Annotated in this window: 54 protein-coding genes (2 of these 54 cut by a window edge); 36 read left to right on the forward strand and 18 right to left on the reverse strand. The window is 67.4% G+C overall.

What is annotated here, in order from left to right; genetic code table 11:
• Both ABE85_RS22945 and ABE85_RS22950 read left to right on the forward strand, forming a co-directional pair.
• Nucleotides 1-343, forward strand: partial view of a GAF domain-containing protein gene (locus ABE85_RS22945; protein WP_067280266.1) — the 3' portion only. It extends 161 nt beyond the left edge of the window; only the last 343 of its 504 coding nucleotides appear in the window; the start codon falls outside the window, past its left edge; the stop codon is at nt 341-343.
• A complete protein-coding gene (locus tag ABE85_RS22950) occupies nt 343-750 on the forward strand; it encodes a response regulator (RefSeq protein WP_067280269.1) in 408 nt (135 codons plus the stop codon). The genes ABE85_RS22945 and ABE85_RS22950 overlap by 1 nt, the downstream gene beginning before the upstream one ends.
• A 70-nt stretch (nt 751-820) precedes the next feature.
• On the opposite strand, the gene ABE85_RS22955 is transcribed toward ABE85_RS22950, so the two are convergent.
• Nucleotides 821-1,633 (reverse strand): glycosyl transferase, encoded by an 813-nt coding sequence (locus ABE85_RS22955; RefSeq protein ID WP_067280272.1) that lies wholly within the window; start codon nt 1,631-1,633, stop codon nt 821-823.
• A gap of 253 nt (nt 1,634-1,886) precedes the next feature.
• Between ABE85_RS22955 and ABE85_RS22960 the strand changes: the two genes are divergently transcribed.
• Genes ABE85_RS22960 through ABE85_RS22975 form a run of 4 tightly spaced genes read left to right on the forward strand, consistent with a single transcriptional unit; the run spans nt 1,887 to nt 5,647 of the window.
• Entirely contained in the window at nt 1,887-2,831 is a 945-nt protein-coding gene (locus ABE85_RS22960) for a TauD/TfdA family dioxygenase (protein ID WP_067280276.1), read from the forward strand.
• Nucleotides 2,828-3,850 (forward strand): ABC transporter substrate-binding protein, encoded by a 1,023-nt coding sequence (locus ABE85_RS22965; protein ID WP_067280279.1) that lies wholly within the window; start codon nt 2,828-2,830, stop codon nt 3,848-3,850. Before ABE85_RS22960 ends, ABE85_RS22965 begins: the two co-directional genes overlap by 4 nt.
• A gap of 2 nt (nt 3,851-3,852) precedes the next feature.
• Nucleotides 3,853-4,746: an ABC transporter ATP-binding protein gene (locus ABE85_RS22970; RefSeq protein ID WP_082938874.1), complete on the forward strand. Its 894-nt coding sequence runs from the start codon at nt 3,853-3,855 to the stop codon at nt 4,744-4,746.
• Between the two features lie 10 nt (nt 4,747-4,756).
• Complete coding sequence (locus ABE85_RS22975; protein WP_067280282.1) at nt 4,757-5,647, forward strand: ABC transporter permease; 891 nt, start codon at nt 4,757-4,759, stop codon at nt 5,645-5,647.
• A 23-nt stretch (nt 5,648-5,670) separates the two neighbouring features.
• Here the strand turns inward: ABE85_RS22975 and ABE85_RS22980 are convergent, their stop codons facing one another.
• The 4 genes from ABE85_RS22980 to ABE85_RS22995 form a co-directional block, all read right to left on the reverse strand.
• The gene (locus tag ABE85_RS22980; protein WP_231993163.1) at nt 5,671-5,874 is read right to left on the reverse strand and encodes a type II toxin-antitoxin system VapB family antitoxin; all 204 of its coding nucleotides are present in this window, start codon (nt 5,872-5,874) and stop codon (nt 5,671-5,673) included.
• A gap of 111 nt (nt 5,875-5,985) precedes the next feature.
• Nucleotides 5,986-6,780, reverse strand: coding sequence for an amino acid ABC transporter permease (locus ABE85_RS22985; RefSeq protein WP_157522806.1), 795 nt, complete (start codon nt 6,778-6,780; stop codon nt 5,986-5,988).
• Nucleotides 6,781-6,810: 30 nt separating this feature from the next.
• Nucleotides 6,811-7,512, reverse strand: coding sequence for an amino acid ABC transporter permease (locus tag ABE85_RS22990; protein WP_067280288.1), 702 nt, complete (start codon nt 7,510-7,512; stop codon nt 6,811-6,813).
• 94 nt (nt 7,513-7,606) lie between these two features.
• Entirely contained in the window at nt 7,607-8,443 is an 837-nt protein-coding gene (locus ABE85_RS22995; RefSeq protein ID WP_067280291.1) for an ABC transporter substrate-binding protein, read from the reverse strand.
• Between the two features lie 206 nt (nt 8,444-8,649).
• Between ABE85_RS22995 and ABE85_RS23000 the strand changes: the two genes are divergently transcribed.
• From ABE85_RS23000 to ABE85_RS23025, 6 genes are all read left to right on the forward strand, one after another.
• The gene (locus ABE85_RS23000; RefSeq protein WP_067283384.1) at nt 8,650-9,672 is read left to right on the forward strand and encodes an isopenicillin N synthase family oxygenase; all 1,023 of its coding nucleotides are present in this window, start codon (nt 8,650-8,652) and stop codon (nt 9,670-9,672) included.
• 103 nt (nt 9,673-9,775) lie between these two features.
• Nucleotides 9,776-11,182, forward strand: a complete 1,407-nt coding sequence (locus tag ABE85_RS23005) for a cystathionine beta-synthase (RefSeq protein ID WP_067280295.1) — start codon at nt 9,776-9,778, stop codon at nt 11,180-11,182.
• Entirely contained in the window at nt 11,179-12,399 is a 1,221-nt protein-coding gene (locus tag ABE85_RS23010; protein ID WP_082938875.1) for a PLP-dependent aspartate aminotransferase family protein, read from the forward strand. Before ABE85_RS23005 ends, ABE85_RS23010 begins: the two co-directional genes overlap by 4 nt.
• Nucleotides 12,400-12,699: 300 nt before the next feature.
• Entirely contained in the window at nt 12,700-13,638 is a 939-nt protein-coding gene (locus tag ABE85_RS23015) for a LysR family transcriptional regulator (protein ID WP_067280298.1), read from the forward strand.
• 107 nt (nt 13,639-13,745) lie between these two features.
• The gene (locus ABE85_RS23020) at nt 13,746-14,459 is read left to right on the forward strand and encodes a Bax inhibitor-1/YccA family protein (RefSeq protein WP_082938876.1); all 714 of its coding nucleotides are present in this window, start codon (nt 13,746-13,748) and stop codon (nt 14,457-14,459) included.
• 36 nt (nt 14,460-14,495) lie between these two features.
• Nucleotides 14,496-14,903 (forward strand): hypothetical protein, encoded by a 408-nt coding sequence (locus ABE85_RS23025; RefSeq protein ID WP_067280302.1) that lies wholly within the window; start codon nt 14,496-14,498, stop codon nt 14,901-14,903.
• A gap of 55 nt (nt 14,904-14,958) precedes the next feature.
• Here the strand turns inward: ABE85_RS23025 and ABE85_RS23030 are convergent, their stop codons facing one another.
• Together ABE85_RS23030 and ABE85_RS23035 are read right to left on the reverse strand one after the other, a co-directional pair.
• Nucleotides 14,959-15,519: a GNAT family N-acetyltransferase gene (locus tag ABE85_RS23030; protein WP_067280305.1), complete on the reverse strand. Its 561-nt coding sequence runs from the start codon at nt 15,517-15,519 to the stop codon at nt 14,959-14,961.
• Nucleotides 15,520-15,579: 60 nt separating this feature from the next.
• On the reverse strand, nt 15,580-16,635 hold the full coding sequence (locus tag ABE85_RS23035; protein WP_067280308.1) for a Gfo/Idh/MocA family protein: 1,056 nt from the start codon (nt 16,633-16,635) through the stop codon (nt 15,580-15,582).
• 192 nt (nt 16,636-16,827) lie between these two features.
• Here ABE85_RS23035 and ABE85_RS23040 point away from each other — a divergent pair, with 192 nt between their 5' ends.
• The 3 genes from ABE85_RS23040 to ABE85_RS23050 all read left to right on the forward strand — a co-directional run bounded on the left by ABE85_RS23040 (nt 16,828) and on the right by ABE85_RS23050 (nt 20,047).
• Nucleotides 16,828-19,050 carry a M3 family metallopeptidase gene (locus ABE85_RS23040; RefSeq protein ID WP_082938877.1) on the forward strand — a complete coding sequence of 741 codons (2,223 nt, stop codon included), beginning with the start codon at nt 16,828-16,830 and terminating at the stop codon, nt 19,048-19,050.
• Between the two features lie 140 nt (nt 19,051-19,190).
• Entirely contained in the window at nt 19,191-19,856 is a 666-nt protein-coding gene (locus ABE85_RS23045) for a hypothetical protein (RefSeq protein WP_157522809.1), read from the forward strand.
• On the forward strand, nt 19,853-20,047 hold the full coding sequence (locus ABE85_RS23050) for a hypothetical protein (RefSeq protein WP_067280321.1): 195 nt from the start codon (nt 19,853-19,855) through the stop codon (nt 20,045-20,047). The genes ABE85_RS23045 and ABE85_RS23050 overlap by 4 nt, the downstream gene beginning before the upstream one ends.
• 21 nt (nt 20,048-20,068) lie before the next feature.
• On the opposite strand, the gene ABE85_RS23055 is transcribed toward ABE85_RS23050, so the two are convergent.
• Both ABE85_RS23055 and ABE85_RS23060 read right to left on the reverse strand, forming a co-directional pair.
• Nucleotides 20,069-20,704 carry a DUF2242 domain-containing protein gene (locus ABE85_RS23055; protein WP_231993164.1) on the reverse strand — a complete coding sequence of 212 codons (636 nt, stop codon included), beginning with the start codon at nt 20,702-20,704 and terminating at the stop codon, nt 20,069-20,071.
• A gap of 93 nt (nt 20,705-20,797) precedes the next feature.
• Nucleotides 20,798-21,145 carry a hypothetical protein gene (locus ABE85_RS23060; RefSeq protein WP_067280325.1) on the reverse strand — a complete coding sequence of 116 codons (348 nt, stop codon included), beginning with the start codon at nt 21,143-21,145 and terminating at the stop codon, nt 20,798-20,800.
• 230 nt (nt 21,146-21,375) lie between these two features.
• Here ABE85_RS23060 and ABE85_RS23065 point away from each other — a divergent pair, with 230 nt between their 5' ends.
• The 3 genes from ABE85_RS23065 to ABE85_RS23075 all read left to right on the forward strand — a co-directional run bounded on the left by ABE85_RS23065 (nt 21,376) and on the right by ABE85_RS23075 (nt 22,507).
• A complete protein-coding gene (locus ABE85_RS23065) occupies nt 21,376-21,570 on the forward strand; it encodes a hypothetical protein (RefSeq protein WP_067280328.1) in 195 nt (64 codons plus the stop codon).
• Nucleotides 21,571-21,607: 37 nt separating this feature from the next.
• The gene (locus tag ABE85_RS23070; protein ID WP_231993337.1) at nt 21,608-21,922 is read left to right on the forward strand and encodes a BON domain-containing protein; all 315 of its coding nucleotides are present in this window, start codon (nt 21,608-21,610) and stop codon (nt 21,920-21,922) included.
• A gap of 144 nt (nt 21,923-22,066) precedes the next feature.
• Nucleotides 22,067-22,507, forward strand: coding sequence for a response regulator (locus ABE85_RS23075; RefSeq protein ID WP_067280335.1), 441 nt, complete (start codon nt 22,067-22,069; stop codon nt 22,505-22,507).
• Here ABE85_RS23075 and ABE85_RS23080 read toward each other — a convergent pair.
• Nucleotides 22,485-23,117, reverse strand: coding sequence for a response regulator transcription factor (locus ABE85_RS23080; protein ID WP_067283393.1), 633 nt, complete (start codon nt 23,115-23,117; stop codon nt 22,485-22,487). The genes ABE85_RS23075 and ABE85_RS23080 overlap by 23 nt on opposite strands.
• Nucleotides 23,118-23,162: 45 nt before the next feature.
• Here ABE85_RS23080 and ABE85_RS23085 point away from each other — a divergent pair, with 45 nt between their 5' ends.
• The 6 genes from ABE85_RS23085 to ABE85_RS23110 all read left to right on the forward strand — a co-directional run bounded on the left by ABE85_RS23085 (nt 23,163) and on the right by ABE85_RS23110 (nt 31,197).
• On the forward strand, nt 23,163-24,653 hold the full coding sequence (locus ABE85_RS23085; protein WP_067280337.1) for a CHASE3 domain-containing protein: 1,491 nt from the start codon (nt 23,163-23,165) through the stop codon (nt 24,651-24,653).
• 187 nt (nt 24,654-24,840) lie between these two features.
• Complete coding sequence (locus ABE85_RS23090) at nt 24,841-25,287, forward strand: BON domain-containing protein (protein WP_067280339.1); 447 nt, start codon at nt 24,841-24,843, stop codon at nt 25,285-25,287.
• Between the two features lie 233 nt (nt 25,288-25,520).
• A complete protein-coding gene (locus ABE85_RS23095; protein ID WP_067280340.1) occupies nt 25,521-27,647 on the forward strand; it encodes an esterase-like activity of phytase family protein in 2,127 nt (708 codons plus the stop codon).
• A gap of 99 nt (nt 27,648-27,746) precedes the next feature.
• Nucleotides 27,747-28,202 (forward strand): universal stress protein, encoded by a 456-nt coding sequence (locus ABE85_RS23100; protein WP_067280343.1) that lies wholly within the window; start codon nt 27,747-27,749, stop codon nt 28,200-28,202.
• Between the two features lie 194 nt (nt 28,203-28,396).
• The gene (locus ABE85_RS23105) at nt 28,397-30,541 is read left to right on the forward strand and encodes a M13 family metallopeptidase (protein ID WP_082938878.1); all 2,145 of its coding nucleotides are present in this window, start codon (nt 28,397-28,399) and stop codon (nt 30,539-30,541) included.
• A 44-nt stretch (nt 30,542-30,585) separates the two neighbouring features.
• On the forward strand, nt 30,586-31,197 hold the full coding sequence (locus ABE85_RS23110) for a hypothetical protein (protein WP_157522815.1): 612 nt from the start codon (nt 30,586-30,588) through the stop codon (nt 31,195-31,197).
• 39 nt (nt 31,198-31,236) lie between these two features.
• Here the strand turns inward: ABE85_RS23110 and ABE85_RS23115 are convergent, their stop codons facing one another.
• Nucleotides 31,237-31,608 (reverse strand): H-NS family nucleoid-associated regulatory protein, encoded by a 372-nt coding sequence (locus ABE85_RS23115; protein WP_067280347.1) that lies wholly within the window; start codon nt 31,606-31,608, stop codon nt 31,237-31,239.
• A 319-nt stretch (nt 31,609-31,927) separates the two neighbouring features.
• On the opposite strand from ABE85_RS23115, the gene ABE85_RS23120 reads away from it, so the two are divergent.
• Nucleotides 31,928-32,620 (forward strand): GntR family transcriptional regulator, encoded by a 693-nt coding sequence (locus ABE85_RS23120; protein WP_067280350.1) that lies wholly within the window; start codon nt 31,928-31,930, stop codon nt 32,618-32,620.
• Between the two features lie 37 nt (nt 32,621-32,657).
• On the opposite strand, the gene ABE85_RS23125 is transcribed toward ABE85_RS23120, so the two are convergent.
• A complete protein-coding gene (locus ABE85_RS23125; protein ID WP_231993165.1) occupies nt 32,658-33,125 on the reverse strand; it encodes an Lrp/AsnC family transcriptional regulator in 468 nt (155 codons plus the stop codon).
• Nucleotides 33,126-33,215: 90 nt separating this feature from the next.
• Between ABE85_RS23125 and ilvB the strand changes: the two genes are divergently transcribed.
• From ilvB to ABE85_RS23150, 5 genes are all read left to right on the forward strand, one after another.
• On the forward strand, nt 33,216-34,955 hold the full coding sequence (ilvB, locus tag ABE85_RS23130) for a biosynthetic-type acetolactate synthase large subunit (protein ID WP_067280351.1): 1,740 nt from the start codon (nt 33,216-33,218) through the stop codon (nt 34,953-34,955).
• Between the two features lie 165 nt (nt 34,956-35,120).
• A complete protein-coding gene (locus ABE85_RS23135) occupies nt 35,121-38,243 on the forward strand; it encodes an FG-GAP-like repeat-containing protein (RefSeq protein ID WP_197507129.1) in 3,123 nt (1,040 codons plus the stop codon).
• 114 nt (nt 38,244-38,357) lie between these two features.
• Nucleotides 38,358-41,957: an RHS repeat-associated core domain-containing protein gene (locus ABE85_RS23140; RefSeq protein WP_067280357.1), complete on the forward strand. Its 3,600-nt coding sequence runs from the start codon at nt 38,358-38,360 to the stop codon at nt 41,955-41,957.
• 8 nt (nt 41,958-41,965) lie between these two features.
• Nucleotides 41,966-42,259, forward strand: a complete 294-nt coding sequence (locus tag ABE85_RS23145; RefSeq protein WP_067280360.1) for a hypothetical protein — start codon at nt 41,966-41,968, stop codon at nt 42,257-42,259.
• Between the two features lie 117 nt (nt 42,260-42,376).
• Nucleotides 42,377-42,634 (forward strand): hypothetical protein, encoded by a 258-nt coding sequence (locus ABE85_RS23150; protein WP_082938881.1) that lies wholly within the window; start codon nt 42,377-42,379, stop codon nt 42,632-42,634.
• A gap of 231 nt (nt 42,635-42,865) precedes the next feature.
• Here the strand turns inward: ABE85_RS23150 and ABE85_RS23155 are convergent, their stop codons facing one another.
• The 4 genes from ABE85_RS23155 to ABE85_RS23170 all read right to left on the reverse strand — a co-directional run bounded on the left by ABE85_RS23155 (nt 42,866) and on the right by ABE85_RS23170 (nt 48,453).
• Nucleotides 42,866-43,189: a hypothetical protein gene (locus tag ABE85_RS23155; protein ID WP_157522818.1), complete on the reverse strand. Its 324-nt coding sequence runs from the start codon at nt 43,187-43,189 to the stop codon at nt 42,866-42,868.
• Between the two features lie 179 nt (nt 43,190-43,368).
• The gene (locus ABE85_RS23160; RefSeq protein WP_067280367.1) at nt 43,369-44,409 is read right to left on the reverse strand and encodes a helix-turn-helix domain-containing protein; all 1,041 of its coding nucleotides are present in this window, start codon (nt 44,407-44,409) and stop codon (nt 43,369-43,371) included.
• A 119-nt stretch (nt 44,410-44,528) separates the two neighbouring features.
• Nucleotides 44,529-47,129 (reverse strand): BACON domain-containing protein, encoded by a 2,601-nt coding sequence (locus ABE85_RS23165; RefSeq protein WP_067280370.1) that lies wholly within the window; start codon nt 47,127-47,129, stop codon nt 44,529-44,531.
• Between the two features lie 160 nt (nt 47,130-47,289).
• Nucleotides 47,290-48,453 (reverse strand): mandelate racemase/muconate lactonizing enzyme family protein, encoded by a 1,164-nt coding sequence (locus ABE85_RS23170; RefSeq protein ID WP_067283399.1) that lies wholly within the window; start codon nt 48,451-48,453, stop codon nt 47,290-47,292.
• A gap of 156 nt (nt 48,454-48,609) precedes the next feature.
• Between ABE85_RS23170 and ABE85_RS23175 the strand changes: the two genes are divergently transcribed.
• Both ABE85_RS23175 and ABE85_RS23180 read left to right on the forward strand, forming a co-directional pair.
• A complete protein-coding gene (locus ABE85_RS23175; RefSeq protein WP_310732589.1) occupies nt 48,610-49,563 on the forward strand; it encodes a LysR substrate-binding domain-containing protein in 954 nt (317 codons plus the stop codon).
• A gap of 90 nt (nt 49,564-49,653) precedes the next feature.
• Nucleotides 49,654-50,643, forward strand: coding sequence for a tripartite tricarboxylate transporter substrate-binding protein (locus tag ABE85_RS23180; RefSeq protein WP_067280371.1), 990 nt, complete (start codon nt 49,654-49,656; stop codon nt 50,641-50,643).
• A gap of 44 nt (nt 50,644-50,687) precedes the next feature.
• Here the strand turns inward: ABE85_RS23180 and ABE85_RS23185 are convergent, their stop codons facing one another.
• On the reverse strand, nt 50,688-51,347 hold the full coding sequence (locus ABE85_RS23185) for a GntR family transcriptional regulator (RefSeq protein WP_067280374.1): 660 nt from the start codon (nt 51,345-51,347) through the stop codon (nt 50,688-50,690).
• A gap of 235 nt (nt 51,348-51,582) precedes the next feature.
• Between ABE85_RS23185 and pcaC the strand changes: the two genes are divergently transcribed.
• The 4 genes from pcaC (at nt 51,583) to ABE85_RS23205 (ending at nt 54,844) form a co-directional block, all read left to right on the forward strand.
• Nucleotides 51,583-51,981 carry a 4-carboxymuconolactone decarboxylase gene (gene pcaC, locus ABE85_RS23190; protein WP_067280375.1) on the forward strand — a complete coding sequence of 133 codons (399 nt, stop codon included), beginning with the start codon at nt 51,583-51,585 and terminating at the stop codon, nt 51,979-51,981.
• A gap of 12 nt (nt 51,982-51,993) precedes the next feature.
• On the forward strand, nt 51,994-52,857 hold the full coding sequence (locus ABE85_RS23195) for an NAD(P)-dependent oxidoreductase (RefSeq protein ID WP_067280378.1): 864 nt from the start codon (nt 51,994-51,996) through the stop codon (nt 52,855-52,857).
• 84 nt (nt 52,858-52,941) lie between these two features.
• Complete coding sequence (locus ABE85_RS23200; RefSeq protein ID WP_067280380.1) at nt 52,942-53,925, forward strand: tripartite tricarboxylate transporter substrate-binding protein; 984 nt, start codon at nt 52,942-52,944, stop codon at nt 53,923-53,925.
• A gap of 112 nt (nt 53,926-54,037) precedes the next feature.
• Nucleotides 54,038-54,844, forward strand: coding sequence for a GNAT family N-acetyltransferase (locus tag ABE85_RS23205; RefSeq protein WP_067280382.1), 807 nt, complete (start codon nt 54,038-54,040; stop codon nt 54,842-54,844).
• On the opposite strand, the gene ABE85_RS23210 is transcribed toward ABE85_RS23205, so the two are convergent.
• Nucleotides 54,792-55,080, reverse strand: the 3' portion of a protein-coding gene (locus ABE85_RS23210; protein WP_067280384.1) for an SDR family oxidoreductase. It continues 416 nt past the right edge of the window; only the last 289 of its 705 coding nucleotides appear in the window; its start codon lies off the right edge, out of view; its stop codon occupies nt 54,792-54,794. The two genes, ABE85_RS23205 and ABE85_RS23210, sit on opposite strands and share 53 nt — an antisense overlap.

Genomic DNA, 55,080 nt, shown 5'->3' on the forward strand with positions numbered 1-55,080 from the left:
CAACCGCCAGTGGTTCAAGGCCCGCTTCGGCCTGGCGGTGTGCGAGACCGACCGCAAGAGCAGCTTCTGCGGCCACGCGATCCACGTCCCCGAGGTGATGGTGGTCGAGGATGCGACGCAGGATCCGCGCTTCGCGGACAACCCGATGGTGCTGGGCGAGCCGAACATCCGGTTCTATGCGGGCGCGCCGCTGGAGGTGCGGCCTGGGGTGCGCATCGGCACCTTGTGCCTGATCGATCGGCGGCGACGCACGCTGGACGAGACCGACCTCGCCATCCTGATGAGCCTGCGGGACCTCGCGGTCTCGGAGCTGGTGGGACAGGCCGTCGAGGAGGGCCAGTGATGCCGGGCACGCAACGACACCTGCTGCTGGTCGATCCGCACTCGCTGTTCCGTCGCACCGTCGCGATGGTGGCGCGTCAGCTGAACATCGCGGAGGTCCATGAGGCGAGCAGCCTCGAGGCGGCGCACAAGCTGCTCGAAACGCAGCCGATGGATGGGCTGCTGCTGGACATCGGACAAGGGCTGGATGCGCTGGCGCTGCTGCAGAGCGTGCGCGCCGGCGCGCTGCGCTGCCCGGCGGGCACGCCGGTCGCGCTGACCGCCGAGGCCTGTGACCTGTCGACGGCGCAGCTCTACAAGGAGCTCGATGTGCGGCGGATCATGCTCAAGCCGTTCAAGGTGAAGACGGCGTTGGAAGTGATCCAGGATCTGGCCAAGCCAAATCCGCCTTCTGGCACCCCGCACTAGCGCAAGCGCTCAGCACTTCCACCGCCGCTGGCCCTCACCCCTGCCCTCTCCCGCAAGCGGGAGAGGGAGTTCACTCCACCCAGTGTTGCGCGACCCACGGCGGCGGCAGCACGAAGCTGCGCAGGTGGCGCCAACGGTGCTTGACGCCGCCGGCGAAGGCCGCGCGGAAGTGGTCCCACGGCTTCTCGTGCGGCGGATCCTGCGTGTTCCAGCGACCGAGCATCACGTCGGCCGGATTCGGTCCGCCGGGGAAGGTCACGATGCGCGCGCCCGCGGGCAGGCGGGCCGGCTTGAAGTAGCGCAGCGGGAACGCCGGCAGGCAGTGCAGACGGAAATGCCGCGTCCACAGGTGCGGCCAGAACTTGATGCCGCCCGGCACCGAGGCGGTGACCCAGTGCTGCTCGAAGCCGTGCTTGTCGGCGACGGCCTGCGGGTTGGCGCGGAAGTTCTCGATGATGTGCGGGTACTTGCCGATCGGGAAGCGGAACACCGAGGTCTGGCCCAGGCGCTGCATCGGCTTGGCCCAGTTGCGGGCCAGGATCACGTCCTCGGGGTTGCCGTGCGAGAAGTAGCCGTCGATGTTGTCGACGATCACCGAGTCCAGGTCGACGAACAGCACCGGACCTTCCAGGCCGGTCTTCTCGCCCATGTCGGCGCTCCACATCACCAGCTTGCGCCACTTGCCCAGCGACTTCTTGGGCCATTCGCAACCGAGCTCCGGCAGGTCGTAGGCATCGACCTCGGGGCGCAGGCCCTCGGCGTTGTCGGTCAGGCAGACCAGACGGAACTCGCCGGTGATGTGCCGGCGCAGCATGCCGTACAGGCGGTTGACGTATTCAGGGCCGTAGGCGGTACCCCATTTGACGCAGATGACTTGTTTCATGGGGTTCCCCACCTCTGGTTGTTATCCCTCTTGTTTCGGGGAAGGGCATCACTATACGCATGCACTTGTAAACGAATTGCAAACGGGTTATTCGGCCGAGTGACGCCTGGCATCTAGGGATTGCGCCGTTTCCGCCCATCGGGGCGATTCTTGGATCGGACCGGGTCGGAGGCCTCCGTTATTCGGTTTCCGCGCTTGGACATGCCGTCAGCTTCGTTCCGGCGAGGAGAGACGATGCCTAGAGTCGGCGACCATGACAGCCCTCGCCCCGCCCCTTTCCACCGCGGTTCCGGCCCACGCGTCCGTCCCTGCGACGTCCCCGGCGTTCGCCGACGCGCCGTCGCAGCACTTCGAGATCAACGCCTTCGATGAACCGCTGGGCGCCGAGGTCGTGGGGCTGGACCTGACGAAGCCGCTGAATGACGCCGATTTCGCACGCCTGCATCGCGCGCATCTGGACCACCACGTGCTGGTGTTCCGCGACCAGCGCATCACGCCGGCAGAGCACATCGCGTTCAGCCGTCGCTGGGGCCCGCTGCAGATCCACGTGCTGCGCAACTTCCAGCTGGCGGGCCACCCCGAGATCCTGCAGGTCTCCAATGTTCGCGACGCGCAGGGCCAACCCGTCGGACTGGGCGATGCCGGTCAGTACTGGCACTCGGATCTCTCGTACAAGGAACGTCCCAGCCTGGGCTCGCTGCTGCACGCGCAGGAGCTGCCCTCGGAAGGCGGCGACACGCTGTTCGCCAACCAGCATCACGCCTACGACGGGCTGCCGCTCGCGCTGAAGACGGCGATCGCCGGCAAGCGTGCGGAGCACAGCTACCTCGCGAAGTACGAGGAGCTGCGCGCACGCAACCCGTGGCGTCCGAAGCTGACCCCGGAGCAGATCGCCGAAGTGAAGCCCGCGTCGCAGCCGATCGTGCGCACGCATCCGGAGACGGGGCGTCGAGCGCTTTTCGTCAGCGAGCACTTCACGACGCGCGTCCTCGATGTGCCCGAGGACGAAAGCCGCGACCTGCTCGCCCAGCTCTTCGAGCACAGCAGCCGCAAGAGCATCGTATATCGCCACCAGTGGCTGCCTCACGACCTGGTGTTCTGGGACAACCGCTCGCTGCTTCACCTCGCGACCGGCTGCCCGGATCACCTGCGCCGACACCTCTATCGCACCACCATCGAAGGCGATCTTCCCGCATGAAACCCCTCCGACCCGCTTTCCTGAAATCCCTGCTCACGGGCGCGCTGGCGGCCGGGCTGTCGTTATCGGCGCTCTCCGCGCACGCGGAAGGCAAGATCCGCATCGCCGAGCAGTTCGGCATCGTCTACCTGCTGCTGAACGTCGCGCAGGACCAGCAGCTGATCGAGAAGCACGGCAAGGCCGCGGGCGTCGACATCCAGGTGGAGCGCGTGCAGCTCTCCGGCGGCCCGGCGATCAACGAGGCGCTGCTGTCCGGCAGCATCGACATCGCCGGCGCGGGCGTCGGTCCGCTGCTGACGCTGTGGGACAAGACGCAGGGCAGGCAGAACGTCCGGGGCATCGCGTCGCTGGGCAACTTCCCGTACTACCTGACCAGCAGCAATCCCGCCGTCAAGACCATCGACGACTTCGGCGACAAGGACCGCATCGCGCTGCCGGCGGTCGGCGTCTCGGTGCAGTCGCGCATCCTGCAGCTGGCCTCGGCCAAGCGCTGGGGCGATGCGCAGTTCAACAAGCTGGACCGGCTGCAGGTCGCGCTGCCGCACCCGGAAGCGACGGCGGCGCTGATCAAGGGCGGCACCGAGATCAACGCGCACTTCGGCAACCCGCCGTTCCAGGAACAAGGTTTGGCGGGCAACTCGAATGTCCACATCGTGCTGAACAGCTACGAGGTGCTGGGCGGGCCGGCGTCGGCGACGGTGCTGTACACGACGGAGAAGTTCCGGCGCGACAACCCGAAGACCTACAAGGCCTTCATCGGCGCGTTGGCCGAGGCGGCGGACTTCATCTCGAAGAACCCGGAGCGCTCGGCCGACATCTACATCAAGAACGAGAACTCGAAGGTGCCCAAGGAGCTGCTGCTCAAGGTGATCAAGAACCCGGAAGTGCAGTTCAAGATCACGCCGCAGAACACCTTCGCGCTGGCGACGTTCATGCATCGCATCGGCGCGATCAAGAACAAGCCGGCCTCGGCGAAGGATTACTTTTTCGACGACCCGCACAACGCGGCCGGCAGCTGAGCATGAGCGCGGTGCTGGAGCAGCTCGACCCGGTGCCCGCCTTCGAGGCTTGCGAGGCCTGCGAGGCGGGCCACGGCGGAGCGGGCGCGGCCCCGCAGGAGCGGCAGGCGCGCTTGCGGGTCGACGGCGTCAGCCTCGACTACAAGAACGATCGCGGCGTGGTGCGCGCGACGCATCGCGTCGGCTTCGACGTGCTGCCGTCGGAGCGCTTCGTGCTGCTGGGCGCGTCGGGCTGCGGGAAGTCCTCGCTGCTGAAGGCGGTCGGCGGTTTCGTCACGCCGGCGGAAGGACGCATCCTTGTCGACGGCCAGCCGGTGAACGGACCGGGACCGGACCGCATCGCGGTGTTCCAGGAATTCGACCAGCTGCCGCCGTGGAAGACGGTGCTCGAGAACGTGGCGTTCCCGCTGGTCGCGTCGGGCACCGCGTCGCGCAAGCAGGCGCTGGAGCGGGCGCGCGACTGGCTGTCGCGCGTGGGGCTCAGCGACTTCGCATCGGCGTATCCGCATCAGCTGTCCGGCGGGATGAAGCAGCGCGTCGCGATCGCGCGCGCGCTGGCGATGAAGCCGCGCGTGCTGCTGATGGACGAGCCGTTCGCGGCGCTCGACGCGCTGACGCGCCGGCGCATGCAGGACGAGCTGCTCGCGCTGTGGGAGCAGGAGCGCTTCACGCTGCTGTTCGTGACCCATTCGATCGAGGAAGCGCTGATCGTGGGGCATCGCGTGCTGGTGCTGTCGCCGCATCCGGGACGGGTGCGGGCGGAGCTGAACGCGCAAGGCCTGACACCGGCGCAGCGCGCCGCGCAGGCGCAGCGCATCGAGCACCTGCTCTTCGGCGATGAGCCGATCGCGGAGTCGACGGCTGCGGCTGCCTCTGCCGCCGCGGCTCTGAATTGAGGATTCACCGATGACCGTCACCGTGCTGCCGACGCAGCGGCCGCTCGATCCGCCCCTGCGCGCCGAGCGCGAGGAAACGCTCGCCGACTATGTGCCTGTGCAGGTGGCATCGATTCCGCTGTGGCGTCGCGCGCTCGATTCGAGCGCCTGGCGTCAGGCAGCATTACTGGCGTTGCTCGCCGCGCTCTGGGAAGTCGCCGCACGCGCTGCGGACAACGATCTGCTGTTCCCCTCGTTCGTCTCCGCGGCGCGGGCGCTGTGGGAAGGTTTGTACGGCGGCGAACTGCTCGTACGGGCGGGAATCTCGTTGAAGCTGCTGCTCCAGGGCTACGCGCTGGGGGTGGTGCTCGCGCTCGGGCTGACCGCGCTGGCGACTTCGTCGCGCTGGGGTCGGGACTTGCTGTCCAGCCTGACGGCGATGTTCAACCCGCTGCCGGCGATCGCCTTGCTGCCGCTGGCGCTGCTGTGGTTCGGACTGGGTTCGGGGAGTCTGATTTTCGTGCTCGTGCACGCGGTGCTGTGGCCGTTGGCCTTGGCGGCATCGGCGGGCTTCTCGTCCGTGCCGGAAACGCTGCGCATGGCGGGTCGCAACTACGGACTCACGGGACCGCGTTACGTCGCGCAGATCCTGCTGCCCGCAGCGCTGCCGTCGATCCTGTCGGGGCTGCGGGTGGGCTGGGCTTTCGCGTGGCGGACCCTGATCGCCGCCGAACTGTTCTTCGGCGCTTCCTCCGGCCAGGGCGGTCTGGGCTGGTACATCTTCCAGAACCGCAATGAATTGCAGACCGATCGGGTCTTCGCAGGCCTGGCCTTGGTGATCCTCATCGGATGGCTCGTCGAACGCCTCGTCTTCAGCACCATCGAGAAGGCGACGGTCACGCGGTGGGGCATGCAGCGGTGAGTTCGATCTAACGACCGTCATCCTCATTCCCAACCCTCCGGAACGTTCAGGGACGGACGGCGACGAGGAACATCGGGAATGTCGGGAGCGGTTCCTCCCATGTCGGCGAGCCTGAACTGAGCCTGGCGGGCGATGAATGCGCGGAGCGCCGCATTGATGAGATCGCGCTCCTCGACGGGCTGGTCGGCGACGGCGAGGGCGCGTTGGTAGAGAGCTTGATCGATCACAGTCTTCCTTTGCGGGATTTGCTTCGAGGCGTCATCACCGAAACCGCTTCAGTGATTCGACACACACCTCGGATCGCGAAGTCGCTAGGTTGATCTCATTGCCTTTCGCCGTCACTGACTGGTTCTTGTGTTCCTTGCCAGCGTGCTCACTGGATTCCGTAGTCCGCCTCGCATGAATGCGTAGAAGCGGTCGACCGCCGAGGGCGCGGTGACAGGTGTTGCGCGCTGTCGGTTGCTTCTGCGCTCCACTGCGTGCGCGAGGCGCGACAGCCCGAAGCACATCACGAAGTAGCACCCGGCCAGCATCCCGTAGACCGCCACCGGCTGCACCAGCACCTGCGCGTTGACCTGGCCGGCGATGAAGGACAGCTCCGACAGCCCGATGATCGTGCCCAGCGAGGTCTCCTTGATCGTCGACGCGAACTGGTTGACCAGCGAGGGCAGCATGTGGCGCAGCGCCTGCGGCAGCAGCACCAGCCGCAAGGACTGACCCCGCGACATGCCCAGCGCCTCGGCGGCCAGGCGCTGGCCGGACGGCAGCGACTGCAGCCCGGCGCGCACGATCTCGGCCAGGTAGGCGGCGTCGAAGATCACCAGTGCCGCCAGCATCGTGTTGAACTGGTCCGTCTTGTGCCCGGTCACCGCCGGCAGGAAAAAGTAGGCCCAGAAGATCACCATCAGCAGCGGTGTCCCACGCACGACGTAGACCAGCGCGGTCACCGGCCAGCGCAGCCAGGCGCGGCGGCTCACGCGAGCGACGCCGAGCAGCACGCCCAGCGGGAGCGCGAGCAGCAGCCCCAGCGCGGCCAGCACCACCGTCAGCGCGAGGCCGCCCAGCGGTCCGTTGGGGTACTGCCCCACCAGCACGTAGAGCCAGTAGGTGTCGATCATTTCGGCGATGCTCATCGCGAGGCGCTCCTCTTCGTCACGATCGCCTCAATGGCCGGCCGGTCGCACCGGATACCGCCGCTGGTACAGCACGCCCGCGCCGGTGATCAGCATCGACACGCCCAGGTAGGTCGCCGTCGCCATCGCGAAGGTCTCGAAGCCGCGGAAGGTCGCGGACTCCACGCGCTGCGCCTGATACATCAGCTCGGCGGCGCCGACCACCGTCGCGATGCTGGTGTTCTTCCAGAGATTCAGGGTCTGCGAGATCAAGGGCGGGACCGTCGCCCGCAGCGCCTGCGGCAGCACGACCCATCGCACCGAACCGGCGAAGCGCAGTCCCATCGACTTCGCCGCTTCCCATTGCCCCGGCGGCACCGACCGCAGCCCGGAGCGCACGTCCTCGGCCACGAACGCGGCCGTGTAGACCACCAGCGCGGCGAGTGCCGCCGCCGCCTCCACGTTGCCGGCGTAGAGCCAGGCCTTCACGCCGTCGGGCAGCAGCTCCGGCACCGCGAAGTACCAGAAGAGCATGTGCGCCAGCAGCGGCACGTTGCGCACGGCTTCGACGTAGGTCCAGGCCAGCGCACGCAGCGGCGGGAACGGCGCCAGCCTCGCCAGCGCGATGAGCGTGCCCAGCGGCAGCGCGATCACCAGCGCGAGCACCGTCAGCGTCAGCGACAGCCGCACGCCGGCCAGCAGCCAGTCGAGGAACTGCCCTTGCAGCAGCACCGAGAAATCGAGATGAGGCATGGAATCGACGCTTCCCGCAATAAACAACGCCCCGGCCTAGGCCGGGGCGTGCTCGCATCGGATGACAAGGTAGATCAGTTCATCTGGGTCGTGCTCAGCCCTCCACTTGGTCGCTATCGATCTTGAAACTGCGCGTCTGGAACTTCAGACGCGTAGACGGTCCGTACCACTTGTTGAACAGCTGCTCGGCGGTGCCGTTGGCCTCGAGCTCGCGCAGCGCGCCGTCCACTTGGGCCTTCAATTTCGTCTCGCCCTTGCGCAGGCCCAGCGCCAGCGGCTCGACGCTGAGGTTGGCCGACAGGATCTCGTACTGCGACGCCGTCGGGCCGAGCTTGGCGTACTGGTCGAGCAGCGACACCTCGTCGTTGACGAACGCCACGCCCTTGCCCTGCTGCAGCGCCTGGAAAGCCTGCGGACCGGTGTCGAAGGTGACGACGTCGACCGAGGGCACGGCCTTGCGGACGTTGGGCTCCTGCGTGCCGCCCTTGATGGTCACGACCTTCTTGCCGGCCAGCTGGTTCAGCGCCTTGATGCCGCTGTCCTTCTTCACCAGCACCTTCTGGCCGGTGACGAAGGTGGTCAGCGAGAAGTCGATCACCGCCTCGCGTTCCTTGTTGTGCGTCAGGCTCGCGGCCAGTACGTCCACGTGGCCCTGCTGCAGTTCGGGGATGCGCGCCGCGACCGCCAGCTGCTTCAGGCGCAGCTTCACGCCGAGCTTCTGCGCGACCGCCTTCGCCAGGTCGACCTCGTAGCCGACGATCTCGCGCGTCTTCGGATCGATGAAGCTGTTGGGCTCGTCGGTGCCGAGCACGCCCACCACGAGCTCGCCCTTCTTCTTGATGTCGTCCAGCTGGTCCGCATGGGCGATGCCCAGCATGGCGGCCGAGGTGGCGATCACGAGCAGGGCGCGGCGGGTCACGGTCAGGGTCATGGCGTCGGTGTCCTTTTCTTGAAGTCGGTGGAGCGTTGGAAACGTCGGGAGCGGTGGTTCGCGATGGACATCAGCTTAGGAATCCCGGCCTTCACGCGGAACGAACGGATGGGCATATGCATGCGCGGCTTTCGCACGTCCCCCTCCCCGTCGCGTTCTCCGCCCCCTTCATCGACGAGGTCGCGCGCTTGCGGCATGCTCAGGTCATGAGCCTCCTCCACGACCGCGTGCCCGTCATCGACATCTCCGGCCTGCACGACCCGGCGACGGGTGATCCCGCTTCGCCCGGCGGCCGTCTCGCGGCCGTGCAGATCGGTGAAGCCTGCCGCGCGCATGGCTTCTTCTACGTGAGCCATCACGGCGTCGATCCCGCGCTGATCGAGCGGCTCGACCGATCGGCACGTGTGTTCTTCGCGCTGCCCGAGGAAGAGAAGCGCCGCTGGCCGATGGCCGACGGCGGCCGCGCCTGGCGCGGCTACTTCAGCACCGGCGGCGAGCTGACCTCGGGCCGGCCGGACTGGAAGGAAGGGCTGTACCTCGGCGCCGAATTGCCGCCGGACGACCCGCGCGTGCTCGCCGGCACGCCGCTGCACGGCGCCAACCTCTGGCCCGACGTGCCGGGATTGAGGGACACGGTGCTTGAGTACCTCGCCGCCGTGACCGCGGTGGGCCAACGCGTGCTGGGCGGCATCGCGCTCAGCCTCGATCTGCCGCCGGCCTACTTCCTGACGCACGCCACTGCGGATCCGCTGGTGCTGCTGCGGCTCTTCAACTATCCCGCCGTGCCGGACGCCGCCGAAGTCGACGCGCCCTGGGGCGTCGGCGAGCACACCGACTACGGCCTGCTCACGCTGCTGTACCAGGACGACAGCGGCGGCCTCGAGGTCCATGGCCGTCGCGGCTGGATAGACGCGCCGCCCATGCCCGGCACCTTCGTCTGCAACATCGGCGACATGCTGGATCGCATGACCGCGGGGCTCTACCGCAGCACGCCGCATCGGGTGAAGCTCAATCGCGGCACGCGCGACCGGCTGTCGGTGCCGCTGTTCCTCGACCCGTCCTTCACCAGCCGTGTCCAGCCGATCCCCGGCCTCCCGCCGGCCGAGGACGACAGCGCGTCGCGCTGGGACGCCAGCAACCTCCACGTCTTCGCCGGCACCTACGGCGAGTACCTGATGGGCAAGGTCGGCAAGGTGTTCCCGGAGCTCGGCGCGTCGGTGCTGCCGTGACCGGCAGGGTGAAAGCGGTTAATCTTTTCTGTTCCGCCGCGCCCGGCACCACCCCCGCCGGCCGCGCAGCCCGACCATCCCACCAGGATCACAAGGAGCGCCCATGAGTGCCAAGGAGACCTCTTCCACCCCCGCGCAGCAGCCGCCCGAGCGCCCTGCCGTGCTGGACCTGATCGGCAACACGCCGCTGGTCCCCGTGCACCGGCTCGACACCGGCCCCTGCCAGCTGTTCCTGAAGCTCGAATCGCAGAACCCCGGCGGCTCGATCAAGGACCGCATCGGCCTGTCGATGATCGAGGCCGCCGAGCGCGACGGCCTGCTGCCGCCCGGCGGCACCGTCGTCGAGGCGACCGCGGGCAACACCGGTCTCGGACTCGCGCTGGTCGCGCGCGCCAAGGGCTACCGCGTCGTGCTCGTCGTGCCGGACAAGATGTCCGCCGAGAAGGTGCTGCAGCTGAAGGCGCTGGGCGCCGAGGTCCACATCACGCGCTCCGACGTGGGCAAGGGCCACCCCGACTACTACCAGGACCGCGCCGCGCGTCTGGTCCAGGACATCCCCGGCGCCTGGTACGCCGACCAGTTCAACAACCCCAACAACCCGCTCGCCCACGAGACCACGACCGGTCCGGAGATCTGGCAGCAGGTCGGCCACCGCATCGACGCGCTGGTCTGCGGCGTCGGCTCCGGCGGCACGATCACCGGGCTGTCGCGCTTCTTCGCGAAGGTGCGTCCGGGGCTGGACGTCGTGCTCGCCGATCCGGCCGGTTCCATCCTCAAGGACTTCATCGAGACCGGCAGCTTCGGCGAGGCCGGCTCCTGGGCCGTCGAAGGCATCGGCGAGGACTTCATCCCGCCCATCGCCGACCTGAGCGGCGTGCGCCACGCCTACTCGATCACCGACGAGGAGAGCTTCGCCACCGCGCGCGACCTGTACCGCGCCGAGGGCATCCTGGCCGGTTCCTCGACCGGCACGCTGCTGGCCGCGGCGCTGAAGTACTGCCGCGCGCAGACCACGCCCAAGCGCGTGGTCACGCTGGTCTGCGACACCGGCACCCGCTACCTGTCCAAGGTCTACAACGACCCGTGGATGTTCGACCAGGGCCTGCTCAAACGCGCCACCAAGGGCGACCTGCGCGACCTGATCGCGCGCCTGCCCGAGGACGGCGCCGTCATCAGCGTCAGCCCCGAGGACACGCTGGCCACGGCCTTCTCGCGCATGCGCCAGGCCGAGGTCTCGCAGCTGCCGGTGCTCAAGGACGGCAAGCTGGTCGGCCTGCTCGACGAGTCCGACCTGCTCGCCCAGATGCACATGGACGCCCGCCACTTCAAGGACAGCGTGGACAGCGCGATGAGTCATGATGTGCAGACCCTGCCTCCCGGCGCGCCGCTGTCCGACCTGATCGCGCAGCTGCGCAAGGGCCTGGTGGCCGTGATCGCGGACGATCGCGGCTTCCACGGCCTCGTCACCCGTTTCGATCTCTTGAACCACCTGCGAAAGGGCTTGTCATGAGCCACCACAACGACAACGACAAAGACAACCAGCCGAATCAGCCGCTGCATGGCGCCGACCTGCGCTTCGACACGCGCGCGATCCACGGCGGCCAGCATCCCGATCCGACGACCGGCGCGGTGATGCCGCCGATCTACGCGACCTCGACCTACCGCCAGCAGAGCCCCGGCGTGCACCAGGGCTACGAGTACGGCCGCACGCACAACCCGACCCGCCAGGCCTATGAGCGCGCGATCGCCAGCCTGGAAGGCGGCGTGCAGGGCTACGCCTTCTCGTCGGGCCTGGCCGCGATGGCGACGATCCTGGACACGCTGGACGCCGGCTCGCACATCGTCGCGGGCGATGACCTCTACGGCGGCAGCTACCGCCTGTTCGAACGCGTGCGCAAGCGCAGCGCCGGCCTGCAGGTCACCTACGTCGACAGCAGCAAGCCGGAGAACGTCCGCGCCGCGCTGCGCCCCGAGACGAAGATGATCTGGATCGAGACGCCCAGCAACCCGCTGCTGACGCTGACCGACCTGGCCGCCGTCGCGAAGATCGCGCGCGAGCACGGCGCGCTGGCCATCGCCGACAACACCTTCGCCAGCCCCTGGTCGCAGCGTCCGCTGGAACTGGGCTTCGACGCGGTGATGCACTCGGCCACCAAGTACCTGAACGGCCACAGCGACGTGATCTCCGGCGTGGTGGTGGTCGGCGGCGAGCAACGTCAGGCCGCGCTGCGCGAGCAGCTCGAGTTCCTGCACAACGCCGTCGGCTCGATCGCCGGCCCGTTCGACAGCTTCCTCGCGCTGCGCGGGCTGAAGACGCTGGCGCTGCGCATGGCGCGTCACAACGAGAGCGCGCTGGAACTCGCCGGCTGGCTGGAGGCGCAGCCCAAGGTGCGCCGCGTCTACTACCCGGGCCTGGAGAGCCATCCGCAGCTCGCGCTGGCCAAGCGCCAGATGCGCGGCGGCGGCGGGATGATCAGCATCCAGCTCGACACCGACCTGGCCGGCGCGCGCCGCTTCCTGGAGCGGGTGCAGATCTTCTCGCTGGCGGAAAGCCTGGGCGGCGTCGAAAGCCTGATCTCGCTGCCCGCGCTGATGACGCATGCGTCGATCCCGGTCGAGACGCGCAACCGGCTCGGCATCACCGATTCGCTGGTGCGGATCTCCGCCGGCATCGAGGACATCGAGGACCTGCGCGACGACTTGAAGGCGGGTCTCGCCGCCATCTGACGACGTCCCAGGGATGACGCCGCGGACGCCATCGTCTGCGGACCCATGAACGCGCCGGGGCCGGGAGGCCTTCGGCGCGTTCTGCTTTTCCGAACCGCAGTCCGCACAAGAAACGAAGTAAGACGTGAAGAATGCGTGAAGATATGCGCGTCAACCGCGCGCTGAACTGGACCGCCAGGGGCATGGACTCCACCTGACCGGTCCGACGTGCTGTCGGAAAAACCTTCGCTTGAATCGTCTTAACTTCCGTTTAAGCGAAGTTCGTTATCATTCCGGTTCGTCTTTTTCGGAGGCCCCGCCATGTCCACCCTCAACTACCGTCACCTCCACTACTTCTGGGTCGTCGCCAAGGAGGGCGGCTTCGCCCGGGCGGCCGACCGCCTGGGCATGGCCGTGCAGACGATCAGCGCGCAGGTGCGGGAGCTGGAGCGGTCGCTGGGCCACCAGTTGCTCAAGCCCGAGGGCCGCGGCCTCGTGCTGACCGAGGCCGGCCAGGCCGCCTTCGCCAGAGCCGAGGAGATCTTCCAGATCGGCCAGATGGTGCCGAACGAGGTCCACGAGGCGGCCACGCAGCGCGTGCAGCGGCTGTCGGTGGGCCTGTCGGACGGACTGTCGAAGCTGGCCGCGCACGCGCTGCTCGCGCCGGTGCTGGACACCCCGCAGCTGCGCCTCGTCTGCCATGAAGGCGAGGTCGACCAGCTGATCGGCGAACTCGCGCTGCATCACCTGGACCTGGTGCTCACCGACCAGCCCGCCCCCGTCAATCCGACGCTGCGCATCACCAGCCAGCTGCTGGCGAGCACGACGGTCGACTGGTACGGCCCGGCCGAGCTGATCGAGCGCGCCCGCCGCGCGCCGAACAAGGGCTTCCCGTACGTGCTGGAGACGCTGCCGGTGCTGCTGCCGACCCGCCACGCCTCGCTGCGCTCGGGCCTGGAGCGCTGGTTCGAACAGCACCACATCCGCCCGCAGATCGTGGGCGAGTTCGAGGACAGCGCGCTGATGAGCGTCTTCGCCGCCCGCGGCCTGGGCGTGTTCCCGGTCAGCCGTCTGGGCGCCGACGACCTCTCGCTGATGGCCGGCCTGCACCTGCTGGGGCAGACCGAGGTGGTCGAAGACGTCCACGCGATCTACTCGCGCCGCGGTCAGAACCACCCCCTGGTGGCCAAGCTGCTGGAGCGTCGCGGTACCCCGATCAACCTCAACGAGCTGGAGACGGAAATTGCTTCAGCAAAATGAGCAATAAGCAGGTTTATTCGATGTCATGACCGCGTTAAGGTCGGTCCCCAAACGCGTGTGATCACGCTTCACGTCCAACGGCTCCCTCGGAGCCAAGGAGAACCCTCATGAGCGACTTCCAACGACAGCCGGCGTCCCCGTCGGCCTGGACGCCCGCCACCGCGAACGGCGGCGATTCGGTCTTCACCCAGCGCGCCGACGTGGCGCGCGTGCTGCGCAACACCTACGCGCTGCTGTCGATGACGCTGCTGTTCAGCGGCGCCGTCGCGGCTGCGGCGGTCGCGTACAACCTGCCCGCGCCGGGCATGATCATCACGCTGATCGGCTACTTCGGCCTGCTGTTCGCGATCCACAAGACGCAGAACAGCGCAGCCTCGGTGCCGTTCGTGTTCGCGCTGACCGGCTTCATGGGCTACACGCTGGGGCCCTTGCTCGGCGCGATCCTGAAGATGGCGGGCGGCGCCAGCATCATCGCCATGGCGATGGGCACGACGGGCGCGACCTTCCTGGTGCTGTCGGCCTACGTGCTGGCGACCAAGAAGGACTTCAGCTTCATGGGCGGCTTCCTGTTCGCCGGCATGATCATCGCGATCCTGGCATCGCTGGCCAACCTGTTCTTCCAGCTGCCGATGCTGTCGGTGGTGGTCTCGGGCGTCGTCGCGCTGCTGTCGGCCGGCATGATCCTGTTCCACACCAGCATGATCGTGAACGGCGGCGAGCGGAACTACGTGATGGCCACGGTCAGCCTGTTCGTGTCGCTGTTCAACCTGTTCACCAGCCTGCTGAGCATCTTCGGCTTCGCCGGTTCCAGCGACGATTGAACGGATAGGTCCTGACCGACTGAGGCGAGGCACACGATGAAGACCTTCCTGTGGTCCGTGACCGGGTTGTTCGCACTCCTGTGGAGTGGACTGGCCTGGGCCACGGCGGGTCTGGTGCGCTGGACGGTGGAGGCCCTCTCCACCGGCCGCGCGGCCGAGCTCGGCAAGAGCGCGGTGGAGTTCAAGTTCCCCGCGTGGGTCGAGCCCTTCCTCGACACCGGCCTGCTCGAGGCCGTGCAAGGCGTCGTGCAATGGCTGCTGGAAATGGCCGGCACCGGCGCGCCGATGGCGGGCACGGCGATCGGCTGGCTGGTCCCGGTGGTCTGGGTGACCTGGGCCTTCGGGCTGACCGTGCTGATCGTGATCGCGCTGGTGATCAATCACCTGATCAAGCGCCTGCCGAGCGCCGGCACGACCGGACCCCGCGCGGCAGCACTGCGCTGAACCGGGCAGGCGATACCGACCAGACGACGAGGCGCCCAAGGGCGCCTCTTCTGTTTCAGGCGCCCGCGGGCAGGGCGACGATGAAGCGGTAGAGGCAGCACTCGTCCCCGTGGAGGGTGCGGATCTCGCGGGAGATGTCGCCGGCCGCCTGGCTGCGGATGACCCCCGGCCAGAACTGCACGGCCGGCGTGTTGGCCATCAGGTGGTAGACCTCCCAGCGACCCGGGAAGCGTGCCAGCACCTCGCCCGCCGCGCGCGCCGCCAGGCCGTGGCCGCGGTAGCCGCGCGCGAGGAAGAAGTAGCCCATGTTGTGGTCCGAGTCCGGCTGCTCGCATTCGCCGTCGACGACCGCGAAACCGGCGAGTTCATCGCCGACCCAGATCAGGAACGGATGCACGTCGTCCTGCGCCCAGTACGGCGCCTTGGGCCGCAACTGATACCGGCCCTCGTGCGCGAACGCCACCGGCGTCCACTCGCTCAGGTCGTAGTTGTAGAACTGCATGAGGTTCTCGATCCGCGGCAGGTCGTCGGGCGCGGCGCGCTCGATCCGCAGCGCCGGACTGTCCGGCAGCGGGACCGGGATCGAGTCGTCGAAGGCGGAAGGTCTTGTCTCCATCGTGTCTTTCTTCAGGCGCTTCTTTGGCGCTGTGATCGGACGCCCCGCGTGAGCGGGTGGTCAGCGGGGCGGCGGGAACTGCTCGTCGAAGGGAGATCTCACGCCCGCCAGCGCTCGGATGCGGTCCATCCAGCCGAGCACCGCGAGCGTCTCCGCGTGCGGCACGACCGGACTCTCGATCGCGCCGGCGCGCGCGCAGCGCATCGTCTCGCGGATCTCGTTCTCGAAGCCGTTGATCTCGAAGGGGCGCGCGATCGTCTCGCCGGCGAGGTTGCCGTTGCCGTGTGCCGGCAGCCACTGCGCGCGCGTCGCTTCCCAGAAGGTTTCCGGCAGCACGATCGCCCCCGCGCTGCCGAGGATGTGCATCGTGTTCGGCGCGAAGGTGTCGATGGCGCACTGGAACTGCGACGTCAGCCCGTCGCCGAAATCGAGGGTCACCGCCAGCCCCGCATCGACGCCGGTCGGCGCGAGCCGCGCCTTCACGGCGAGGTCCACCAGCGGCGGCACCCCGCCGAGCGCGTGCTGCAGCACCCAGCGCGTCGCGGTCAGGTTGTAGATGCCGACGTCGAGCAGCGCGCCGCCCGCCAGCGCGGGGCTGAAGATGCGGCTGTCCGGGTCGTAGGGCGCGGGGAAGCAGAAGCTCGACTGCATGCCGCGCAGCGCGCCGAGGCGCCCTTCCCGCAGCCATGCCGCGAGGTCCTGGTACAGCGGCAGGAAACGCGTCCACACGGCTTCCATCAGGAAAGCGCGGTGCGTTCGCGAGGCCTCGACCAGACGCCGGCCCATCTCCTGGTTCGGCACCAGCGACTTCTCGCAGAGCACAGCCTTGCCGGCCTGGAGAGCGGCCAGGACGTACTCGTAATGCTGGCCGTGCGGCGTGGCGACATAGACGCCGTCCACGGCGGGATCGCTCATCACCGCGGCGGGATCGGTGTGGGCAAGGACGGCGGGTTCGCCGCGCTGCGACCAGCGCTCGGCGAACTGCTGCGCGCGATGCGCGTCGCGGCCGCAGACGGCGTGGAGACGGCAGCCGTCGAGCTGCGCAACGGCGTCGGCGAAACGGTGGGCGATCGAGCCGGGGCCGATCACGGCCCAGTGGAAGGTGCGTTCGGACATGTGCGGTGATGCTAAACGGGCGGACCCGTCGCGGACGGGCGGCGGACGCGGATCGCGGGGCCCTCAGGGTTGTCCCGGGGCGGGTTCTCCACGGGGCGGACGGCGCCCATGGCCTTCGGTTTCGCCGGGGCCATCGGCTAAGGTGGCGGACTCGCACAACACGAACGCCCGCCCACAAGACGGGTCGCCCCCATGAGGATTCCCTTCGTCCTGGCCGCTACCGTGGCCCTTGCTGCCCCCGTGATGGCCCAGACGGCCGCGCCCGTTGCGCCCGCCGTTTCCACCAGCGCGACCGCAGCCAACGCGGCGCCTGTCTCAAACCTGCTGCTCGCGCCGAGCACGCTGCCGCTGCAGTACCCGCCCTTCGACAAGATCCGCGATGCCGACATCGGCCCCGCGATCGACCAGGGCATGACCGAGCAACTCGCCGAGGTCGCCGCGATCGCCGACAACCCGTCGGCACCGACTTTCGACAACACCATCGTCGCGCTGGAGCGCGGCGGCCGCACGCTGGGCAGAGCGACCACGCTGCTGATGAGCCTGACCGGCGCCGATGCCAACCCCGCGCGTCTGAAGCTGCAGGCCGACTACGCGACGAAGCTGGCCGCGCACCGCGATGCGATCCAGCTGAACCCGGTGCTGTTCGCGCGCATCGAGTCGCTGTACCAGCGCCGCGCGTCGCTCGGCCTGGGCGCGCAGGAGCAGCGCCTGATCGAGCGCCAGTACAACCAGTTCCTGCGCGCCGGCGCCAAGCTGGACGAGGACGGCAAGGCCCGCATGAAGGCCATCAACGCCGAGATGGCACAACTGGGCGCGCGCTTCAACCAGAACGTGCTGGCGGAGGTGAACGATTCCGCCGTGACCGTCGACAGCGTCGACGAATTGAAGGGCCTGAGCGACGAGCAGATCTCCGCCGCCGCGTCGTCCGCGAAGGAACGCGGCCTGGAGGGCAAGTACCTGATCGCGCTGCTGAACACGACCGGCCAGCCGGTGCTGTCGCAGCTGGAGAACCGCGCGCTGCGCCAGCGCATCTACGAAGCCTCGGTGGTGCGCGGCTCGCGCGGCAACGCCTACGACAACACCGCGCTGGTGTCGCGCGTCGTGTCGCTGCGCGCCGAGCGCGCGAAGCTGCTCGGCTTCGCGACGCATGCGGACTTCGTGCTGAAGGACGAGACCGCCCGCAACCAGCAGGCCGTCAACGGCATGCTGCGCCAACTGGCGCCGGCGGCGGTCGGTGCCGCGCGCCGTGAAGGCGCGGAACTGCAAGCCATCATCGATCGCGAGCAGAAGGCGAACAAGCAGCCGTCCTTCCAGCTCGCGGCCTGGGACTGGAGCTTCTACAGCGAGAAGCTGCGCGCCGAGAAGTACGGCTTCGACGAGTCGCAGCTCAAGCCCTACTTCGAGATGAAGAACGTGCTGGAGAACGGCGTGTTCTACGCGGCCGGACAGCTCTACGGCCTGAAGTTCAAGCAGCGCCACGACCTGCCGGTCTATCACCCGGACGTGCTGGTCTACGACGTGTTCAACGCGGACGGCTCGCAGCTGTCGATCTTCATCGCCGACATGTACGCGCGGCCGTCCAAGCGCGGTGGCGCGTGGATGAACGCCTACGTCGACCAGAGCGGGCTGATGAACCAGAAGCCGGTGGTGGCGAATCATCTCAACATCCCGAAACCCGCGGACGGCAAGCCGACGCTGCTGACCTGGGACGAGGTGACGACGATGTTCCACGAGTTCGGGCACGCGCTGCACGGCATGTTCTCGAACGTGAAGTACCCGAGCATGGCCGGCACCAAGGTGCCGCGCGACTTCGTCGAGTACCCGTCGCAGGTCAACGAGATGTGGGCGGACTGGCCGAGCGTGCTCGCCAACTACGCGAAGCACTACAAGACCGGCGAGCCGATGCCGCGCGCGCTGCTGGACAAGGTGCTGGCGGCCAAGCAGTTCAACCAGGGCTTCGCGACGACGGAGTACCTCAGCGCTGCGAGCCTGGACCAGCGCTGGCACCAGCTGCCGCTGGACCAGGTGCCCGAGGCCGACGGCGTGATGGCCTTCGAGGCCAAGGCGCTGCGCGAGGAAGGCTACGACTACGACGCGGTACCGCCGCGCTACCGCACGCCTTACTTCAGCCACATCATGGGCGGCTACGCGGCGGGCTACTACGCGTATGTCTGGTCCGAAGTGCTCGACGCCAACACGGTCCAGTGGTTCAAGGCCAACGGTGGCCTGAAGCGCGATCTGGGCGACGCGTTCCGCGCGAAGCTGCTGTCGCAAGGCGGCAGCCAGGATGCGCTGACCTTGTTCCGCGGCGTCGTCGGCCACGAGCCGCAGATCCAGCCGCTGCTGGAGCGCCGCGGCCTGGTCATTGAGAAGACCAAAACGGCCGGCAAGCCGCAGGCATCGACGCCACAGTAATTTGGGGGAGATAGCCCACCCGTAGGTGGGTTGTCACCTGTGATTCGTCAAAGGGCGCTCATCGAAGCGCCCTCTTTCGTTTCTGGCAGGAACTTCCCGCACCAGACTTTCCGCCATGTTGTCGTGGTGGAGCAGTGCGGATGGATGAGATTACGAAGCGGTGGTTTGATGTGTCGACGGTGGAAGTACGTCGGGCGGCGGAACTGGACGGATGGCGCTCAGACGACGAGTTGATTCGTCTGTCCGGTGCACCAAAGGGAAGCCGGCTTGAGGTTGCGCCAACGCCAACAGGCAGGATCCAATTGCGAGTCGTCAATCAAGATTTGCTTCTCGAGCCACTGGTCCGATTTGTGAGCCAGGAGGAAAGTGGAAATTACATCTTTGAGATTCACAATGCCGCCTTTGTTCTGCGGCCGGAGTTTCGTGGGCGGGGCATCGGTACGCGCAGCGTTTCGATCGAGCTCCTTGAGGCCAAGCGGCTCGGCAACTTTTCGAGGGTGACGGTCCATGCAGTTGGCGATCGCAGCAGCTTGGACGGACCCATGACAATGAACGGCTACTTCGTGTGGGCGCGCATGGGGTTCAACGCAGTTCTTCCGGAGGACTTGAAGGAGCATCCGTCGATGCCGCGGGCTGCTTCGGGAAGCTTGGACTTGAAGCAACTCCTCCGAAGCCCCGGGGGTGAGGAATTCTGGTTGCGCTTCGGGCGCAGCATGCATCTAGAGTTCTCACTGAAGGAACCGTCCGACTGCTGGGATCAATTCGAGCGCTACGCTCGCAGCCATAACATTGAGGTCACGCCATGAACCCCTGGGAAATCGCCGCGCGCGTATGCCGGCCCATGTCGACCGAAGAGGCGAGGCGTCTGACGCAACAGGAGTGTGGGTCTAAAGAATATGGCGATACCGACCCGTTGCTGGAGGCTGAGATCCAGGAAATGCTCGCTCGTATCAGGGTCGCCGAACGCGCAGAGCGCGAGCGCGCCGGCAAGTCTTGAGTGAGGCGACGGGCGCTGAACTCACCCGCCCGTCTTGTCCAGATCGCTCGTGTCCTCATTCCCCTGCTGCGTGATCAAGCGCTGCATCAACGCGAAGAACCGGTCGTAGAACTGCCCGGCGGGGATGGTTTCGGAGGCGACCTTGACCAGCGACTCCGTCGACGAGGACAGCGGCACCGAGATCGAGCCGATCGCGCTCACGCCCAGGCTGGTGGAATTCGCGCTGCGCTTGACGTTGTAGCGGTCCTGCAGCGCCGACACATACGCCGTCGCGAGCTTGCCGCTGCCGCCCTCCGGCACGCACACCACCGTGAAGCTGATCTCCACGTGCACCTCGCCCTCGGGCTGGAAGCGCTTCGTGCCCGAGATCGAATCCGGCAGCGCGATCCCGATCACGTAGCCCTGGCTCAGCAGCGCGCGCCGCGCCGCCTCGCAGGTGTCCTGCACGCTTGAATCGAACAGACGCGAGAAGGTCTCGTCCGACGAGAAGCGCTCGTTCTGGTACACGGAGTTCTTGCGCTCGGCACTCGTCCCGAAGGTGCCGCAGCCCGTCATCAACGTGGCGGCGAGCACGGCCACGGCGGACATCGCGAGCGGGCGGAACGAGGCGGAGAAAAAGGAAGAAGGGCGTCGGATCATCGTCGTCAGGCCGGTCATCGGCCAGCGACGGATTATCCGCGCCCTGTCTTAGAGCAGCTTGAGGAAGCCGCCCGGTGGCTGCGCAGCGCGTTCAGCGTGCGCGGCCCGCGTTCAATGCGTGGTCTGCGCGGTCAGGACCGTCTGCCATTCGCCGTCGACGCAGGCCGACAGGTGACGGGCGGAGCCCCGGCAACGCTGCCAGTGCTCGGTCGCTGCCGACAGCAGTGCCGGCCAGTACGGATGGTCGCCGGCGCAGCGGCTGCGAGGGATCACCAGGGCCAGCTCCTGAACATCCGCCCGGCCGTCAGCGTCGATATAGGACAGCTGCGCCTTGACCACCACCGTCAGCGGCGTGGAGAGCAGCAGCTCGGCGTTCACGCAATGGGAGGGACGGAAATCCGGATGGGCGGGAGCGGGTGCCAGGGCGGCGCTTCCAACGGCGGCGGTGAAGGTGTTCATCTTGTTCTCGTCTCAGGTCTCTTGTTCGATGCCTGCATCCTAAGAACAGCACCGTGACAACCCTGTGGGGGCCCCGCGCGACGCCTTGTAGGACAACGCCTCATTCCACCCGTCGGCATTGCCGTTTCCGCTTGTCCTACAAGACATCGCGGATGTGGACGACAGGGCGGACTGTTCGGGATACGTAGAGTCCATCTCAGCGCACCACGGGGTGCACAAGGAGCTGACAGATGGGCATCGCCGACCACCATTCCCTCGCCTTGCACGTTCATGAATTCGCCTGCCAGGTCCAATGGACCGCGCTCAGCGATCACGAACCGGTGCTGGGTCTGGAAGCGGCGCTTCCTTATCTGCTGGACCACGCCCCCGCCACGTTCGCCGAGCCGGCCCCTGCTGTCGTGTCGTCAGACCGCCACGCCGTTTGAGTCCGAGCCCTGTCATCAATCGAAGGAGATCAACATGATGATTCGTGCCACCGTTCTCGCCCTGGCCACTGCTGTGGGCGCCCTGACCCTGCTGCCCGGCTGTGCCGTGACCCGCGGTCAATCTTCCGTCGGCGAATACGTCGACGACGCCGCGGTCACCACCGCGGTGAAGTCCAAGTTCGTCGAGGCCAAGTCGGTCGACGCCAGCTCCATCCACGTGGAGACGCTGCAAGGCGAGGTGATGCTCTCGGGCTTCGCCAAGAACGCCAACGAGAAGGCCGACGCCGAACGCCTGGCGCGTGAAGTCAAGGGCGTGAAGCGCGTCAAGAACGAGATCGCGATCCGCAACTGATGCGCTGACGCGATTTCCCTGATCGTGTGTCCGAAGGCGGCCTGACCCACCGCCCCGGACGCACCGCGCGAACGGACGGTCTGCCCTGCAACCCGTCCGTTCGCGCGTACCCGTTTGTGGTTGCCAGCAGTTTCCGACCCCGCCATGGACGCTCAGCCCGCCAGCGCCGCCCTCACCTGTTTCCTCGTCGAGGACAACGCCGTCATCCGGGAGAACCTGGTGGCGACGCTCGAGGAGATGGTGGACCTGCGCGTCCTCGGCCATGCGGTCGACGAGAACGGCGCGCTGACCTGGCTGTCGCAGGACCATGCCGCCTGCGACCTGCTGATCATCGACATCTTCCTGGCGCAGGGGACGGGCCTGAACGTGCTGCGCGCCGCGAGCGAACGCATGCCCGGGGCGCGCCGCGTCGTGCTCAGCAACTACGCCACGCCGGACATGCGCCAGCGCTGCTTCGCGCTGGGCGCCGACAAGGTCTTCGACAAATCGGCCGAGCTGGAAGACCTGCTCGCCTACTGCGGCGGCCTGGCCGACGCGGCCAACCGCGACGCCGGCGATGCCGCTACTCGATCAGCCCGTTCTTGAGGGCGTAGTACGTCAGCTCGCTGTTGGTGTTGAGCGAGAGCTTCTCCAGCACGCGCGAGCGGTAGGTGGACACCGTCTTCACGCTCAGCGACATGCCGTCGGCGATGTGGCCGACGGTCTCGCCGCGCGCCAGGCGCAGGAAGACCTGCAGCTCGCGCTCGGACAGCGTGTCGTGCGCGGCCTGGTCGGCCGGCGAGCCGAGGCCCTCGGCCAGCAGTTCCGCCACGGCCGGCGTGATGTACTTGCGGCCGCGGAACACGGTGCGGATCGCCGTGGCGATCTCCTCGGGGTCGCATTCCTTGTTGAGGTAGCCGCTGGCGCCCTGGCGCAGCAGCGTGGTCGCGTAGTGCGTCTCCGGGAAGCCGCTGAGGATCAGCACCGGCAGTTCCGGCTTGCGGGCCTTGATGGCGGCCAGGGTCTCGACGCCGCTCTGGTCGGGCAGCGAGAGGTCCATCAGCATCACGTCGAGCTCGCCGGCGCGCACGAGGTCCAGCGCCTCGCGGCCCGATCCGGCTTCGCCGGTGACGCGCAGGTCGACTTGTTCGGAGAGGAATTGCCGCAGCCCGGCGCGGACAATCGCGTGGTCGTCGACGATGGCGATTCGGATCATGGTGGCGATGGTCAAGTGAGCGAAATCGCTCAGGGAGTGTAGAGGATGAGCCTGAAGGACACCGTCACGAACCTGGGTCGCAAGACCTGGGCCATGCCGCTGGGCGTGTTCGTGGCCCTGCTGATGATCCTGATCAGCGAGCTCGCCTACTTCGGCGCCGTCTCGCAGATGGACCGTCTGGACACGCTGGGCCGGGCCCGGATGGAACTGCTCCGGCTGATGGCCCGCGTGACCGACGCGGAGTCAGGGCAACGGGGATACCTGATCACCCGCCGCCCCGAATACCTGGACCCCTACCGCTTCGCCGCGGAGGACGCCTCGCAGGGCCTGAACTCCCTGCAGCGGATGTACGCGCAGGTCGGCGCCGAGGATGCCGAGCGCCGCAGCAAGGAGATCGCCGGGGCCGTCAGCGCCAAGCTCAGCGAGCTGCAGGAGGTCCTCAAGCTCTACGAGAACGGCCGCGAGACGGCCGGCCGCGAGCTCATGATGACCGACATCGGCCGCGACCAGATGGAGCAGATCCGGCGCCGTTCAGCCGAGCTGCTGACCGATGAGAACCGCCGCATCGCGCTGGGCACCGGCCAGGTCTACGACACGCTGATGCTGAGCCGCATCGGCGTGGCCGGCATGACGCTGCTGAGCCTGATCGTGTTCATGCTGTTCGTGCGCAAGAGCCGGGCGCTGGATGTGCAGCGCGCCGAGCAGGCGCAGGAGGTGCGGGCCGAGCGCGACCGGCTGGAGGTCGAGGTCTCCCGCCGCACCGCCGAGCTGACGCAGCTGGCCCGCCACCTGCAGACCGCCCGCGAGGATGAGCGCGCCCGGCTCGCCCGCGACCTGCACGACGAGCTCGGCGCGCTGCTGACGGCGGCCAAGCTCGACGTCGCGCGGCTGCGCCCCAAGCTGCAGGCCGGGGCGCCGGACCTGATGCAGCGCCTCAACCACCTGACCGAGACGCTCAACAGCGGCATCGCGCTCAAGCGCCGGATCATCGAGGACCTGCGCCCGTCGACGCTCGACCAGCTGGGCCTGGTGCCGGCGCTGGAGATCCTGTGCCGCGAGATGTCCGAGCGGCTCGGCGTGCCGATCGCGGTGGAACTCGAGCCGGCGGTGGAGCTGGTCCCGAGCGCGCAGCTGACCGTCTTCCGGCTGGTGCAGGAGGCGCTCACCAACACCGCCAAATACGCCCACGCGACGGCGGTCACCGTGTCGCTCAAGCGCGAGTACGCGCAGGCCTTGATCACCGTCACCGACAACGGCCAGGGCTTCGACCCGGCCCGTCTGGCGCTGGGCTCGCACGGACTGCTGGGGATGCGCTTCCGCGTCGAGGCCGAGCGCGGTCAGCTGCGGCTGCGCAGCGCGCCGGGGCAGGGCACGGAGGTCTGCGCCTGGCTGCCGCTCAAGCAGGGCGAGCGCGACGAGCCGGACATCCCGCGGATCGATTTCCCGATTCCCGGCATGACCGCCATGCCGGCACCGACCCCAGGTCCGACTGTCGCGGGAGAAGGCGGCCTGCCGCCGGTCGGCGGCGGTCTGTAGGCGCGCACCTACGGCGAGCCGGGACGCCGGGCGACCGGCGCTTCCGGCGGCAACCGACCCTGCGCCGACGGGGCAGTGTCTAGAGTGAAGTCATGGATCCGCGGCCACCCGCGGAATGTTTGCGGAACTTCCGCTTTGCCCGCGATGCACCGCGACAACCTGCGATGCATGGCGAAAGGAGCCTCCCATGACCCACGTTTCCCGCCCCACCGCCCTGTCCCTGCTGCTGCCCGCCGTGGTGGCCGCCGTTGCCCTGACCGCTTGCGGTCGTGAGGATGATGGTCGCACCGCCGGCCAGCGTCTGGACGACGGCATCTCCAAGATGGAACAGAAGTCCGAGGCCGCACGGCAGGACACCGCGCAGGCCATGGACAAGGCCGGCGCCAAGATGGAACGGGCCGCCGACAAGGCCGGTGCTGCCATCGACGATGCCCAGATCACCACGTCCATCAAGGCCTCGCTGGCCGGCGATCCCAAGCTGAGCGCGCTCGACGTCAAGGTCGAGACCGAAAAGGGCCATGTGACGCTGGACGGCACCGCGCCGGATCTGGCCGCGCGTGACCGCGCCGGCTCGATGGCCCTGGCCGCCAAGGGCGTCCAGTCGGTGAACAACCGGATCAAGGTCAACGGCTGACCCTCCTCTGCCGTCCGTTGACCGGAGCCCCGGTCCGCGTCCGATGACGCGGCGCCGGGGCTTTCTGCTTGACGATCGCCTGACTCAGGCCGGCCCCGCCCTCGGGGTTTCCCGCCTTCTTGTCGTATTCGTGTCGATTCGTGAAGCCGCTTAACAGCGGTGTCATCAGCGCTGCCTAGCGTGCCGCCCAGTCCCGCTCCGCGGGCTTGCGTGACCCACGAAAGAACGACGACATGAAGCACACGACCGCCTGCCCGAGCGCCGCCATCCGCCGCCTGGGGCTGCCGCTGATGACCTTGATCGCTGCTGCCGCGCTGAGCGCCTGCGGCGGGGACGACGACCAGCCCGCCGTGCCGACCATCCAGTCGCGCCTGGTCGACGCGCCGGTGGAGGGCGTCAGCTATGCGCTGACACCGAGCGGCACCAGCGGCAAGACGGGCGCGAATGGCGTCTTCACCTGCGCGACCGGCGACACGGTGAGCTTCACCGTCGGCGGCGTTGCGGTCGGCAGCGCGAAATGCGGCGAGACCATCTCCGTCGGCGACCTCGCCGGCACCTCGACCTTGACGGACGACAAGCTCGCCAACCGCCTGGTGTTCCTGCAGGCGCTGGACGAGGACGACGATCCCACCAACGGCATCAAGATCCCGGCGGCGGTGCATGACGCATTCGCCGGCAAGACGCTCGACTTCGCGGCCGCCGCGACCGACTTCGACAAGGCCATCGCCGCGCTGCTGCCGGCCGGTCAGAACGACGTCTACGGCCAGGCGTATGCTGGCCGCACGATGAACGCCAACCGCCGCGCCGCCGCCGTCGAGCATTACGAGTCGACGCTCGCCACGCTGCTGGGCAAGTCCGAGACGAGCAGCGTCACGCAAGCCACGGCCGGCGGCGCCGTCGCGATCACCAAGTTCCAGATCAAGGCCGCCGACAGCCAGTACGTGCCCTACGAGGGCAGCAATGCCGACGCGAAGAAGGACTTTCCCAAGGGCTTCTACCCGGCCGTCGGATCGGGCCTGGTCTACAAGGGCAAGAACGCGGCGGGCGCGCTGGAGTTCTGGGGCATCACCGACCGCGGCCCCAACGGCGACAGCCCGAACGCCCCGCGTCCGGACAACGGCGCCGTCGTCACGACGAAGATGTTCCCGGCGCCGAGCTTCTCGCCGTCGATCGGCGTGATCACGCTGGGCAAGGACGGGGCGGTCATCTCCGCGCTGAATCCGCTGAAGAACGCCGACGGCTCCGCCGTCACCGGCCGTCCGCTGCCCTTCGGCGCGGTCGGCAGCAGCGCCGAGGTGCCGCTGTCCGACACGCTGAAGTACGACGGCACCAAGGGCGCCTTCGACGCCAACGGCCTCGACAGCGAGACCCTGGTCTACGACGACGCCAACAAGGTGTTCTGGACCTCGGACGAGTACGGCCCGTTCATCGTCAAGATCGATGCCGCGACCTTCAAGATCATCAAGCGTTATGCGCCCGGCACCACCGCCGGAAGCCTGCCGGACGTGCTGAGGAACCGTCGCGCGAACCGCGGCATGGAAGGCCTGGCGATGGACGTCGCCGGCGGCAAGCTGCACGGCTTCCTGCAGAGCCCGATCGATCCCGTGGACAACGCCGGCAAGAGCGTCGAGGTCGTCGACAGCGCCGACATGGACCAGGACGGCAAGAACACCGACAAGGTCAAGGTCCGCGACTTCGCGCAGTTCGCGCGCTGGATCGAGTTCGACCCCAAGACCGAGACCTCGAAGCTGTACGCCTACCCGCTGAGCTACCCGCTCGCCGCCAAGGGCGAGAAGTGGGATCGCAACCGCACCGGCAGCGCCAAGCTGGGCGACCTCGTGTCGCTGGGCAACGGCAAGTTCATCGTGGTGGAGCAGGGCGCCGATTCGAACGGCGCGGTGCGCAACTTCCTGATGCTCGTCGAGGTGCCCGCCACGGCGACCGACATCGCCGCGATCGGCATCGAGCTCGAGAAGAACAGCATCGACGGCGTGACGACCTCGGCGGTGAGCTGGGCCAACGTCGTGAAGCTGAAGAAGACGGTGCTGCTCGACCTCAACGCCGCCGGCTGGAAGGCCGAGAAGGCCGAGGGCCTGGCCATCGTCGACGGCAGCACGCTGGCGCTGATCAACGACAACGACTTCGGTCTGAAGACGGTGCTGGTGGACGCGAAGGGCAAGCCGGTCGATGGCGATCCGACCGCCTGCACGGTCGACGTCAACGGCGTGATCGTCCAGGACGGCACCTGCGCGGCCGGCGCGGTCCTGTCGCGGGTGGCGCGCGGCAACGAGGTCGACCGCCTGACGCACCTGTGGCTGTTCAAGTTCCCGAAGGCGCTCAACACCTTCAGCGTGCAGTGAGCTCGCGCGGCGCAGGGCGCACGGGATTCCGTGCCGTCCTGCGCTCCGGTGGTTTCCGGGGCTAGCATCGACCCATCCCTATCCGATGGAGCGACGACCATGTACGCCAAGATCCTGGTGCCTGTCGACGGCAGCCCCACCTCCAACGCCGGTCTCGCGGAAGCGGTCCGGCTGGCCCGGCTCAGCGGCGGCGAGATCCGCCTGCTGCACGCGCTGGACCTGCAGGCCTTCGCGATGATGTCCAGCGCCGGGCTCGGCATCACGCCCGACAACTTCGAGCAGATCCGCGAGGGCGGTCAGAAGGTGCTCGCCGATGCGTCGGCCACCGTCGCCGCCGCCGGACTGCGCGTCTCCACGCAGCTCAGCGAGAGCCTCTCGTCCCGCGTCAGCGACCTCGTCGCCGAGGAGTGCAAGACCTGGGGGGCCGAGGTGGTCGTGCTCGGCACGCACGGTCGTCGGGGCCTGTCGCGCGCGCTGCTGGGCAGCGATGCCGAGCTGATCGTCCGCTACGCCGAGGTACCGGTCCTGCTGGTCCGCGGGCCGAAGGACAGCTGATACCGGGCATCGGCGACTTGCCGGCCACGCACTGGCCGCGCACTGGTGGCGCACTGGTGGCGCACTGGTGGCGCATCCACGGCGTGCGCAACGCCGGTCGCCAAGACGGGTCAACCCGAGGTGTCGTCCGGCACCCTGCAGCGGCAGGCCGCTGGCGGAGAATGCCCGGCAGCAAACACTCACCGCTGTCGAGCATGACCCATCCCCTCCTCGCCCGCACCGCTGCGGCCGCGCTTGTCGCGGCCGTTTCCTTTGGCGCCTCCACGACCGTGAGCGCGCAGAACGCCGCGCCGGCTTCAACGGCCTCGGCGGCCTCGACGCCCGCGCCGTCCGTCGCCGCGGTGCCTGAAGGGCCGCTCGACCAGCTGCCCTACACGCCGAGCCTGGACACCGCCGCGATGGATCGCAACGCCGATCCCTGCGAAGACCTCTACCAGTACGCCTGCGGCGGCTGGATGGCCGCCAATCCGATCCCGCCGGACCAGGCGCGCTGGTCGGTCTACGCCAAGATGGCCAACGAGAACCAGCGCTACCTCTGGAGCATCCTGCACAAGCTCTCGGCCGCCGATCCGCAGCGCAGCGCGAACCAGACGCGCATGGGCGACTACTTCGCCGCCTGCATGGACGAGTCCGCCGCGGACCGCCACGCGCTCGCGCCGCTGCGCCCGCTGCTGTCGCGCATCGATGCGCTCAAGGATCGGCGCGAGCTGCCCGCGCTCCTGGCCGCGCTGCACCTGGCGACCAACAACGAACGCGTGCTCTTCCACTTCACGTCGGGCCAGGACATGGCCGACTCGACGCGCGTGATCGCGTTCGCCTACGCCGGCGGCTTGAGCCTTCCCGACCGCGAGTACTACTTCAAGACCGACGAGAAATCGCGCGTGCTGCGCGACCAGTTCATCGCCCACGTGGCGCGCAGCTTCGAGCTGCTCGGCGACACGCCCGAGGCGGCCCGCGCGCAGGCGAAACAGGTGATGGCCATCGAGACCGCGCTGGCGCGAGCCTCGCTGAGCCGCGTCGACAAGCGCGATCCCTACAAGGGATTCCATCCGATGAAGGCGGCCGGCCTGCAGGCGCTGACGCCGGGCTTCGACTGGGTCGCGTATCAGCGCGGACTGGGCCTGGACCCGCAGTCGGCCTTCAACGTCACCGAGCCCGCGTTCTTCAAGGCGCTGTCGAAGGAGCTGCGCCAGCGCGACCTGGCGCAACTCCGCAATTACCTGCGCTGGCAGCTGGTCAGCAGCCAGGCGCCGACGCTGTCGGGCGCCGCGGTGCAGGCCAACTTCGAGTTCTTCGGTCAGACATTGCAAGGCGTGCCGCAGTTGAAGGCGCGCTGGAAGCGCTGCGTCGAGCTCGTGGATGCGCAGCTCGGCGAGGCGCTGGGTCAGGAGTTCGTCGCGCGCAACTTCAGCCCGGACCTGAAGGACAAGACGCTGACGATGACGAAGCAGATCGAGGACGCGATGGCCGCGCGCATCCAGTCGCTGGGCTGGATGAGCGAGACGACGAAGCAGCGCGCGCAGCAGAAGCTCCACGCGATCGTCAACAAGGTCGGCTACCCGGACCGCTGGCGCGATTACGGCGCCTTGACGGTGGCGCGCGACGACTTCGCGGGCAACGTGATGCGCGGCAACGACTTCGAGCTCAAGCGTCAGCTGGCCAAGATCGGCAAGCCGCTGGACCGGGGCGAATGGGGCATGACGCCGCAGACGGTCAACGCGTACTACGACGCGCAGATGAACGACATCAACTTCCCCGCCGGCGTGCTGCAGCCGCCGCTGTTCGATCCGAAGCTGGATGACGCGCCGAACTACGGCAACACCGGCGGCACGATCGGGCATGAGCTCATCCACGGGTTCGACGATGAAGGCCGGCAGTTCGATGCCAAGGGCAACCTGCGCGACTGGTGGACGAAGAAGGACGGCCAGGCCTTCGAGCAGCGCGCGGCCTGCGTGACGAAGCAGTACGCGCAGTACGTGGTCGTCGACGACATCCGCATCAACAGCAAGCTGACGCTGGGCGAGGACCTGGCCGACCTGGGTGGCCTGGTGCTGGCCCATGCGGCGTGGAAGGCGCAGATCGCCGACCTGTCGGCCAAGCCGGCGGACCGCGACGGGCTGACGCCGGAGCAGCGCTTCTTCGTCGGCTTCGCGCAATGGGACTGCAGCCACGCCCGACCTGAATATGCGCGGGTGCATGCGTTGACCGACCCCCATTCACCAGGGCGCTACCGCATCAACGGGGTCGCGGTGAACATGCCCGAGTTCGAGCAGGCCTTCCGCTGCAAGCCGGGACAGAAGATGGTGAAGCCGGACGCGGAGCGTTGCCGGGTGTGGTGATGCCGGGTTAATCGGCGAACTGCACTGGTTCTTGGCGGGGACTGATGGATCGGCCCGACCGCTGCGCGCGTGTCGGGCCGATGCGTCTCAACGTCATCCATCGAGCCATGTACATCCCCGCCCATCCGCCTCCTCACCAGCCTTCCCAGGACGCCACGACTGAACCGGCGCCTCCCGCGCTGCCGCTTCGCCTCTATTGCATCAGCGACAGCCCGGAAATTCGGCAGCTCGACAGCCTCGTCGAGGATCTGGTTCGGCAGTTCGCGAAGTCCGTCCCGGGCGGCGTCTTCCAGTTCCGCAAGGCCAAGGACTCGTTCGGCACCCTGGCGTCGGTGAAGACACTCGTGTCCGAACTGATGAGCGAGCGCTTCGGGGCCACCATCGTCAAGCTCGATCGTGCGTTGGGGGTTCCCGGCGACAAGGAAGACGTGGATCGGAAGCGGCAGGCCCTGACCGCGGCGATGAAAGGCAGCGTCTTCAATGCCATCGGAAAACTGTCGGATGGGGAGATGCGCGTTCTCAAGCGCCGCTTGGGCCATCACGACGACCTGGTGACGGCGATGAATGCCAAGGAGGCCGGCCAGGCGACGGACTGGGTGCTCGCAAGCGACGCGCGCGCGGCGTTCATCGACGCGCTGCAGCACCTCGGCCTTTGAACGGAGAGGAACGCGCGCCGCGCGGCGGCGCGACTTCCTTCAGCCGATCAACAGCTCCTCAGCCGTCTTGCCGCTGGCCAGGGCGTCCTTGAACCAGTTCGGGCGCTTGCCCACGCCGGTCCAGGTGCGGCCGGCGCCGTCGTGGTACTTCGGGGCGCCCGCGCTGCGCGCGGCCTTGGCCTTGCGCGGACCCGCGGCGGTCTTGCCGGCCTTGGCGACCTTGGCCGCTCTGCCCCGGCCCGCCGTCTTCGTGGCGCCGGCGCCGAACAGCTCTTCGGCCGTGAGACCGTAGTGATCGATGGCTTCACGGATGCGTTCGACGACGCCGGAGATCTCCTTCGCGCGCAGCGACTCGGCTTCCTTCTTCAGCTTCTCGATCTGGGACAGGACTTGCTTCAAGGACTTGGCCATTCAACGGGCTCCATTCGGGTGTTTGACATCGGGCATTCGCCTCTGAGTCGCAGACCTCCCGGTCGCGACTGTAGCGCTTGGTGGCTGCCGATGCGGAAACGACACAACCTCTGCCTTCAATGCGGGATCGCTTCCACTGATTCCGGTAGGGTGCGGCGCGACAAACACGTGGATTGATCAGTCGATCCGCCGTCCGATTGCGCATTCATTGCGCTTCAGCAAAAACGGCGATTCGGGGGCGAAGCGATCCCCCATGGGGCGCCCCTCTCTTCGTAGAGTGATCCGTGATTCACCACTGTTCACCGGACGGAGTGCCGCAATGGTTCGTTCCACACACCCGATCAACACGCCGACCTATCTGCGGCTGCGCGACCAGATCCGCACCGACATCGAGGACGGCTGCTGGCGGCTGGGGCAGCACCTGACGCTGCATGAGCTGAGCGCGCATTACAGCGTCAGCAACGTGCCCGTGCGCGAGGCCCTGCTGCAGTTGCAGGGCGACGGCATGGTGGACATGCGCATGAACAAGGGCGCGGTGGTGCGGGCGGTCGATGCGCGCTTCATCGACGAGTACTTCGATGTCCGCGAGGCGCTGCAGGCCATGCTGCTGGCGCGGGCCTGCCGGTCCGCCTGGGCGGGTTCGGCACAGACGCTGGCCGGCGTGACCGTGCTGCTGAGGCCGTTGGAGGAGGCCACGCGCGCCGGCCGCGTCCGGGACCTGCTGGCGGCCGACGAGGCGTTGCAGGACCACCTGGGCCGGCTGGGCGGCAACGACCAGGCGCTGGGCATGCAGGCGTCCCGCGGGCGCCTGCTGGAGGCGTTCCGGCGCGCGCGGGTGGCGCTCTGGGCGCCGGAGCTGGAGATCCTCGCCGTGCAGGGGGGCGCGATGCTGCAGGCGCTCACGCACGCCGACCCCGCCATCGCCCACGAGGCGGTGCGACGCCACGTGGCGGCATCGCGCGCCTACATGCTGCGGATGCTGAAAGTGCCGGAGATGGCGGCGTCGAAGTGACAGGGACCTCGCATCGGAGCGCCGGGCGGAGCGTCGATCAGAGCGGCAGCGAGCTCGCCTTCAGGCAGCGCAGCACGAAGCTCGACTTGCTGTGTCGCACGCCGGGGATCTTGTAGAGCTTCTCGCGCAGCAGCCGCTCGTAGTCGCGCGTGTCGCGGACGGACAGGCGCAGCACGTAGTCGTAGTCGCCGGACACCAGATAGGCGTCGATGACTTCGGGAATCGCTTCGAGGTGGCGCGCGAACTCCGCCATCGCGGCGTCGGTGTGCTTGTTCAGCGTGAGCTGGACGATGAGCTGCTCCGGTCGGCCGATCTTCTCGGCGTTGACCTTGACGGTGTAGCCCTCGATCACCCCCGACTCCTCGAGCCGCTTGATGCGCGTCCAGCAGGGGGATGTCGTCAACCCGACCTCCTCGCTGACCTCCTGCAGGCTGGCGCGTGCGTTGCGCTGCAGGGCCCGCAGGATGGCGCGGTCGAACTTGTCGAGCTTGATTTCCTGTTCCATGGCGCTTGCGAAGCAAAGTTTGCTGCGGACGGGATTCTAGGAGGCAAGAACGGGAACGCTTCCCGAGGGGGCGCCGGGATACTCGTCCGCATGAATGCATTGATCGATGGCGCCGTGCTGGGCGCCCCTGAGGCCACGACGCGCAACGGCGCGCAGACGCTGCTCGACACCTTGGTCGCCTGCGGCGTCGACACCGTCTTCGGTTATCCCGGCGGCGCGGTGCTGCCGCTGTACGACGCGTTGCATGGCGAGCCGCGGCTGCGGCACATTCTGGTCCGCCACGAGCAGGCGGCCGTGCATGCGGCCGAGGGCTATGCGCGCAGCACGGGCCGGCTCGGGGTGGTGCTGGTGACCTCGGGGCCGGGGATGAGCAACACGACGACCGGGCTGCTGGATGCGCTGTGCGACTCGATCCCGGTGCTCTGCATCAGCGGGCAGGTCAACAGCGCGGTGATTGGCACGGATGCCTTCCAGGAGTGCGACGCGCTGGGCATCTCGCGTCCGGTGACGAAGTGGAACGCGCAATTGCGGCCCGGCGACGATGTGGCGATGCGTGTGCGGCAGGCCGTGGACATCGCGCGGGGCGGACGTCCGGGGCCGGTGCTGCTGGATGTGCCCAAGGACGTGCAGTTGGCGCCCGTGCGCTCCACCACGAGCCTGCCGATCAGGACGCTCAGGGATGCGCCGGCGGTGGACGCGCGCGCGGTCGAGCAGGCGGCGGACTGGATCGCGAGTGCGCGGCGACCGGTCTTCTATGGCGGCGGTGGGCTGATCAACGCGGGCGAGACCGCGTGTGCCGCTTTCGCGTCGGCGGTGGCCTTGAGCGGCGCGCCGTGCACGCTGACCTTGATGGGACTGGGCGCGTTGCCGGCGTCGTCGCCGCAGTGGCTGGGGATGCTCGGCATGCACGGCACGCTGGAGGCCAACCTGGCGATGCATCACGCGGACCTGATCGTGTGCGCGGGTGCGCGTTTCGACGACCGGGTGACGGGGCGGCTGGACAGCTTCGCGCCCGGCGCGCGGGTGATCCATCTGGACGTCGATCCCGCCTCGATCGACAAGGTCCGCCGCGCGGATCTCGCGCTGTGCGGCGACGCGCGCGCGCTGCTGCCGAGGTTGCGCCATGCCCTGGCGCAACGCGCGATGCCGCCGGAGCGGCTCGCGGACTGGTGGACGCGGATCGACGCGTGGCGGGCGCAGCGCTCGCTGTCCTTCGAGGACACGCCGGACGTGATCGCGCCGCAGGCGTTGATGGCGCGGCTGCAGGCGCAACTGGCGGGACGCGACGCGATCGTGTCGACCGACGTCGGCCAGCATCAGATGTGGGCGGCGCAGCACCTCGCCTTCGAGCGGCCGCGGCGCTGGCTGACCTCGGGCGGCGCTGGCACGATGGGCTACGGCCTGCCCGCGGCGATCGGCGCGCAGGTGGCGCATCCGGGTCGCCTGGTCGTCTGCGTCAGCGGGGATGCGTCCATCCTGATGAACCTGCAGGAGATGGCCACGGCGCGCCAGCACCGCGCGGGAGTGAAGGTCGTGCTCTGCAACAACGGTCACATGGGCATGGTGCGGCAGTGGCAGGAGCTGCACCACGGCGAGCGCTACAGCCACAGCTACAACGCCTGCATGCCGGACTTCGTCGCGGTGGCGAAAGGCTTCGGGTGGCAGGCGCTACGCGTCGAACGGCGGGAGGACCTCGACGCGGCGCTGGCCGCGTGCCTGGCGAGCGACGGGCCGTACTTCCTGGATGTCGCCGTCGCGCCGGCGGAGAACTGCTTCCCGATGATCCCGGCGGGGAAGGGGCATCACGAGGTGATGTTGGGGCGCCCGTGAAGGTTCAGTCATTGCGCTGTCAAACATCCGTTCGGAAGCCGGCATAGAATCCGCGCCGATCGGCGGGCCTGACAACAACTCCTCGGTGAAGGAAGGGCCCGCACCAGACGTCCCCGCGACGTCCGCCAGATGCATCGACGCCGGCTCCGGCGTCCGGGAGGAAAGATGACGAATTGGATGAAGCCCCGGGGCGTGCTCGCCCTGGTGGGGATGGCTGCGCTCGTGCCGTTCGCCGCGCAGGCGGCCACGCTGGCCGGCTCGACGCCGGCCAACCTGACGGTGACCGACTCCGGAGCGGCGGTTTATCAGATTCCGATTCAGGTGCCGCCGGGGGTGGCGGGGTTGCAGCCGAAGTTGGCACTCAAGTTCGACAGTCAAGGCACGCGCGGCATCGCTGGACCATTCTGGTCGCTGGATGGGGTGCCGGCGGTGCGACGCTGTCCCAAGACCAAGGCGCAGGACGGCGAACGAGGCGGCATTGGCTTGACCGGCAGCGACCGTTTCTGCTTCGAGGGGCAACGACTGACCCTGGAGAGCGGCACGTACGGGGCCAATGGCGCGGTGTACCGTACCGAAATCGATAGTTTCTCGCGCACCATTTCCTACGGTTCAGCGGGCAACGGGCCGGAGTATTTCACCGTTGAGGAAAAGGGCGGACTGAAGCTGGAATTCGGCAAGACGTCGGACTCGCGATTCATTCCCGCATTGGCATCCGGCACAGCGCAGGCAACGGTTGTCACTTGGTACGTCAACAAGATCTCGGACCGCAGCGGCAATTCGATCGCCTTCAGCTACGACATGGCTGACGGCGAGATCACGCTGAAGGAAGTGAGCTACGCTGGCGGCAAGGCGAAGGTGAGCCTGTCCTACGTGGCGGACTGGAATCCGCGCACGATGTACGTGGCGGGGACCAAGGTCCAGTACACGAAGCTGCTCGACAAGGTGACGACCAAGGCGGTTGCCGGCGACGGCACCGAGCGGACGGTCAAGCAATACCGATTGGGCTACCAGTACGACGATGCCCGCGGAAACACCCAGGCGAATCAGCCGATCCCCCGCCTGACAAGCACCACCGAGTGCGTGTCGGACGCCGCAGATGCGGACTGCCTGCGGCCGCTGGTGTTCCATTGGCCTTCCTGGACACCTGTTTCCCCGAAGATGAACACTCCGTTCAGGGTGGGCCAGCCCAGCAACAGCAAGCTGAAGTTTGTGGACCAGGAGGGCTTCAGCAAGGAGAACGGCTCCTACCTGCGTCGTCTGGTGGACATGAACGGCGACGGCTACCTCGACCTGGTCGCCTTCGCGGAGGGCGGTGTCTACGTCTACATGAGCGATGCGAACGGCAAGTACCCCAGCGAGCCGAAACTTGTGTCGACCAGATTCACGGCGACTGGAGAGGTCACCGGCTGGTGGGACAGCCCGACCGACTCGGGAGGAGGCTTCCGCTCCCGTACGTTGGTCGACATGAATGGCGACGGGTATCCGGACATCCTGGGTTTCTCCAACACCAATCCCAAGAGCGGGCCGCAGATCGGTGGCTACGTTTCGTACTGGAACCCTGCGCTGCAGGCCTTTGATGGCCAGGAAACGCAGGTGATGTGGCCGAACGCGATTGCGGGAGGCGTCCACTGCAACGGCCAGACCGACGAGATCGGCGCGCCCCGCTATGTGCTCGACGTGGACGGTGACGGCTTCCCCGACGTCCTGCGCTTCACCAACGGAGGCGGATTCGTCGCCTACTGGGATCGCTCTGCCGGCAAGTTCAAGGATCCGCAGTCCGTCAGCGATATCAAGATGAGTTCGCCCGGCTGGTTCGGTCCGTCGTGCGTCGGATACCTGTCCCGCCAACCGATCTTCCTGGAAGACATGAATGGCGACGGTTATGCCGACATCGTCGGCGTGTCCTATGACGGCATCTTCGTCATGCTCTGGGATCCGGCGACCAAGAAGTTTGCGAACAAGGGAGCGGCGAACAGCACCGCGATCAAGGCCGATCCGCAGCGTGACACCTCGATCCGGATGGCCGACATGAATGGCGACGGCTACCCGGATCTGGTGCAATTCACCTCCAGCGCCATCCGTGTCTCGCTGTGGAGTGGCGCGACCTTCCTGCCCACCACGGACTGGACCAACGCGATGTCCGGTGGCTACTGGGACAACGACGCGCTGAACAACCCGCGCGTGCTGGCGGATGTCGACGGCGACGGTCTGCCGGACCTCGTCGGTTTCGACAGTGGCGGCGTCAAGGTCGCGATCTCGAACGGCAGCAAGTTCCTGGTCGAGTCGGTCTGGACCGAGAACTTCAAGACCACCACGGGCTCCCAACTCGATCCCTCTGGCAACATTTGGTACAAGAGCACGCGCACGCCGCGGTTCTTCCAGGACGTGGATGGTGACGGCTATCCCGACCTGGTGGGCTACGGCGGCTTCGCAATCGCGATGGCTTCGTCGTCGCTGCATTCAATGCAGCCCATCACGTCCTTCGACGACGGACTCGGGGCCACGATGCGCCTCACCTACTCCTTCAATCAACCGACCGCGCCGGCGAAGGCCTATGCCAAGCCGAGCTCGCTGCCGAGTTTCCCGAAGCGGCAGGCCAACAGCCCGGTCAAGATCGTGACGGCCGTGGAGCGCAGTGACGGCAACGGCGGTACGCGCAGCTGGAAATACACCTATGCCGAACGGATCGCCGATTTCGATCGTGGCGATCTCGGCTATTTGTCCCGGACTGTCGAGGACACCGCCTCGAACACGGTGGTGAAGAAGACCTTCAACAACCAGGGCTACCCCGTCACCCTCGCCAGCGAAAGCCAGACGACCGATGGTCGGCAAGTGGGCCTTACCAGCTACACGCCGTACACCGAAGTGCTGGGCCAAACCGGCGAATACACCGGCAACAACCGCCTGATGCTGGCGACCAAGTCGGTGGTTGTGCAGCGCTGGGGCCTGGACGGTGTACTGCTGAGTTCTTCGGGAACGACCTACGAATACGGCGGCACGCGCGAAAACGACTTGCCCGGTACGGCGCCGACGCAATGGGGTGATGTGACACGCAAGCAGGAAGGCTACGGCCTGGGCACCACGACAACCGACATGCAATACAAGATGGACAAGACCAACTGGCTACTCGGCCAGATGAGCTCGTCCACCACCACGATCTGGCGGAACTCGGCCACGGTCGCGGGTCTGGCGCAGGACGCCGCACCGGCCAAGAGTGTGAGCGCCTTGCCCAAGCCGATGCCGACGGAAGTGCTGTCGGCCATCCTCACCATCCTCCTGGACGACTGATCCTGGCAGGCGGCTCCGCCGCCGGAGAACGACAACGATCGCGCCGGCAAGCCGGTACGAAATCGGGCGCACGTCGGGACCAGATCGCGACGGCGCCTCGAGAGGGAGAGCAAGATGAAGAAGACAAGTGATCTGCGCCGCTGGATCGCGGACGCACACCGGGGGATCGGCATCGGACGTGGGCTACTGCTCGCAGCGGCCGGGATGGGCACGCTAGGCGCCCATGCGGCCGAGGCCTTCTGGTTCACGGACCAGCAGCAGACGGTCGTGCGCAATTCGACCTTCGAGTACGACCCGACCACCGGTCTGCTGAAGAAGAAGATCGATCAGCCGGACGGGCCGGCGAGCCAGAAGCTCACCACCGCGCTGACCTACGACCGGGGCAATCCGTCTTCCGAGAGTCGCACTGGCTGGGCAGGCGCGCAGGGCGAGGTCACGCGCACGACAGGCGCGACCTGGTCGACGGACGGCCGCTTCCCGACGCAGCGCACCAATGCGTTGCCGCAGCCGGAGAAGTTGGAGTTCGACCCCGCGTTCGGCGGCATGACGCTGCGTGTCGACCCGAACGGCTGGGTAACGCGCTGGGAGTACGACGGTCTGGGGCGCAAGCTCTTCGAGCGCCGAGGCTATGCCAACGAGACGGCGCAGACGTATAGCGACTACACCCAGTGGACCTATGAGGCCTGCAGTAGCGGTTGCGCGATCGACGGGGGCGTCACCGTCAAGCTCATCGTCACGGCAACGGTGAAGTCCAGCGCGAATGTGCAGATCGCGCCGACGGTCAAGACTTACCTGGACGAGCTCAACCGGGAAGTCCGCGTCGAGACCGAGACGCTCGGCGCGAGTGGCCAAGTGGCCACGGCGTACAAGGACACCCGTTACGACCGTCGTGGCAACGTGGCGAAGGTGTCGCAGCCCTATTTCTCCGATGCGTCGCCGAAGTGGACGTCGACGGACTTCGACAACCTGGGCCGCAAGACGACCGAGACGGCGCCGAACGACTCGATCACGACGATCACGTACCAAGGTCTGGACACGTTCACGAAGATTACGGTGCGCGGCGAAACGCGTGTCCGCAAGAGTACGGCGGACAACCTTGGCAGGGCTGTCCAGACCGCCGACGCGCGCAGCAACCTGACCGGTTTCATTTACGACGCAACGGGGGCCTTAGCCAGGGTCATCGGACCGTATGGTGATGTGGTGTCGATCGGCTACGACGTGCTTGGCCGCAAGACCAGCCAATCCGATCCGGACCTGGGCGACTGGACCTACGGCTACAACGCGTTTGGCGAACTCGTGTCGCAGACGAACGGCCTGAAGAAGACCACGTCGATCACTTATGACGCGTTGGGGCGCATGGTCAAGCGGGCCGACAGCGACCTGACGTCCAGCTTCGAATACGACACCGCCGCCAATGGGTTGGGGCTTCTCGCGAAGACCTACTCGGATAACGGCTACTGCCGCGAGCATGGCTATGACGGGCAGAGCCGGCCGACCACGACGATCATGAAGGTCGGAAGCACGGCCTGCGGCAACGGCACCGAAGCTTTGAGTGCCAGCGTGGGCTATGACGCCTATGGCCGACTGCAAACGGAGACGTTCCCTACCGGTTTCACAGTGACCCATGGCCGGCATGCGACCCTGGGCATTCCCACACGCATCACCAGCGACCAGCTCGGGGGGGCAACGCTGTGGACGCGCGATGGTGGCGACGCCGCAGGCCGCGCCACGGCGTTTTCCTACGGGAACGGCGTGGCGACCAGGGTCGGCTATGACGCTGCGGGCATGGGTTGGATCGAAAGCATCGCAGCCGGACCAGGCAACGGTGTGCAGTACTCGGTCTACAAGCGTGACGAGATCGGGCAGTTGAAGAGCCGCGACGACAGCTTTGACGCGCCGCAAGGCTTGTCGGAGTGGATCGATACGGACCAGCTCGGGCGCGTGAAGGGGTACTACCGCAAGGCTCTCGTCGATCAGACGGAAGTGGCCGGCAGTCGCGTGGCGGTGGTGTACGACGCCGTCGGCCGGATTGTCAGCAAGACGGATGTCGGCACCTATTACTACGCACAGCCGGGTGGCAAGCGTCCGCATGCCGTCACCAATGTGCGGGGCGCCGTGAACGTCGACTACGAGTACGACGACGCGGGTCAGATGAAGGTCCGCAATTTTGCGGACTATCTGTACACCGATGCCGGCTACCTGCGCATGGCGGGCGGGGCGCGCAAGTGCCACGAGTTCCTGTACCAGGGCGAGGGCATGCGGGTGCAGCAGCTGATCTTCGACTGGAACTGCCGGCAAACCAGCGGGCAGCCGCAGAACGGCTCCGATCCGTCGGCGCGCACGCTGTACCTGCATCCGGACGCCAGCAACGGCTTGAGCTTCGAGCGCGAGACCAGGCGTGGGCAGGCGACGCAGTACAAGCATTACGTGGTGGCGGATGGCCGTCCGGTCGCGGAAGTGGTGAGTGCAGTGGGGGCCGTGGCGAACGGCACTCCGCTGACAGTCAACTACCTGCATTACGACCACCTTGGCTCGATCGTGGCGGTGACACGCAACGGTGGCGTCGTGGCCGAGCGGCGCAGTTTCGATCCGTGGGGACGTGTGCGCGAGACCACGGGCACACCGACAGCGAACGGCGACCTGCCAGGCGGCGGGAATGCGGCGACCGATCGCGGCTTCACGCTCCATGAGCACCTGGAGGGCCTGGACCTCATCCACATGAACGGTCGGGCGTACGACCCGCTGCTGGCGCGATTCACCAGCGGCGACAAGGTGGTCGCCGAGCCCTACGACGGACAGAGCTACGACCGCTATGCGTATGTGCTGAACCAGCCGCTGAGCGCAACCGATCCGACGGGCCTGGTGCCGGTCGGGTACGAATTTGCGTTCCAGCTGCAGGCAGCGGGAGGTTCGGCGACGGGAGTGAGCGTCGGGACGGCAATCTCCCTGCCTTGGGGCAACGTACCTACGACAACGGCTGGCGGCAACGGACAGACGGTGGCGCCCGTGGCTGGCGCGAACGGCACTGTTTACGGCCTTGCGATGGAGCTGTCAGGTATCAAGGTTTCGACATTCGGCGTGCAGTGGTTGGGCAAGGGAACCCTGGACAAGCCACGTGACAAGCTTGTGGAGAAACTGGATGCCTTCTCGGAAGCGACCACCGGGGCTTTCCAGGGGTCTGCCGATTCCGTTCGGGACTTCAACCGCAGGAACGAGAACAACGCACTGCTGTTCCCGCCCTTGTTGATCGGCTACCCGGTCGAAGCATTCCTTCGAGACCAGGCAAGAATCGCCTCCGGCAACGTGACGCAAACCGATGTTGTGTTCGCCATGATGCCCGTAGTGCTGCGAGTTGAAGCTCAAGCAACAGTTAGGGGTGCCGAGGCTGTCGTATCAACTCGCACATCAACGCCGCTTCTTGCCGCGCCTGCTGCATTGCACGACCATCATCTGATGCCGAGGCAATTCAAGAGTTTCTTCTCAGCGCGAGGCATCGATATCGATATGCATACCGTGACGCTTGGCAACATCTCGCATCAGAAAGGCATTCACGGTCTGGGACTTGGCAACATGCCGGGAAGGTGGAATCAACAATGGGGCGAGTGGATCGGAAAGAACCCGAATGCCACCGCAAAGGACATATATCAGCAACTGGGTAGCATGATGGATCGCTTCAACCTCAACGGTCTCCCCATCCATCCGTACGGCAAGTAGGAGCACCCATGCGAGACATTCCACCGTTCAAGTTGGTTCCAGAGCCGTTGAACGAAGAGGCAGCAGCGCTGCCGCCGTTCCAGTGGGCTGGCGATGACATCGGTCGGCGGCACCGCCTCGGTGGCCGTCCAGATTTCATTCAAGCGCCAGACGTACCGAAGTGCTCCTGTGGCAAGGAGATGACGTTCTACGCCCAACTGGACTCGATCAACGACGAATTCATCCTCGCGGACTGCGGGATGATCTACGTGTTCGTCTGCTCCGACTGCTGGGAGACCAAGTCGGTGCTTCAGTCGTTCTGATCGCGGTAACCTGAAGCACGTGTGAGAACCATGAACAGAATCGGGAAACTCGTTCTGACTGCTTGCACGATCACCGCGACGTCGTCATCCGCAGTCGCCGGCACCGGGAGCGGTCGCTTGACCAATCCCAACTTCATGCCCAACGGCGCAGTGGTCATCTACCTGGAAGGCTCACGCAACGCGCAACCCGCCTGCGCGACGGAAAGCCGCCGCTTCGTGCTCAACGCAGCAACACCGGCGGGCAAGGCTCAACTGGCCGGTTTGATGATTGCCTACACGCAAGGGAAAACCGTGAGCGTGTGGGGCACCAACACCTGCTCGGTCTGGGGCGATACCGAAACGATCGACTTCTTTGCGATCGTCGACGGGCCCTGAGAGGAGATCCTTCGGAAGACGGCCACTGTCCGCCCTTCCCTCTGCGATCAGGAGGTCCGGTCGCAGGTACGCTTGTCGCTGAAGCCTTCCACCATTTCTTTGTCTGCTTCGAATGAGAGCCGAGAGCCGGCGCATGTCGTCGTAGGGGCGATTGATCCAACGCCGCGCCAAAAGAAAACGCCCGACATCGTCGGGCGTTTCTCATTTCCGATCAGACATCGGAGATGCGCTTCACTGCACCACGAACTCCACGATCCGGCAGTACCCGGCGCCGTCTTCCTCGACGTACAGCGAGACGTTGCGTCCCTGCGAATACGCCATCAGCAGCGTGGCGATCTTGGCCTTCGAGCCCGAATCGGCCTCGTTGACGAAGGCCCAGTTCTGCAGACAGCCGGCCGAGTCCGGCAAGCCCTGGACGCGGAAGTAGTAGTTGTTCCCACCGGACACGTACGGCCCGGCCGGCTTGAAGGCGCCGGTGAATCGGCCTGGAGCGGCGGTGGCCGTGATCGGCAGCGTCATGGCGGCAAACGCCAGCATGGCGAGACCTCGTTTCATCTTCCTCATCGTTCTTCCTCCCAGAAGTTGAGCGACGGATGTTAGCGAGGCCGGTTGACCAGGGCCTGCCTCGGAACACCGCATGGCGGCGCTACTGAATCACGACGGTCACGCCGTCCAGTCCTTCAGGCGTCTGTTGGTGTCGCTGACATAGACCCGATGCATTCACGCTCCTGCATTCAAGCCAGTGCGGGAGCCAGCGCACCCAAGGGGCGCTGCAGGAGTTCCGCCGCCCGGGACGGACTGAAGAGTCCTTCGGCCAGGCCCCAGAACACCAGCGACTCGAAACGGCGAGGCTGCTCCGGCAGCAGCGGTTCGGGTTCGGCGCTGCGCCAGCCGGCTTGCGCGAACTGGATGAGGGCAGACTTGTAGCCCGCATCGTTCAGCAAGCCGAGATCCTTGAGGCGACGGAGCGCCGCCTGCATGGACACACCGTATCGCCGTTTGGCGTTCAACAGTTCACCGGGATGAACGCGCGACCGCCGATGGCTTCCGAAGTCGAGCACCACCTGCTCGCCGGGATAAAGGAACGCGCCCGCAAAGCGATGGCAGCAACGTTCCTTCTCCGGCTCGGGCATGTCGTCCGGCAGCGCCATCACCCAATGACCGAGCTCATGGGCCGCGGTGAAACGCACGCGCTCGCCGGGACGTGAGGTGTTGAGCGCGATCAGGACATGCCGGACGTCGTCGGTCGCGGCGCAGGCGCCGTCGAAATCGTCTTGCCCGTCGATCAAGGCGATCTTGATCCCTCGCTCTTCAAGCAGCTGGGTCAGGTTGGCGATCGCGTCGCGACCGATGCCCCAATCGCTTCGCAGCCGATCCGCAGCCGCTTCCGCCTCGTCGATGGATGAGACTGGCAGCGTTTGAGGCGTCGTCGGCTCGATCCGGACGTCCACTGCGTCGAAGCATCGTTCCAACGCGAGGTAGCGCTCGAGATGATCCCGCATCTGTTCTTCCACCTGACGTTGCCGGTACTTCGGCATGCGGGCCAGCTTTCGGAACTCGAGCGGAGCGAGGTTGACCGCCTCGGCACGGAAGAAGTACTCGGGGCGCACGCCCAGAGCCTTCGAAAACTGCAGCAGGCGAGTCGAGTTCGGTAAGGCATCGCCGCGCTCGAATTTGCTCAGCGCCTGCTTGGTGATGTCACCGACGGCCTGCGCGAGGTCGTCAAGGCTCAGGCCTTTCAATACGCGGGCCCGCCGGAGTCGGTCGTGGATCATCGCGTTCTCCCAGGTTGACGAATATTCTACTTCCTGTCAATTCGTCAACCTGTCACCCGGAGCGTGCCCGCATTGAACGGCGACGGAGCGACATCCCGTCGCTCCGGCCTGCCCATCGATCAGTACCCGATCGGCACGATCGCCAGCTTCGGATCGTCGGTGGCCGTCACGACGACACCGCCGTCGGCGCTGATCACCAGCTGGCGCGCGAGCAGCGACCGCGACGTTCCCGCCGCCTTGAAGGATTGCAGCAGCGCGCCGGCGGCGTTGTGCACCCAGAAGTCGACGGTCGAGCCCGCGGTGACGCCGCAGATGACGCGGTCGTCGCTGCCGACCTCGACGTTGTTGGGGTACGTGCTGCCGCCCGGCAGCGATCCCGCATAGACGCCGCCGTCCCGGTTGGCGGTGATGGCACACCGGTAACCGGCGATCGAGCCGACGGCGGAGGCCGAGTAGAGGATCGTCCCGTCCAGCGAATAGGCCACGTCCTGCACGCTGCCGTTGCTGGCGCCGCCGCCCAGGCCGCCCGTCGACGGCGCGAACAGCATGCCGTCGTTGCCGACGATCGAGTACTCGATGAACGGCACGGTGGTGCCCAGTCCCGCCAGGTGGCGGCCGTCCAGGCTGACCGCCACCGGCTCGGTGGCGACCGTGCCGAGCGAGAAGCCGTTGGGCTCGGCGTCGGTGATCCGGTAGGCGTCCTTGCCGGCATACAGCACCTCGACCCCGCCGGGGCGACCCACCGTCAGGAACTGCGGGACGGTATCGAGGCTCTTCTGCGGCACGTGGCCCAGCACCGCGAAGTCCGGCAGACGCAGCACCGCGAAGCGCTTGTTGACCGGCTCCTGGACATAGAGACGACCCCCGTCGGGCGAGACGGCCATGGCGTCCAGGGCGGTGCCGGGAATCGTCACCGTGGTCACGACCGCGCCGGTGTGCGCGTTGACGACGTCGATCGAATCGGCCTGCTTGTGCGCGTAGATCCACGGACGGATCGGGTCGGCGAGCACCCGCTTGTACGCGCCGGCAATGGACTGCGCCGTCGCGGCGGTCGTCCCCTTCCACAGCGCGATGCGCACCGTCGCCGGCACGACGCGCGGCGTCGTCGTGCTCAGCGTCACGTTGGCGTAGCTGATGGCGTCCGACGGCAGCGCGGCCGGATCGGCGGTGACCGTCAGCTGGTCACCGGCCTTGGAGACGGTCAGCCACGCCGCGTCGGAGCTGGCGGTCCAGGGCACGGCATCCCCGAAGGACGGTGCCACGCGGACCGTGCGGCTCAGCACCTGGCCCAGCGGCGTGCTGGCCAGGCCGATGCCGGCGCGCTGCGGGACCAGATGGCGCTCGTCGTTCTTGATGAAGACCGGCAAGGTCAGCGTGTGCGTGTCGCCGTTGACCTGCGCGGTGATCTGCACGGGGACCGACGTGTTGCCGAACGGCGCGGTCTCGGGATTGAAGGTGAAGGTCACGTCCGTGCCCGCACTGTTGACCTGCCCGCCGGACGGCGCGCTCAGCCAGGACGGCAGCCCGGTGACCGTGAACGGCCATTTGGTGAGGCCCGTGTTCAGCGTCAGCGTGGTCGTGCTGGGGTTGTTCGAGTGGCCGATGATGCCGCCCAGGAACGGGGCACTCTGCGACGACTTGAAGGTCGCCGGGACCAGCTTCAGCGTGACCGGGATGCTGGCGGAAGCCGCCAGCGCGGGTGAACTGAAATCGGCCCGCGCGGTGTAGTTGCCGGAGGCCAGGCGACCCTGGCCGGGATCCGGGGCCAGCGTGACGATGGCCGGCGCGTTGCCCGTGGCGGGCGACAGCTTCAGCCAGCTCTCCGAGCTGGCGGCCTGCCAGTACGACCCGGCGCCGGAGCCGTTGTTCAGGTCGATCTGGATCGTCTGCGCCGGGATCGGCGTGCCGTTGATCGCGGTGAAGGTGGCGCCGTCCGCGTTCGAGAAGGTGAACGAGGTCGGCAGCACCTGCACGGCGATGGTCCGCAGGCCGATGCGGCCGTCCGCGGTCTTGGCGGTGAGCGTGGCGCTGTGATTGCCCACGGCCAGCGACGAGGGGTCGACGGTCAGGACCGCCGAGAAGGGACCCGTGCCCGAGGCGGGCGAGACGCGCAACCAGGCGCTGTCGGTCGTCGCAGTCCAGGGGCCGCTGAGCGGCAGCATGCCGCTGACGCCGATGTTGCCTTGCGGGATGGTCCTGGCCCCCTGGTGCACCGTGACGTCGGTCGGCTGGTCGACCACCACGGCGAACGATCCCGGATTCACGACGAAGTCGTAGGGCAGCGTCATCGGCGAACCCGGGAACTCGGCGCTGCAGGCGGAATCCTTGCAGAGCCGGACCAGGAAGGTGCCGGTATAGCGGCCCGGATTCAGGTCGCGCCGCGTGCGCAGCGTGGCGATGTAGGTGGTCGGGGTCGCCGGGGTCAGATCGACCGAGGTCTCGATGACGGCCTTGTCGTCGACGATGCGGGTGTAGAGGGTCGTCTGGCCGTTGAAGACGCTGGGGTCGTTGACGGTGACCGTGACGGTCAGCGCCGAGGAGATGCCGGACGTCACGTCGGACGGCACCGAGATCGGAGAGAGGGTGACGGCAGGGCGCGCCGGCGTGTCTGCGCCGCCATCACCGCCGCCACCGCCACCGCCGCAGGCGGTCAGGACGGCCGCCGCGAGCAGCGCGCAGCCGAATGCCGCGGACAGGCGTCCGCGCAAGGTCAAGGTCATCTGGTTTCTCCCTCGGGGCGGGGCGCGGAGGAAGCGCCCCTGATTCTTGATCTGGTGCCGCTGTGTCGCGGCCGAGGGATTCTGTCATCGAGGCGTTAAGGGCCGCCAGCCGGGTTCCCGCCTCTTTTGGGGGAGCCCGGCGCCCGTGTGCGACGTGCGCTCAGTCCGAGAGCGCCCGCATCACCGCATACAGATCCGACTTGCCTTCAAACCCGATCCCCGGCAGGTCCGGCAGCGTGACGTAGGAGTTCTCCACCTTCACCCCGTCCGGGAAGCCGCCGAAGGGCTGGAACAGGTCCGGGTAGGACTCGTTGCCCCCCAGGCCCAGGCCGGCCGCGATGTTGAGCGACATCTGGTGCCCGCCGTGCGGCACGCAGCGGCTCGCGGACCAGCCGTGTTCCTTGAGCATGTCCAGCGTGCGCAGGTACTCGACCAGGCCGTAGCTCAGCGCGCAGTCGAACTGCAGCCAGTCGCGGTCCGGCCGCATGCCGCCGTAGCGGATCAGGTTGCGCGCGTCCTGCATGGAGAACAGGTTCTCGCCCGTCGCCATCGGGTTGGCGTAGTAGTTGCGCAGCGTCGCCTGCAGCTCGAAGTCCAGCGGGTCGCCCGCTTCCTCGTACCAGAACAGGTCGTACTTCGACAGCGCCTTCGCATACGCGATCGCCGTGTCCAGGTCGAAGCGCCCGTTGGCGTCGACGCACAGCCGTTGACCATCGCCCAGCACGCTCAGGATCGAGTCGATGCGGCGCAGGTCCTCGTCCATCGAGGCGCCGCCGATCTTCTTCTTCACCACCGTGTAGCCGCGGTCGATGTAGCTGCGCATCTCGTCCTTGAGCTTGCCGTGGTCCTGGCCCGGGTAGTAGTAGCCGCCCGCGGCGTACACGAACACCTTGCGGTCCGGCGTGCCGGTGCCGTAGCGCTCGGCCAGCAGCTGGAACAGCGGCTTGCCTTCGATCTTCGCGACCGCGTCCCACACGGCCATGTCGATGGTGCCGATGGCGACGGAACGCTCACCGTGGCCGCCGGGCTTCTCGTTGGTGAACATCGCGTCCCAGACCTTGTGGGCGTCGAGGATGCCGCGGCTGTCCAGCAGCGAATCGGGATCGGCCTCGAGGATGCGCGGGATGAAGCGCTCGCGCATCAGCGTGCCCTGGCCGTAGCGGCCGTTGGAGTTGAAGCCGTAGCCCACCACCGGCTTGCCGTCGCGGATCACATCCGTGATGACCGCCACGAGGCTCAGGGTCATCTTGCTAAAGTCGATGTAGGCGTTGCGGATGGGGCTGCTGATCGGCAGCGTCTTTTCTCGGATCTCGACGATCTTCACGGGGAACTCCACTTCGGATTGGCTGGGAACGGGTCGCATGATCCCGCCGGCCCCCTCGCGAGGCCAATTCAGTTTTCTTAGCTTTTGATGCTTTGCGGGCACCGCCCCGCGCCGCCACTCCCCCGTCACGACCGCCACGACCGCCGCACCCTCTCCATGACGCTGAACCTGAGCTGGATCGATGACTTCATGGTGCTGGCCGCCAGCGGCAACTTCTCGCGCGCCGCCGAGGAACGCCACATGACGCAGCCTGCCTTCAGCCGACGCATCCGCGCGCTGGAGGAGTGGCTGGGTACCGACCTCTTCGACCGCAGCTCGCAGCCCGCGCGGCTGACGGACGCCGGCCTGTGGTTCCGCAAGACCGCGCAGGAGCTGCAGGCGCAGGTCGCCCGCGTGCCGGGCGAGGCCCGCGCCATCGCGGAAGCCAGTTCGCAGACGCTGCGCTTCGCGGCGACGCATGCGCTGTCGTTCTCGTTCATGCCGCGCTGGCTGCGGGCGCTGGAAGCCCACACCAGCGTCGGTCCGGTGAACCTCGTCTCCGACACCCAGCAGAAGTGCGAGGCGCTGCTGCTGCAGAGCCAGGTGCAGTTCGTGCTGGCGCATGGGCACCGGCAGGTGCCGGGACCGCTGGACGAGGCGGCGTTCGCCTGCGTCGTCGTCGGCCAGGATCAGCTGCTGCCGGTCTGCGCGCCCGATGCCGCCGGCGGGCCGGCGCATCCGCTGGAAGGCGGCAAGCGCGCAAAGGACGCCGCGGTGCCGCTGCTCGCGTACAGCTCGGAATCCGGGCTGGGTCGCATCCTGCGCGAGGTCAAGGGCGCGGCGCTGGACCGGCTTCACGTGCAGCCGGTGTTCACGGCGCATCTGGCCTCGGTGCTGCGCACCATGGCGCTGGACGGCCGCGGCGTGGCCTGGCTGCCGAAGATCCTCATCGGCGACGACCTGGCCGCCGGGCGGCTGGTGGTCGCCGGGGGCAAGGACTGGCACCTGGACCTCGACATCCGCCTGCACCGCGATCGCGGGGCCATGGGCGCGGCGGCGGAGACATTCTGGGCCGCGGTGGCCGGCGGTGCCGGCGCGGCATCAAAGCCAACTAATCCGGCATTGGTGTGAAGCGGCGCGTCTCTCGATGATGGGTGCCGGCCGGGGCGGTCGCCTCGGGCAGAGCCACAGATCCCATCAGAGGACATCGAGGAGACACGCATGGAAAAGATCCGCAGGCGGCTGGCGTTGACCGGCATCGCGGTGGCGCTGGGCGTCGTGACGACGCTGGCGCGGGCCGAGTTCCCGGACAAGCCGGTGACGCTGATCGTGCCGTTCGCGGCCGGCGGGCCGTCGGACAAGATCGCCCGCGACCTGGCCGAGGCGCTGCGCAAGAAGCTCGGCCAGACCGTGATCGTCGAGAACGTCGGCGGCGCGGGCGGCACGCTCGGCACCTCGCGCGTGGCCAAGGCGCCGCCGGACGGCTACACGCTGCTGGTGCACCACATCGGCTTCGCGACCGCGCCGTCGCTCTACCGCAAGCTGCCCTACCAGGGCATCAACGACTTCGCCTTCCTCGGCCTGATCAACGAGGCGCCGTCCACGCTGATCGCCAAGCCGACGATGCCGGCCAAGACCTTCGACGAGCTGCGCAAGTACATCGCCGCCGATCCGACGAAGATCAACCTCGCGCATGCCGGCGTGGGCTCCGCGTCGCAGCTGTGCGGGCTGATGCTGCAGTCGGCGTTGAAGACCAACCTCACTTCGGTGCCGTACAAGGGCACCGGCCCGGCGATGACCGACCTGATGGGCGGCCAGGTCGACATCATGTGCGAGCAGGCCACCAACGCCGTGCCGCAGATCGAGGGCGGCAAGGTCAAGGCCTACGCCGTGACCAGCACGCAGCGGATGACGCTGCCGGCGCTCGCCGCCTTGCCGACGCTGTCGGAGGCCGGCCTGAAGGACTTCAGCGTCACGGTCTGGCACGGGCTCTACGCGCCCAAGGACACGCCCGCACCGGTGTTGAAGAAGCTCAACGACGCGCTGAAGGCGGCGTTGAAGGATCCGGACCTGATCAAGCGGTCGGAGGCGCTCGGCATCAGCGTCGTCAACGACGGCCGCCTCGAGCCGGCCGGTCACAAGCACTTCGTCGAGACCGAAGTGGCGCGCTGGAAGAAGGTGATCGAGGCGTCGGGTCAGTACGCCGATTGATCCCGGATCGATCGCGGACTGATCGCGGATTGATCGCGGCCTGATCAGCCCATGCTGCGGAGCACGTTCTCCGCCGCCTGCTTCACATGCTCGCCGCACAGCCGCGCGGCGAGCTCGCCGTCGCGCTGCTCGATCGCCGTGACGATCGCATCGAGCTCGCGCAGCGTCTCGGGCAGCCGCCCCGGCTGCGCCATCGAGATGCGGCGCAGCACCGTCACGCGGTTGTTCAGCTGCCTGAGCATCTGCCCCGCCACCGTGTTGCCGCAGCCCTCGACCAGGACGTCGTAGAACTGGTTCTTGATCGTGAGGATCCCTGCCCGGTCACCGGCGGCGTGGGCCTTCGCGAGCTCGGTCAGCTTGGCGCGCAAGGCCTTGCGCTGCGCCTCCGACGCGTTGGCCGCGAAGCCGCGTCCGGCCAGGCTCTCCAGGCTGGCGCGGACCTCGTAGATCTCCCGCACCTCGTCGCGGGAGATGCTGGTCACCTCCGGGCCGCGGTGCGGAATGATGGTGATGAGCCCCTCGGCCTGCAGATGCTGCAGCGACTCGCGCACGCAGGAACGGCTGACGTCCAGGCTCTCGCAGAGCTCCCGCTCCGACAGCTTCTGACCCGGCGCGAGCACGCCGTCCAGGATGGCGGTGCGCAGCGCCTGCGTGGCGCGCTGGCGCAAGGACGTCTCTTCGCGGGCGACTTTCAAGAGGCTCATGGGCCGGATCCTACCTGTGGACGGGCGATGTCCGGACGACCGGATCACCAGATGTTCATACAGACGGATTGTCATACAACACCTCCGGGTCGCTTTCAATCCACGTATTCCCAATGTCGGATTGTCAGACAATAAGCCAACATGGCGCCATCGACGAGCCGAGGCCGGCTCGGCCCTTTCCCACCGCTTTCCCACCGCCTTCCCAACCCCATCCCCCCATCACCAGGAGTTTCCGATGACCCGTGCCTACGCCCCGAAGAACCAGGCCCTGTTCGACCAAGGGCTCTCGACCCGGCGCGAGGTGCTCGGCGCCGAGTACGTCGACAACTCGATCAAGAACGCGACGGACTTCAACATCGACATGCAGGAGCTGGTCACGCAGTACTGCTGGGGCGACGTCTGGAACCGCCCGGGCCTGGACCGCCGCACGCGCTCCTTCCTGAACCTGGCCATGATCACCGCGCTGAACCGTCCGCATGAGCTGAAGCTGCATGTGCGCGGCGCCATCAACAACGGCCTGACGCGCGACGAGATCAAGGAAGTCTTCCTGCAGACGGCGATCTACTGCGGCGTGCCGGCGGCGATCGACTCGTTCCGGGTCGCCGCCGAGGTGTTCAAGGAAATGGACGCCTGAGGAGCTGCCGCCATGACACAGATCGGATTCATCGGCCTGGGCATGATGGGCACGCCCATGGCCCACCTGCTGCACGCCGCCGGCCATGAGTTGGTCGTGCAGGACGCGCGGCCCGAGGTCGCGGCCCTCTTCACCGACGCGCATCCCGGCGCGCGCATCGCCGGCACGACCGCCGATTACGCGGCCTGCGACGTCCTCATCACCATGTTGCCGAACTCGGACATCGTCGACGCCGTCGTGGGGCCCCTGGCTTCGCAACTCAAGCGCGGCGCGGTGGTGGTCGAGATGAGCTCGGCCGATCCCAATCGCACCCGCGCGCTCGCCGAGCATCTGGCGGAGTCCGGCATCACGCTGATCGACGCGCCCGTGTCGGGCGGCGTCAAGAAGGCGGTGGCCGGCACGCTCGCCATCATGGTGGGTGGCGACATTCCCGCCTTCGAGCGCGTCCGTCCGGTGCTGGAGACGATGGGCAAGGCCATCACGCATGTCGGGCCGGTCGGCGCCGGCCATGCGTTGAAGGCGTTGAACAACTACGTGTCGGCCGCCGCGCTGATCGCCACCGCGGAAGCGATCCATGTGGGCGAGGCCTTCGGCATCGACCCGGCCACGATCGTCGACGTGATCCAGGCCTCGACCGGGCGGAACAACACGACGGAGAACAAGGCCCATCAGTTCATGCTGAACGGCACCTTCAACTCGGGCTTCTCGCTGGCGCTGCAGGCGAAGGACGTCGGCATCGCGGCGTCGCTGGGCCGTGCGATGGGTCTGCCGATGGCGCTGGCGCAGGACGTCTACGCGATGACGGCGCAAGCGTCCGAATCGCTGGGCGCGGGTGCGGACCACACCGAGCTCTACCGCTTCGTCGGCCGGTCCTGACGCCCTTTCATTTCCTGCATAGCCAGACACGCAGCCGCCGGCGATGTACCGGTGGCGCACTTCCCTATCCCCTTGGAGCGAGACATGCGACAGATTGCGAAGAAGGTCCTGGCCGTCACGGTGACGACGGTCTCGATGGCGGTGGCGACGGCGGCGTCCGCCGCGTATCCGGACAAGCCGATCACGATGGTGATCCCGTACGCGACAGGCGGCTCGACCGACGTGATCGGCCGGCTGATCGCCGAAGCGATGACGCGCGACCTGGGCCAGCAGGTGATCGTGGAGAACGCGGGCGGCGCCGGCGGCACGATCGGCACGGCCAAGGTGGTGCGCGCCGCGCCCGACGGCTACACGGTGCTGCTGCACAACATGGGCATCGCGACGGCGCCGGCGCTGTACCCCAAGCTCACCTTCGACGCCACGAAAGACCTGACCCCGATCAGCCTGGCCGGCGATGTGCCGATGATCCTGGTGGGCAACAAGGACTTCGCGCCGGCGACGGTGGCCGATCTCATCAAGCAGATGAAGGCCAAGCCGGGCGAGGTGCGCTTCGCGCATGCGGGCGTCGGCGCGACCTCGCATCTGTGCGCGATGCTGTTCAGCCAGACCACGAACACCACGGTGACCATGGTCCCGTACCGCGGCACCGGTCCGGCGCTGCAGGACGTGATCGCGGGCAATGTGGACCTGATCTGCGACCAGCCGGTGGCGACGGGTCCTCACGTGGCGTCGGGCGCGCTCAAGGCCTATGCGATGGCGACCAAGGCGCGCGTGTCGCAGCTGCCGAACGTGCCCACCTTCGCCGAAGGCGGCCTGCCCGGTTTCGAGCTCGCCGTGTGGCACGGCGTGTACGCGCCCAAGGGCACGCCCGCGGCGGTGGTGACGCGCCTGAACCTCGCGCTGCGTCACGCCCTCGCGGATGCGAACGTCGTGAAGCGCTTCCAGGAGATGGGCGTCGTCCCGCCGCAGGGCGAGCGGCTCAAGCCGCAGGCGCTCGGCGTGCAGACGGCGTCAGAGATCAAGAAGTGGGATCCGGTGATCAAGGCTGCGGGCGCGAAGGCGGAGTAAGCCTCCAGAAGGCGGAGTCGGGACCAGGACTCGCCGGCGTGTCGCGAATGACCGCCGGCGTGTCGCGGACGACCGTGGCGTCCATCCCGCCGACCGCATAGAGTCCTGGCGCATGAACACCGCGCCGACCCCTCCCGTCCCGACGTCTTCCGACGATCCGCTGCTCGATCATGTGGTCTGGCATGCGCTCACGGGACGGCAGGCGGCGCTCGCCGCCGGGGCGGGCGACGCCTGGCGCTTCCCGCCGGACGTCGGTCCCTTCGGTGCCGTGAGGCCCCCGACGGGCGGCACGCCCGCGCAGCTGACCGAACTCCTTCGCATCGGGTCGCCCGTCGTGCTCGTGACGGCCGAAGACGAACGTCCGTTCGGCGGGCTCGTGCCGTTCAAGCGGGCACCGGTCGATCAGATGGTGCTGGTGGATCCTGCGGCGATGGCGTCCGTGCCGGACATCGAGACGCTGACGATGGGCAGGGCCGACGTGCCGGACATCCTCGAACTCGTGCGCGCGACGCAGCCCGGACCCTTCGGGCTGCGCACCCTCGAGCTGGGTCGCTACATCGGCGTCCGGCGGGAGGGCCGGCTCGTCGCGCTGTCGGGCGAGCGGATGAAGGTCCCCGGCTTCACCGAGGTCAGCGCGGTCTGCGTCGATCCGTCGTGCCGCGGCCGAGGCTTTGCCGCATCGCTGATGAAGGCGGTCGCGCTAGGCATCCTTGCCCGCGGCGAGACGCCCTTCCTGCACGTGTTCACGGACAACGTCACCGCGAGCGCGCTCTACGAGCGCCTGGGCTTCCGCCTGCGGCGCCGCTTCAGCGTGAGCTTCTTCGATGAGTCGAGCGCGGCCGGACTACCGGGTGGGCCCGGTGCGCTCAATGCGCCATCGGATCCATCAGGTACACCCCATCCGACAGCGCCTTCTTGACCTGCCGCGTCGAGTCGTCGACGGTGATCTCGACGGCGCCCTGTTCGATCTCGTCGAGCGACTGGCGGACGACGTCCTCCGGTCGCGCCTTGGGCACCTCGAAGTCCCGGATCATGTCCGTGTCGATGAAGCCGCCGTGGAAGCCGGCGACCAGCGTGCCCTGCGGCGCGAGTTCGGCACGCAGACTGTTGGTCAGCGCCCAGGCCGCGGCCTTGCTGACGCCGTAGGCGCCGAGC

The organism is Mitsuaria sp. 7 (genome assembly GCF_001653795.1).
Classification (GTDB): Bacteria; Pseudomonadota; Gammaproteobacteria; order Burkholderiales; family Burkholderiaceae_C; genus Roseateles.

Excerpts from the sequence above, each read along its gene's own strand:
- ABE85_RS23200 (WP_067280380.1), top strand. The coding sequence starts at position 52,942 with ATGCGACAGATTGCGAAGAAGGTCCTGGCCGTCACGGTGACGACGGTC.
- ABE85_RS23105 (WP_082938878.1), top strand. The coding sequence starts at position 28,397 with ATGACCCATCCCCTCCTCGCCCGCACCGCTGCGGCCGCGCTTGTCGCG.
- ABE85_RS22970 (WP_082938874.1), top strand. The coding sequence starts at position 3,853 with ATGAGCGCGGTGCTGGAGCAGCTCGACCCGGTGCCCGCCTTCGAGGCT.
- ABE85_RS23030 (WP_067280305.1), bottom strand. The coding sequence starts at position 15,519 with ATGGAGACAAGACCTTCCGCCTTCGACGACTCGATCCCGGTCCCGCTG.
- ABE85_RS23175 (WP_310732589.1), top strand. The coding sequence starts at position 48,610 with ATGACGCTGAACCTGAGCTGGATCGATGACTTCATGGTGCTGGCCGCC.
- ABE85_RS23010 (WP_082938875.1), top strand. The coding sequence starts at position 11,179 with ATGAGCCACCACAACGACAACGACAAAGACAACCAGCCGAATCAGCCG.
- ABE85_RS22975 (WP_067280282.1), top strand. The coding sequence starts at position 4,757 with ATGACCGTCACCGTGCTGCCGACGCAGCGGCCGCTCGATCCGCCCCTG.
- ABE85_RS23015 (WP_067280298.1), top strand. The coding sequence starts at position 12,700 with ATGTCCACCCTCAACTACCGTCACCTCCACTACTTCTGGGTCGTCGCC.
- ABE85_RS23120 (WP_067280350.1), top strand. The coding sequence starts at position 31,928 with ATGGTTCGTTCCACACACCCGATCAACACGCCGACCTATCTGCGGCTG.
- ABE85_RS23180 (WP_067280371.1), top strand. The coding sequence starts at position 49,654 with ATGGAAAAGATCCGCAGGCGGCTGGCGTTGACCGGCATCGCGGTGGCG.
- ABE85_RS23160 (WP_067280367.1), bottom strand. The coding sequence starts at position 44,409 with ATGATCCACGACCGACTCCGGCGGGCCCGCGTATTGAAAGGCCTGAGC.
- ABE85_RS23100 (WP_067280343.1), top strand. The coding sequence starts at position 27,747 with ATGTACGCCAAGATCCTGGTGCCTGTCGACGGCAGCCCCACCTCCAAC.
- ABE85_RS22950 (WP_067280269.1), top strand. The coding sequence starts at position 343 with ATGCCGGGCACGCAACGACACCTGCTGCTGGTCGATCCGCACTCGCTG.
- ABE85_RS22985 (WP_157522806.1), bottom strand. The coding sequence starts at position 6,780 with ATGAGCATCGCCGAAATGATCGACACCTACTGGCTCTACGTGCTGGTG.
- ABE85_RS23155 (WP_157522818.1), bottom strand. The coding sequence starts at position 43,189 with ATGAAACGAGGTCTCGCCATGCTGGCGTTTGCCGCCATGACGCTGCCG.
- ilvB (WP_067280351.1), top strand. The coding sequence starts at position 33,216 with ATGAATGCATTGATCGATGGCGCCGTGCTGGGCGCCCCTGAGGCCACG.
- ABE85_RS23115 (WP_067280347.1), bottom strand. The coding sequence starts at position 31,608 with ATGGCCAAGTCCTTGAAGCAAGTCCTGTCCCAGATCGAGAAGCTGAAG.
- ABE85_RS23095 (WP_067280340.1), top strand. The coding sequence starts at position 25,521 with ATGAAGCACACGACCGCCTGCCCGAGCGCCGCCATCCGCCGCCTGGGG.
- ABE85_RS23080 (WP_067283393.1), bottom strand. The coding sequence starts at position 23,117 with ATGATCCGAATCGCCATCGTCGACGACCACGCGATTGTCCGCGCCGGG.
- ABE85_RS23205 (WP_067280382.1), top strand. The coding sequence starts at position 54,038 with ATGAACACCGCGCCGACCCCTCCCGTCCCGACGTCTTCCGACGATCCG.
- ABE85_RS23065 (WP_067280328.1), top strand. The coding sequence starts at position 21,376 with ATGGGCATCGCCGACCACCATTCCCTCGCCTTGCACGTTCATGAATTC.
- ABE85_RS23140 (WP_067280357.1), top strand. The coding sequence starts at position 38,358 with ATGAAGAAGACAAGTGATCTGCGCCGCTGGATCGCGGACGCACACCGG.
- ABE85_RS23075 (WP_067280335.1), top strand. The coding sequence starts at position 22,067 with ATGGACGCTCAGCCCGCCAGCGCCGCCCTCACCTGTTTCCTCGTCGAG.
- ABE85_RS23050 (WP_067280321.1), top strand. The coding sequence starts at position 19,853 with ATGAACCCCTGGGAAATCGCCGCGCGCGTATGCCGGCCCATGTCGACC.
- ABE85_RS23145 (WP_067280360.1), top strand. The coding sequence starts at position 41,966 with ATGCGAGACATTCCACCGTTCAAGTTGGTTCCAGAGCCGTTGAACGAA.
- ABE85_RS22955 (WP_067280272.1), bottom strand. The coding sequence starts at position 1,633 with ATGAAACAAGTCATCTGCGTCAAATGGGGTACCGCCTACGGCCCTGAA.
- ABE85_RS23055 (WP_231993164.1), bottom strand. The coding sequence starts at position 20,704 with ATGACCGGCCTGACGACGATGATCCGACGCCCTTCTTCCTTTTTCTCC.
- ABE85_RS22995 (WP_067280291.1), bottom strand. The coding sequence starts at position 8,443 with ATGACCCTGACCGTGACCCGCCGCGCCCTGCTCGTGATCGCCACCTCG.
- ABE85_RS22990 (WP_067280288.1), bottom strand. The coding sequence starts at position 7,512 with ATGCCTCATCTCGATTTCTCGGTGCTGCTGCAAGGGCAGTTCCTCGAC.
- ABE85_RS23165 (WP_067280370.1), bottom strand. The coding sequence starts at position 47,129 with ATGACCTTGACCTTGCGCGGACGCCTGTCCGCGGCATTCGGCTGCGCG.
- ABE85_RS23040 (WP_082938877.1), top strand. The coding sequence starts at position 16,828 with ATGAGGATTCCCTTCGTCCTGGCCGCTACCGTGGCCCTTGCTGCCCCC.
- ABE85_RS23085 (WP_067280337.1), top strand. The coding sequence starts at position 23,163 with ATGAGCCTGAAGGACACCGTCACGAACCTGGGTCGCAAGACCTGGGCC.
- ABE85_RS23125 (WP_231993165.1), bottom strand. The coding sequence starts at position 33,125 with ATGGAACAGGAAATCAAGCTCGACAAGTTCGACCGCGCCATCCTGCGG.
- ABE85_RS23060 (WP_067280325.1), bottom strand. The coding sequence starts at position 21,145 with ATGAACACCTTCACCGCCGCCGTTGGAAGCGCCGCCCTGGCACCCGCT.
- ABE85_RS23090 (WP_067280339.1), top strand. The coding sequence starts at position 24,841 with ATGACCCACGTTTCCCGCCCCACCGCCCTGTCCCTGCTGCTGCCCGCC.
- ABE85_RS23185 (WP_067280374.1), bottom strand. The coding sequence starts at position 51,347 with ATGAGCCTCTTGAAAGTCGCCCGCGAAGAGACGTCCTTGCGCCAGCGC.
- ABE85_RS23070 (WP_231993337.1), top strand. The coding sequence starts at position 21,608 with ATGATTCGTGCCACCGTTCTCGCCCTGGCCACTGCTGTGGGCGCCCTG.
- ABE85_RS23195 (WP_067280378.1), top strand. The coding sequence starts at position 51,994 with ATGACACAGATCGGATTCATCGGCCTGGGCATGATGGGCACGCCCATG.
- ABE85_RS23135 (WP_197507129.1), top strand. The coding sequence starts at position 35,121 with ATGACGAATTGGATGAAGCCCCGGGGCGTGCTCGCCCTGGTGGGGATG.
- ABE85_RS23025 (WP_067280302.1), top strand. The coding sequence starts at position 14,496 with ATGAAGACCTTCCTGTGGTCCGTGACCGGGTTGTTCGCACTCCTGTGG.
- ABE85_RS23110 (WP_157522815.1), top strand. The coding sequence starts at position 30,586 with ATGGATCGGCCCGACCGCTGCGCGCGTGTCGGGCCGATGCGTCTCAAC.
- ABE85_RS23035 (WP_067280308.1), bottom strand. The coding sequence starts at position 16,635 with ATGTCCGAACGCACCTTCCACTGGGCCGTGATCGGCCCCGGCTCGATC.
- ABE85_RS23000 (WP_067283384.1), top strand. The coding sequence starts at position 8,650 with ATGAGCCTCCTCCACGACCGCGTGCCCGTCATCGACATCTCCGGCCTG.
- ABE85_RS22960 (WP_067280276.1), top strand. The coding sequence starts at position 1,887 with ATGACAGCCCTCGCCCCGCCCCTTTCCACCGCGGTTCCGGCCCACGCG.
- ABE85_RS23005 (WP_067280295.1), top strand. The coding sequence starts at position 9,776 with ATGAGTGCCAAGGAGACCTCTTCCACCCCCGCGCAGCAGCCGCCCGAG.
- pcaC (WP_067280375.1), top strand. The coding sequence starts at position 51,583 with ATGACCCGTGCCTACGCCCCGAAGAACCAGGCCCTGTTCGACCAAGGG.
- ABE85_RS23045 (WP_157522809.1), top strand. The coding sequence starts at position 19,191 with ATGGATGAGATTACGAAGCGGTGGTTTGATGTGTCGACGGTGGAAGTA.
- ABE85_RS23020 (WP_082938876.1), top strand. The coding sequence starts at position 13,746 with ATGAGCGACTTCCAACGACAGCCGGCGTCCCCGTCGGCCTGGACGCCC.
- ABE85_RS22965 (WP_067280279.1), top strand. The coding sequence starts at position 2,828 with ATGAAACCCCTCCGACCCGCTTTCCTGAAATCCCTGCTCACGGGCGCG.